The organism is Acinetobacter calcoaceticus ANC 3811, from assembly GCF_000399665.1.
Classification (GTDB): Bacteria; Pseudomonadota; Gammaproteobacteria; order Pseudomonadales; family Moraxellaceae; genus Acinetobacter; species Acinetobacter calcoaceticus_B.
Genome location: NZ_KB976986.1, coordinates 2,372,932 through 2,430,602 on the forward strand (window position 1 = coordinate 2,372,932; position 57,671 = coordinate 2,430,602).

Annotated in this window: 50 protein-coding genes and 1 pseudogene (2 of these 51 only partly in view); 24 read left to right on the forward strand and 27 right to left on the reverse strand. The window is 38.8% G+C overall.

All coding sequences use genetic code 11. The annotated features are described in order from the left end of the window. From rapZ to mazG, 7 genes are all read right to left on the reverse strand, one after another. Positions 1-348, reverse strand: the start of a protein-coding gene (gene rapZ, locus F935_RS12390; protein WP_004794551.1) for an RNase adapter RapZ. The gene continues 504 nt to the left of window position 1, outside the view; only the first 348 of its 852 coding nucleotides appear in the window; its start codon is at positions 346-348; its stop codon lies off the left edge, out of view. A 24-nt stretch (positions 349-372) separates the two neighbouring features. Then, the gene (gene panC, locus F935_RS12395; RefSeq protein ID WP_016139224.1) at positions 373-1,221 is read right to left on the reverse strand and encodes a pantoate--beta-alanine ligase; all 849 of its coding nucleotides are present in this window, start codon (positions 1,219-1,221) and stop codon (positions 373-375) included. A 3-nt stretch (positions 1,222-1,224) separates the two neighbouring features. Then, entirely contained in the window at positions 1,225-2,034 is an 810-nt protein-coding gene (panB, locus tag F935_RS12400) for a 3-methyl-2-oxobutanoate hydroxymethyltransferase (protein WP_016139225.1), read from the reverse strand. A 46-nt stretch (positions 2,035-2,080) separates the two neighbouring features. Further along, complete coding sequence (folK, locus tag F935_RS12405) at positions 2,081-2,563, reverse strand: 2-amino-4-hydroxy-6-hydroxymethyldihydropteridine diphosphokinase (RefSeq protein WP_016139226.1); 483 nt, start codon at positions 2,561-2,563, stop codon at positions 2,081-2,083. Continuing rightward, a complete protein-coding gene (pcnB, locus tag F935_RS12410) occupies positions 2,560-4,023 on the reverse strand; it encodes a polynucleotide adenylyltransferase PcnB (protein ID WP_016139227.1) in 1,464 nt (487 codons plus the stop codon). Before pcnB ends, folK begins: the two co-directional genes overlap by 4 nt. 125 nt (positions 4,024-4,148) lie before the next feature. Further along, complete coding sequence (locus F935_RS12415) at positions 4,149-4,553, reverse strand: ComEA family DNA-binding protein (RefSeq protein ID WP_016139228.1); 405 nt, start codon at positions 4,551-4,553, stop codon at positions 4,149-4,151. Beyond that, complete coding sequence (mazG, locus tag F935_RS12420; RefSeq protein ID WP_016139229.1) at positions 4,522-5,328, reverse strand: nucleoside triphosphate pyrophosphohydrolase; 807 nt, start codon at positions 5,326-5,328, stop codon at positions 4,522-4,524. The genes F935_RS12415 and mazG overlap by 32 nt, the downstream gene beginning before the upstream one ends. Before the next feature lie 111 nt (positions 5,329-5,439). On the opposite strand from mazG, the gene F935_RS12425 reads away from it, so the two are divergent. From F935_RS12425 to F935_RS12445, 5 genes are all read left to right on the forward strand, one after another. Next, positions 5,440-6,213 carry an SDR family oxidoreductase gene (locus tag F935_RS12425; protein ID WP_016139230.1) on the forward strand — a complete coding sequence of 258 codons (774 nt, stop codon included), beginning with the start codon at positions 5,440-5,442 and terminating at the stop codon, positions 6,211-6,213. Positions 6,214-6,760: 547 nt separating this feature from the next. Further along, entirely contained in the window at positions 6,761-8,050 is a 1,290-nt protein-coding gene (locus F935_RS12430; RefSeq protein ID WP_228253329.1) for a COG3014 family protein, read from the forward strand. A 19-nt stretch (positions 8,051-8,069) separates the two neighbouring features. Further along, complete coding sequence (locus F935_RS12435) at positions 8,070-8,480, forward strand: YcfL family putative periplasmic lipoprotein (protein ID WP_016139232.1); 411 nt, start codon at positions 8,070-8,072, stop codon at positions 8,478-8,480. Positions 8,481-8,542: 62 nt separating this feature from the next. Next, positions 8,543-9,145: a penicillin-binding protein activator LpoB gene (lpoB, locus tag F935_RS12440; protein ID WP_016139233.1), complete on the forward strand. Its 603-nt coding sequence runs from the start codon at positions 8,543-8,545 to the stop codon at positions 9,143-9,145. A 71-nt stretch (positions 9,146-9,216) separates the two neighbouring features. Continuing rightward, entirely contained in the window at positions 9,217-10,221 is a 1,005-nt protein-coding gene (locus F935_RS12445; protein ID WP_016139234.1) for a CsgG/HfaB family protein, read from the forward strand. Positions 10,222-10,262: 41 nt separating this feature from the next. Here F935_RS12445 and F935_RS12450 read toward each other — a convergent pair whose 3' ends face one another. The 4 genes from F935_RS12450 to cysM are packed head-to-tail and all read right to left on the reverse strand — an operon-like array spanning position 10,263 to position 15,764. After that, a complete protein-coding gene (locus F935_RS12450; RefSeq protein WP_016139235.1) occupies positions 10,263-12,569 on the reverse strand; it encodes a RelA/SpoT family protein in 2,307 nt (768 codons plus the stop codon). Between the two features lie 30 nt (positions 12,570-12,599). Next, entirely contained in the window at positions 12,600-13,991 is a 1,392-nt protein-coding gene (gene rlmD, locus F935_RS12455; RefSeq protein ID WP_016139236.1) for a 23S rRNA (uracil(1939)-C(5))-methyltransferase RlmD, read from the reverse strand. Between the two features lie 9 nt (positions 13,992-14,000). Then, a complete protein-coding gene (locus F935_RS12460; protein ID WP_016139237.1) occupies positions 14,001-14,819 on the reverse strand; it encodes a 3'-5' exonuclease in 819 nt (272 codons plus the stop codon). Between the two features lie 12 nt (positions 14,820-14,831). Continuing rightward, positions 14,832-15,764, reverse strand: coding sequence for a cysteine synthase CysM (cysM, locus tag F935_RS12465; protein ID WP_005036815.1), 933 nt, complete (start codon positions 15,762-15,764; stop codon positions 14,832-14,834). A 172-nt stretch (positions 15,765-15,936) separates the two neighbouring features. On the opposite strand from cysM, the gene F935_RS12470 reads away from it, so the two are divergent. The 5 genes from F935_RS12470 (at position 15,937) to rsfS (ending at position 21,799) form a co-directional block, all read left to right on the forward strand. Next, positions 15,937-18,744, forward strand: a complete 2,808-nt coding sequence (locus F935_RS12470; RefSeq protein ID WP_016139238.1) for a GacS-like sensor histidine kinase — start codon at positions 15,937-15,939, stop codon at positions 18,742-18,744. A gap of 94 nt (positions 18,745-18,838) precedes the next feature. After that, complete coding sequence (locus F935_RS12475) at positions 18,839-19,627, forward strand: crotonase/enoyl-CoA hydratase family protein (RefSeq protein ID WP_016139239.1); 789 nt, start codon at positions 18,839-18,841, stop codon at positions 19,625-19,627. Between the two features lie 11 nt (positions 19,628-19,638). Further along, positions 19,639-20,508, forward strand: coding sequence for an NAD(P)-dependent oxidoreductase (locus F935_RS12480; protein ID WP_016139240.1), 870 nt, complete (start codon positions 19,639-19,641; stop codon positions 20,506-20,508). 13 nt (positions 20,509-20,521) lie between these two features. Continuing rightward, the gene (locus F935_RS12485; RefSeq protein WP_016139241.1) at positions 20,522-21,316 is read left to right on the forward strand and encodes a hydroxypyruvate isomerase family protein; all 795 of its coding nucleotides are present in this window, start codon (positions 20,522-20,524) and stop codon (positions 21,314-21,316) included. A gap of 81 nt (positions 21,317-21,397) precedes the next feature. Further along, on the forward strand, positions 21,398-21,799 hold the full coding sequence (gene rsfS, locus F935_RS12490) for a ribosome silencing factor (protein WP_016139242.1): 402 nt from the start codon (positions 21,398-21,400) through the stop codon (positions 21,797-21,799). Between the two features lie 75 nt (positions 21,800-21,874). On the opposite strand, the pseudogene F935_RS12495 reads toward rsfS, so the two are convergent. After that, positions 21,875-23,136: pseudogene (locus tag F935_RS12495) on the reverse strand (SEC-C domain-containing protein). 165 nt (positions 23,137-23,301) lie between these two features. Here F935_RS12495 and F935_RS12500 point away from each other — a divergent pair. Beyond that, entirely contained in the window at positions 23,302-24,123 is an 822-nt protein-coding gene (locus F935_RS12500; RefSeq protein WP_016139244.1) for an SDR family NAD(P)-dependent oxidoreductase, read from the forward strand. A 63-nt stretch (positions 24,124-24,186) separates the two neighbouring features. On the opposite strand, the gene F935_RS12505 is transcribed toward F935_RS12500, so the two are convergent. From F935_RS12505 to F935_RS12515, 3 genes are read right to left on the reverse strand one after another with little or no spacing between them, the layout of a single operon-like run. Continuing rightward, positions 24,187-25,641: an NAD(P)(+) transhydrogenase (Re/Si-specific) subunit beta gene (locus F935_RS12505; protein ID WP_016139245.1), complete on the reverse strand. Its 1,455-nt coding sequence runs from the start codon at positions 25,639-25,641 to the stop codon at positions 24,187-24,189. Positions 25,642-25,653: 12 nt separating this feature from the next. Next, positions 25,654-25,968: a proton-translocating transhydrogenase family protein gene (locus tag F935_RS12510; protein WP_003654992.1), complete on the reverse strand. Its 315-nt coding sequence runs from the start codon at positions 25,966-25,968 to the stop codon at positions 25,654-25,656. An 11-nt stretch (positions 25,969-25,979) separates the two neighbouring features. Continuing rightward, positions 25,980-27,107: a Re/Si-specific NAD(P)(+) transhydrogenase subunit alpha gene (locus F935_RS12515; RefSeq protein WP_004641209.1), complete on the reverse strand. Its 1,128-nt coding sequence runs from the start codon at positions 27,105-27,107 to the stop codon at positions 25,980-25,982. Positions 27,108-27,346: 239 nt separating this feature from the next. On the opposite strand from F935_RS12515, the gene F935_RS12520 reads away from it, so the two are divergent. From F935_RS12520 to F935_RS12540, 5 genes are all read left to right on the forward strand, one after another. Further along, the gene (locus tag F935_RS12520) at positions 27,347-28,273 is read left to right on the forward strand and encodes a DMT family transporter (RefSeq protein ID WP_016139246.1); all 927 of its coding nucleotides are present in this window, start codon (positions 27,347-27,349) and stop codon (positions 28,271-28,273) included. Between the two features lie 67 nt (positions 28,274-28,340). Next, positions 28,341-28,748 (forward strand): RidA family protein, encoded by a 408-nt coding sequence (locus tag F935_RS12525; protein ID WP_016139247.1) that lies wholly within the window; start codon positions 28,341-28,343, stop codon positions 28,746-28,748. Between the two features lie 18 nt (positions 28,749-28,766). Further along, complete coding sequence (locus tag F935_RS12530) at positions 28,767-29,954, forward strand: MFS transporter (RefSeq protein WP_016139248.1); 1,188 nt, start codon at positions 28,767-28,769, stop codon at positions 29,952-29,954. Positions 29,955-30,098: 144 nt separating this feature from the next. After that, the gene (dusA, locus tag F935_RS12535) at positions 30,099-31,103 is read left to right on the forward strand and encodes a tRNA dihydrouridine(20/20a) synthase DusA (protein WP_016139249.1); all 1,005 of its coding nucleotides are present in this window, start codon (positions 30,099-30,101) and stop codon (positions 31,101-31,103) included. Positions 31,104-31,437: 334 nt separating this feature from the next. After that, the gene (locus F935_RS12540; RefSeq protein WP_016139250.1) at positions 31,438-31,950 is read left to right on the forward strand and encodes a hypothetical protein; all 513 of its coding nucleotides are present in this window, start codon (positions 31,438-31,440) and stop codon (positions 31,948-31,950) included. 8 nt (positions 31,951-31,958) lie between these two features. Here F935_RS12540 and F935_RS12545 read toward each other — a convergent pair whose 3' ends face one another. Continuing rightward, entirely contained in the window at positions 31,959-32,858 is a 900-nt protein-coding gene (locus F935_RS12545; RefSeq protein ID WP_080645602.1) for a LysR family transcriptional regulator, read from the reverse strand. 96 nt (positions 32,859-32,954) lie between these two features. Here F935_RS12545 and F935_RS18545 point away from each other — a divergent pair, with 96 nt between their 5' ends. Further along, complete coding sequence (locus tag F935_RS18545; protein ID WP_080645603.1) at positions 32,955-33,077, forward strand: hypothetical protein; 123 nt, start codon at positions 32,955-32,957, stop codon at positions 33,075-33,077. Positions 33,078-33,140: 63 nt separating this feature from the next. On the opposite strand, the gene F935_RS12550 is transcribed toward F935_RS18545, so the two are convergent. The 7 genes from F935_RS12550 to F935_RS12580 all read right to left on the reverse strand — a co-directional run bounded on the left by F935_RS12550 (position 33,141) and on the right by F935_RS12580 (position 42,560). Next, complete coding sequence (locus tag F935_RS12550) at positions 33,141-33,902, reverse strand: tRNA threonylcarbamoyladenosine dehydratase (RefSeq protein ID WP_016139252.1); 762 nt, start codon at positions 33,900-33,902, stop codon at positions 33,141-33,143. A 333-nt stretch (positions 33,903-34,235) separates the two neighbouring features. Further along, positions 34,236-36,989, reverse strand: coding sequence for an aconitate hydratase AcnA (gene acnA / locus F935_RS12555; protein WP_016139253.1), 2,754 nt, complete (start codon positions 36,987-36,989; stop codon positions 34,236-34,238). A 124-nt stretch (positions 36,990-37,113) separates the two neighbouring features. Further along, a complete protein-coding gene (locus F935_RS12560) occupies positions 37,114-37,926 on the reverse strand; it encodes a TatD family hydrolase (RefSeq protein WP_016139254.1) in 813 nt (270 codons plus the stop codon). Next, positions 37,926-38,867: an RsiV family protein gene (locus F935_RS12565; protein WP_080645604.1), complete on the reverse strand. Its 942-nt coding sequence runs from the start codon at positions 38,865-38,867 to the stop codon at positions 37,926-37,928. The genes F935_RS12560 and F935_RS12565 overlap by 1 nt, the downstream gene beginning before the upstream one ends. A gap of 91 nt (positions 38,868-38,958) precedes the next feature. Continuing rightward, positions 38,959-39,801: a hypothetical protein gene (locus F935_RS12570; protein ID WP_016139256.1), complete on the reverse strand. Its 843-nt coding sequence runs from the start codon at positions 39,799-39,801 to the stop codon at positions 38,959-38,961. A gap of 69 nt (positions 39,802-39,870) precedes the next feature. Further along, entirely contained in the window at positions 39,871-41,463 is a 1,593-nt protein-coding gene (locus tag F935_RS12575; protein WP_016139257.1) for a peptide chain release factor 3, read from the reverse strand. Positions 41,464-41,696: 233 nt separating this feature from the next. Further along, positions 41,697-42,560 (reverse strand): hypothetical protein, encoded by an 864-nt coding sequence (locus F935_RS12580; protein WP_016139258.1) that lies wholly within the window; start codon positions 42,558-42,560, stop codon positions 41,697-41,699. Positions 42,561-42,887: 327 nt separating this feature from the next. On the opposite strand from F935_RS12580, the gene F935_RS12585 reads away from it, so the two are divergent. Next, a complete protein-coding gene (locus F935_RS12585) occupies positions 42,888-43,460 on the forward strand; it encodes a TetR/AcrR family transcriptional regulator (RefSeq protein WP_016139259.1) in 573 nt (190 codons plus the stop codon). Between the two features lie 731 nt (positions 43,461-44,191). Here F935_RS12585 and F935_RS12590 read toward each other — a convergent pair. The 4 genes from F935_RS12590 to F935_RS12605 form a co-directional block, all read right to left on the reverse strand. Continuing rightward, a complete protein-coding gene (locus tag F935_RS12590) occupies positions 44,192-46,246 on the reverse strand; it encodes a bifunctional diguanylate cyclase/phosphodiesterase (RefSeq protein ID WP_016139260.1) in 2,055 nt (684 codons plus the stop codon). Between the two features lie 335 nt (positions 46,247-46,581). Then, complete coding sequence (gene ilvC / locus F935_RS12595; protein ID WP_016139261.1) at positions 46,582-47,598, reverse strand: ketol-acid reductoisomerase; 1,017 nt, start codon at positions 47,596-47,598, stop codon at positions 46,582-46,584. Positions 47,599-47,629: 31 nt separating this feature from the next. Continuing rightward, a complete protein-coding gene (ilvN, locus tag F935_RS12600; protein WP_001215920.1) occupies positions 47,630-48,121 on the reverse strand; it encodes an acetolactate synthase small subunit in 492 nt (163 codons plus the stop codon). Beyond that, positions 48,121-49,845, reverse strand: a complete 1,725-nt coding sequence (locus tag F935_RS12605; RefSeq protein ID WP_016139262.1) for an acetolactate synthase 3 large subunit — start codon at positions 49,843-49,845, stop codon at positions 48,121-48,123. The genes ilvN and F935_RS12605 overlap by 1 nt, the downstream gene beginning before the upstream one ends. A 504-nt stretch (positions 49,846-50,349) precedes the next feature. Here F935_RS12605 and F935_RS12610 point away from each other — a divergent pair. The 6 genes from F935_RS12610 to F935_RS12635 form a co-directional block, all read left to right on the forward strand. Beyond that, a complete protein-coding gene (locus F935_RS12610) occupies positions 50,350-50,697 on the forward strand; it encodes a DUF4124 domain-containing protein (RefSeq protein WP_016139263.1) in 348 nt (115 codons plus the stop codon). A gap of 186 nt (positions 50,698-50,883) precedes the next feature. Further along, positions 50,884-53,508 (forward strand): leucine--tRNA ligase, encoded by a 2,625-nt coding sequence (gene leuS, locus F935_RS12615; RefSeq protein ID WP_016139264.1) that lies wholly within the window; start codon positions 50,884-50,886, stop codon positions 53,506-53,508. 27 nt (positions 53,509-53,535) lie between these two features. Next, positions 53,536-54,045, forward strand: a complete 510-nt coding sequence (lptE, locus tag F935_RS12620; protein ID WP_016139265.1) for an LPS-assembly lipoprotein LptE — start codon at positions 53,536-53,538, stop codon at positions 54,043-54,045. 18 nt (positions 54,046-54,063) lie between these two features. Then, complete coding sequence (gene holA, locus F935_RS12625; protein WP_016139266.1) at positions 54,064-55,053, forward strand: DNA polymerase III subunit delta; 990 nt, start codon at positions 54,064-54,066, stop codon at positions 55,051-55,053. 107 nt (positions 55,054-55,160) lie between these two features. Beyond that, on the forward strand, positions 55,161-56,501 hold the full coding sequence (locus F935_RS12630) for a MacA family efflux pump subunit (RefSeq protein WP_016139267.1): 1,341 nt from the start codon (positions 55,161-55,163) through the stop codon (positions 56,499-56,501). 2 nt (positions 56,502-56,503) lie between these two features. Continuing rightward, a protein-coding gene (locus F935_RS12635) for a MacB family efflux pump subunit (RefSeq protein ID WP_016139268.1) crosses the window boundary here: on the forward strand, positions 56,504-57,671 show its 5' portion. The gene runs 827 nt beyond the window's last position; only the first 1,168 of its 1,995 coding nucleotides appear in the window; its start codon is at positions 56,504-56,506; its stop codon lies off the right edge, out of view.

Consider the following 57,671-nt stretch of genomic DNA (forward strand, 5'->3'; position numbering starts at 1 on the left):
CAACAGACTTTTGAAACGATTGGCTAATGGATGTGGACGACGTGATGCACTAAAACGCGCAATCAAATCCTGATCTTGCGTCGTCAGGTAAATAACATCAACAGTTCCATGCCTTTGTAGTTGCTCAAAAACATGATCGAACTCTTGCATATCTGCCCGAGTACTTCTTACATCCACACCTAAAGCCAATTGCTCCAGATTATTTTCATGATCTAGCTTTGCCACAATTTCAGGCAGCAATGCCAAAGGCAAATTATCAATACAGTAATAGCCCAAATCTTCTAATACTTGAAGGGCTGAAGATTTTCCTGAACCAGACTGTCCTGTCACGATAAGTATACGCTTCATGGCATGGCTGTCCTTTGATCTCTTTTATTGGGGTGTAAAGGCAACTTCTAAATTGTCAATCAAACGGGTTGCACCCAGTTTTGCCGCGACAAATAACACAATATCACGATCAAATTGAGTAGCAGGTAACAGATTTGTCTGACGAGCTTCGACATAATCAACAACAAAGCCATTATCTGTCAACTGAGTTTTGATATCTTCTACAACTTGTTGCAAATCTTTGCCTTGATGTAACTGTTGCTCGGCCTGCTTCAAACTTTGATAAATAACTGGAGCAATCTGACGCTGCTCAGTGCTTAAATAACCATTTCTTGAGCTAAGCGCTAAACCATCTGCTGCACGAACAATCGGCACGCCAATCACTTCTAAAGGAATATTTAAATCTTGTACAAACTGGCGAATCACTGCTAACTGTTGGTAATCCTTTTGTCCAAAGAAAGCGTAGTTCGGTTGCACAATATTAAAGAGCTTCGTTACAACCAAAGCTACACCATCAAAGTGTCCTGGACGTGAACTACCGCATAAAGCATCTGTAATCTGATTTACACTGATGTTCGTTAAACGCGGTTGTGTACCGTACATTTGCTCAACTGATGGCGCAAAAATAATGTCACAGCCAACATCGGCAAGTAAGCGACTATCTTGCTCTAAAGTACGAGGATAGTTGTCAAAATCTTCGCCCGGACCAAATTGAGTTGGATTTACGAAGATGCTTACAACCACAACATCACATAACTTTTTCGCTTCACGAACAAGTGTGAGATGCCCTTCATGTAGATTTCCCATTGTTGGGACAAAACCAATAATTTTACGTGCAGCTCTAGCAGGATTTAAAGAAGCTGCAAGACCTTGTATGGTGGTTTCTGTTTTCATGAATTACAGCTCAACGTGAAAAGTATGTTCTTTGGCAGGGAATGACTGATCCTGCACAGCCGTATGAAATGCTTTAAAAGCATCTAAAATGGCAGTTTCACCTGATTGCTCTTTCATAAAGTTACGTACAAAACGAGCAACTCGACCAAAAGTTAAACCTAACATATCTTGCACAACCAATACTTGACCATCAGTTGCATTACCTGCACCAATACCAATTACAGGTGTATTAGGGAATAATTCAGCAATTTCTTGTCCCAACTGAGCAGGAACACATTCAAGTAATAATACTGACGCGCCCGCTTCAACCACTGCTGTACAATCAGCAATGAGCTGATCTGCTGCTTCACGCGTTCTAGCTTGTAATTTATAGCCACCGAATACATGTACAGATTGAGGTGTTAAACCTAAATGTACACAAACAGGCACACCATTACGGGTTAAAACCTGCACGATTTCACTTAACCATGCACCGCCTTCGATTTTCACCATTTGAGCGCCAGCTTGCATGACTGTTCTTGCATTTTGCAAAGCATCATTCAAGGTTGCATAACTCATAAATGGCAAGTCTGTCATAATCAAGGCATGCTGGTTACCACGACGAACCGCTGCCGTATGATAAGCCATATCTTCAACGGTTACTGGCAAAGTTGAATCTCGCCCTTGAATTGCCATTCCAAGAGAATCACCAATTAAGATTGTATCAATTTCAGCAAGTTCCATTGCTTTTGCCATGCTTGCATCGTAACAAGTTAGACAAGAGAACTTACGTCCTTCGGCTTTAAATTTTCTTAAGTCACTTAGACTAATCATGATGATATCCTCTACAGGAGTTTGCAGAACATAATGAATCGAGAGCTTAAGCCCAAGACTCATCCGCAAGTACAGTCAGTGTCGGCTGCTGTATCAGTTCTAAATTTTTAAGTGGCTGATTATTAATCTGTAAATCAGCATCTAAATCTAATAAAGGAATCACAACGAAATCTCGCTCTAAAATTCCTATATGCGGCACAGTTAAGCGCTCATTGTGAATTTTTTCATTGCCATATATAAGCAAATCCAGATCTAAGGTTCGCTCACCCCAACGACGAAGTCGTACACGACCAGCTTCTTGCTCAAAACGTTGTAAATGATCCAGCAAATCTAAAGGTGCAAGATCCGTATTTAATTCTGCAACTGCATTTAAATAATTTGGCTGATCTTGAGGGCCCATAGGTGGACTTTGATAAAGTCTAGAAACTTTAACCATTCCTAACGTCTTAAGCTTAGCAATGGCTTCAGATAAAATTTGACGTGAATCGCCTAAATTACTTCCTAAACCAATATAAGTGGTTATTGTCATTGCGTTGGCCCAAAAACAACTTGGCTTAAATCGCGTTGTACCCGCTTACGTTTTAAAATTGGATGATCGCCCGTCACGCCTGCTTGTGAGGCAGTCGCTTTTTCAACAAACCGGCCTACAGCCTGATCTTGTCTGGTACGTTCTTTTTTCCCACGGCGAGTGCGTGGTTCCGGAATATCAACCAAAGGTTCAATTTCCGTCTCAACTTTATTATTTTCGATAGGCTCAGCAGCAGCTTTACGACGGTTTCTAGCTTTCTGACGATTATATTGGCTAATAGCAGCTTCTTTTTCGTCATTTGACATTTCTTGGTAGGTTTCCCACCAGCTTCCCATTCCTTGTGTTGCGTCATCACCTGACTTTTCACGAAGTAATAAGAAGTCAAAACCAGCACGGAAGCGAGCATGCCCTGCCAATGCTTCTATTTGCTGTGGTTTTGGATTAAGCAAACGAGTCTGCATTTCCCAAACTTCACGAATAAAAGTTTCTGCAAAACGAGGGATAACTGTGCGTGTTGCTTGACGTTTTAAAACATCTAACCCAGCCTGCGCACGGGCTTCAGCCGGCACAATGCCTTTAGATAAATAAAATTCACAACGTTCTAAAAACGGTTGCCACAATAACACTGCATAGAAAAATGCAGGATTAATGGTTTTACCCACTTGTATACGTTGATCTGTATTCTTCGCTGCTCTTAAAATAAATGGGGTGAGATTAGGTTGAACATCGGCAAAAAGTTGCTTCCAGACACCAAACTCAATCAACATTGGCAGAACACGCGCCAAATGTCCCATTGTGAACAACTTCTGAGATTCGTCATATAAACGATGCGGAGAAACGTCACGCAATAATTGCGTCATTTCAGCATTAAAGATATCGAGAATATTTGAATCAATTTTGAAATTTAACTTGGCTGCAAAACGTAAAGTTCGCAGCATACGCACTGGGTCTTCTTCAAAACGCTGTGCTGGATCGCCTAATAAACGTAGAGTTTTATTTTTAACATCGTCCATCGCTTTGCAGAAGTCGAGCACGATACTCTTACGCGGTTGGTAATATAGCGTATTGATTGAAAAATCACGGCGAGCAAAGTCTTGTTCGATGGTACCCCAGTTATTGTCACGTAAAATCATGCCAGAGGCACTCGTAACTGCTTTTTTAGGAGGGGCACGGAATGTAGCAACTTCAATAAGCTCACGCCCTGAATAGACATGTGCCAATTCAAATCGACGACCAATGATTCGGCAACGTCTGCCAAAAACTTCTTTAATTTGAGAAGGTGTCGCATTGGTGACTGCATCGAAATCTTTAGGATTAAACCCTAGCATTAAATCACGGACACCACCCCCAACAATATAAGCTTCATAGCCAGCTTTATTCAGGCTATCGATCACATCTAAAATCGAAGAAGGAAGTTGGGCTGTGGACAAACCACATTTTGACGCTCGCAAGGTTTGCAAAAGACGCTGTCTCCTACGTCAGTACGTAAATAACAAGTTGTCGCTAATCATAGCTCTAACGCACACAAAGGGCAATTTGATTCTCTGTAGTTTGCGCATGAAATGACAATTGACAAACACATGATTTATAAACTCAACCGCGTTTTATTCTTTTCAAAAATGGCTGGACCTATGCCCTTTACGTTTTTAAATTCATCAATATTTTTAAAGCCACCATTCTTTTGACGGTATTCTACAATCGCCTGAGCCTTTTTTTCACCAATCCCTTTTAGCTTTTGAAGCTCTTCAATATTGGCTTGATTCAAGTGAACTTGTCCTGAAGAATCAGTCATGGCTGAGCTTTTTGGAACTTTAGAATGAGAGGCGTGTTGCATGCTCAACTTCTGATCATACATCTGCTGTTTAGCCTTCCACTCCTTAAAATTTTGATCAAAAGATTGAGCCTGAATAAAGGTTGATGAAATCAGGCTCCAAAATAAAATAATAAAAATATAATACTTACTCTTCCAAAGACTCATGTTGAGCTGCATGTGTTTTTTCCCCTAACCGTAACTGCCGCTTTGCCTGATTCCACAATTCATCCATTTCAGACAAGGTCATGTCCTCTAATGTTCTTTGCTGTTTTTGAGCTTGATCTTCAATAAAAGCAAAACGGCTTCTAAATTTATGTATTGTTGATAAAAGTGATGTTTCACTTGAAATCGCGAGTTTACGTCCAACATTGACTAATGAAAACAGGCAATCTCCAAATTCATCTTGAATTTCATCAATATTTTGATTTTTTAGCGCTTGCTTGAACTCATCTAGCTCTTCTTCTAGTTTCCCATAAGCATCTTCTACGGTTTCAAAGTCAAACCCAACTTTTGCGACATTTTCTTGAACTTCTTGTGCCTGTAATAGTGCTGGCCCATGCTTTATTTCATCTAATCTTGATTGCGGCTTGCCTTGTTTTTCTTGTTGTTTAATTTGTTTCCATAACTCACTTACTTGTTCTGGCGTTAAGTTATTAAATTGATCTGCCTGAAAAACATGTGGATGACGGTGGATTAACTTTTCACTTATTGCCTCAACCACATCTTGAAAATTAAAAGCACCTTGCTCACTAAACATTTGTGATTGAAACACAACTTGTAATAACAAATCACCTAACTCATTTCGAATTTCATCAATGTCACCTTGACGAACAGCCGCCTCAACTTCATATGCTTCTTCAATCGCATATTTAGTCAGTGACATTGGGGTTTGTTCTTGATCCCACGGACATTTCTCTCGTAACTCTTGCATGATTTTAAGCAATTTATCCATGGTAACCCTCAAGTTTAAAATTCGGTCAGTAAAACTAAGATTTTAATTTGTTATGATCAAAATCAAAGCGATTAAATCAGTCGCACTATTGTACTGACAAAGAGAAAAAAGATGAGACACAGTATTCTGATTAGTGGCGCCGCTCAAGGTATTGGGGCAGAAATTGCACGCGTATTCTACAAACAGGGATATAAAGTAGGCATTTATGATATTAATGAATCACTTGCTCAAGAGTTGGCAAATGACTTAGGGCCAAATGCCCTTGCCGGCTATCTAGATGTAAGTGATTACAATCAGTGGCAACTTATATTAAAAGAATTTACCGACTGGGCTGGGGAACTCAACATCTTAGTAAATAACGCTGGCATTTTATATTCTGGTGCATTTGAAACGACTGATATTAAAGCTCACCAAAGAACAATAAATATTAATGTAAACGGTGTTATCAATGGCTGTCACGCAGCTCATCCCTATTTAAAGCAAGCGTCTTTTGCACGTGTCATCAATCTTTCATCAGCTTCTGCAATTTATGGGCAAGCTGATTTAATTTCTTATTCAGCTAGTAAATTTGCTGTTCGCGGAATTACCGAAGGTTTAGATGTGGAATGGAAGAAATATGGTATTCGTGTTTTAGATGTGATGCCGCTATTTGTACAAACTGCAATGGTTAAGGGTATGGATGCAGGCACAATTCAAAATATGGGGGTAGATTTAACTCCAAATGATATTGCTCAACAGGTACTTACGCTTGTAGAGAAAAAGGCTCATTTCTGGATGCCAACTCACACTCCGGTTGGCATAAAAACTAAACTGCTTTATCAACTCTCGACTTTAAGCCCTCAGTTTTTAAACCGACTAACCAATATTTATTTGTCGAGAAAATAATTCAAAGTAAAAAGGCTGTCATTTGACAGCCTTTTTACTAAAATAACTTAAAACACATTTATAATACAACAATCAAAAAAAACACTAAAACTTAAGTTATTCTAAATTAAAAACTTCAATAAAATAAATTTCAGCACCTATTAATTAAAAAAACTTTAAATACGAATAAAATAAATTAAGAAAAACTAAATAGTTCAGTTATTTAGACTTATAAATCCATTTAATTCTCAACAAAACAATAAACACACTTTAAAAGCTAATATACAAATTATTATAAAACTTTAATTAGATTATTTATCCAACAAACAAACACTTAAAATATAAAACCTCAAAAACATTCAACGCTATATGAGATAAGCCTTTGCGTTTATTTCTCTACAGAATAAACAAAGCCAATAATAATAAAATTATTGAAATACTCACTTTATAAAATTATAGTTCGTTTTTTTTTGTAAACTTATGAGCATTTTTTGTGACAAACTTTTCAATAATTAAGCACTCACAACGACACAAAAAAACTCTTCTGGCTATTCTATTTGGTAGTGTTTTGCATACTGCTCATGCTGGCTTTTTTGATGACTACAATCAAACTGCTCAGAGCTTCCGCGCCAACATCACACAACCAATTCCAGAAGAAACTCATAAATTTTTAGATAAAAAAGTTAAGGGAAGCGATGCTGCACTCTATCTACTTGAAAAAGGTCGTTTGCAACAAGCTAATCATCAGTATGAAGAAAGTAAGAAATCCTTTGAAGCTGCGTTTGTACTGTTAGACCAAAGAAATAATAAAGCAAAAATCAGTGCATCAGAACTCGGATTTAAAGCTCTCTCACTTGTAAGCAATGACAGCATTATTCCTTATAAAATCCCAGAGTATGAACAAGTTTTAGCACATGTCTATCAAGCCATAAATTTTATGGCTCTCAATAACGCAGAAAGCGCTGGTGTAGAAATGCGCATCGCCCAACGTATTCAGCGCGAAATTGAAGTTGCTCACACAAAGGAAGCGGAAAAAGCTAAAGAAAAAGCTGGCTCCGATAATAGTCAGAACTTCGACGAAGCTTTTGCTGGCCTAGATACAATTGCAGGAAAGGTTAAAAATACATATCAAAATGCTTATGCATTTTACATGGCAGCCACTCTTTGGGAAGCATTAGGAGAAGAAAACGATGCCCTCGTTGACTTCAAAAAAGCTTATGAATTGCAGCCTAATGACTTCATTAAAAATGATGTTAAACGCTTAGACATGTCTTCGGGTAAAAAGTCTCAACAATATCCAGTTGTAATTTTTTTAGAGCAAGGCCTAGTACCTCAAAAAATACCGAATACATTTGCTTTGCCTACTCCAAATGGCTTAATTAATGTTTCATTTGCTAGCTACAATCCCTCTACCTACAAAAGCCCTACCAGTCTTCAAGTGCTTGTAAATGGTAGGTCTGTGACAAACACTTCAACCTTAACTGATATTGGTGCATTAGCTGTAAAAACATTAAAAGAAAATGTAGCTGCCAATATGACATCACAAATTGCGCGCACAACAGCAAAATATATGGTCCAAAAAGAACTCGGGAATCATCTTGGGGCTATTGGTCAAATTGCTGGGAATATTTACAACACAGCTTCTGAAAAAGCCGATGTTCGTGCGTGGAATACTTTACCAAGTAATGCTCAAGTTGCTCGTCTCACTTTGCCAACAGGCACTCATATTATCCAACTGAAAAATGGTTATATGACTCAAGAAATTAATATTGATGTTAAGCCAAATCAAACTGTGTTTATTCATGGCATAGAAGCAAATCAAGAAATTTTAACCGATAGTTTTGCTATTACTCATTAATGATTAAAGGATATTCAAAATGAAAAAGGCCGTAATTTATTTGAGCCTACTCTCAATTGCATCTGCATTTTTTACAGGTTGCACAGCTCCAAATGCTATGCAAACAAAAACAGATAGCGTAACTGGTAAAAGTACTGTTCGTACTCAGACCAGTAACCCTATTTTAGCTACCCGTATTGGCGTTAGTCGAATCAATATGACAAGTTTAGGTGATATCAAACGCGCTTCTCTTGCATTAAAAAACGGTTGGTTCTATGCCCAAGACTTCCAATACAAAGTTGTATGGTTTGATGCAGAAGGAACTGAAATTAATCCTGAAGGTGCAATTTGGAAACCTATTAGCTTACAAGGTCGTGAAGTTAAAACTGTTCAGTCTGTTGCACCTAACCCTAGTGCAGTCGATGTATTGATTTACATGAAAAAAGATTAAATTTTTAAGTTTTCTTAACCTAATTTCACAACATTATTTAAAGATAGATACAGGACATTTTAATGAAAATTAAATCACTATTCATGATTACAGCATTGAGTAGCGCTGCACTTTTTTCGGGCTGTGCTTCACAAAACGTTAGCTATGGTGATGCGCAATCTGTTGAAACTTTAACAAAAGATTTTGGTTCTACGGACTTACAGCAAATTGCGACAAAAATGGTGGATGACATGCTTGCCTTCCCACCAATTATTGATATGACAAAGAGCCGTCGTCCTGTTTTATTTGTTGACAAAATTAAGAACAAGTCTCAAGAGCATATCGATACAGAGTCTATTACCGATACGATTCAAAACCGTTTAATCAATTCAGGAAAATTCCGCTTTGTAGATATGACTTCTGTGGGTGCGGTAGCAGACCAAATGGCTTATCAACAACGTAGCGGAATGGTAGATAAACGTACTGCCGTACAATCTGGCTCACAGATTGGTGCTGAGTATATGTTAAATGGTAATTTATCTAGCATCGTTAAAAACTCAGGCGGTAAGAGTGATGTTTATTATAAATTCACTTTAAAACTACTGAATTTAAAAACTGGAATTGTTGAGTGGACCAGTGAAAAAGAAATCCGCAAATCTGCAAAAAAATCTACATTCGGCTTATAAGCTTTTCTAGTTAATTCCTTTATAGCATGGCAGTTATTAATTGCTATGCTCTATAAATAAAAAGAGCCTTTATGAGAAAAATATTTTGCGCAGTACTATTAAGTCTTACTGCCACCTCAAGTTTTGCCGCGTTACAAGAAGTTATGAAAGAAGCTTCAGGTAGTGGACCAACTCAGCAACAAGCTATTGCAGAAGCTTTACTGACAGCAGCTCAATCTGTGAATGGAACAAAAGTAAGTTCACAAATGGGGATAGCTGAAGAAGTTAATATGGTTATGACAGATCACCACTGGTCATATCAAGGCAAAAGCTCACCTGTGTTTAGTGTCCAAACAGAATCTTCGGGTGCAATTAACCGTTTTCAAGTTCTTAGTGTTTCTGGTTCAGGCAAGCATTATAAAGCTCGAGTTCGAGCTTATATTAGTAAATATCAATCAAATGTAGCTGATCAACACTTACGAAGAATGGCGGTTTTTCCTTTTCAAGTAGTTGAGTCAAAATTTAACTTAGCATCGGGTGAAGACCCATATGAGTTTGTGCAGGAAGTTGCAGACCTCATTGGTACGCAAATGGCGAATTCACGACAACTAAGTTTAGTAAGTCGAGATTATATTGAAGAAATGGCAAGCGAAAATGCTTTCCTCGCATGGGATGGTGCGCCATCGGAAATGGCAAGAATTGCCCAAAAAGTAGGTACGGACTATATTCTTGTTGGTAGAATTAATGAAGCTCGTACGGTTCAAGGTCAATCTTTTTACGGTTCAGTTCCAGCTGAACGTGATGCAATTAAACTGAACTGGCGTGTGATCGAAGTAAATACAGGCAAAATTGCAGCAGCTGGTTCGATTAAGCAACCACCACAAGCAAGTGTTGGTAATTTAGTCACACAAGATACTCCACCTTCTAGTACAGAAATTTTCGCAGATCAAGTCGTTAATGAGGTATTGCATGGTTTATCTTTGAAATCAAATCATGATTCTCAAAACCAAGATAGTTTTGAGAATCAGGTAAATTCTTCACCATTATCAGATGCAGATCTTCCTTCGGGTTCTAGCGAAAAACCAATTCACTGGTAAATAAAAAGGCTGTCATTTGACAGCCTTTTTACTCAATTTATTTAAACACCTTGAATCATGCGTCGCGCACTAATAATTCCAGGCTGTTGCTCTAAGCGAGCCAATAAACGAGACAACTGTGCTAACCCCTTAACCTCAATTAACAACTTCATATTGGCAATACCATCTGCCTCAGAAATTGTATTAACCTGACGAATATTGATTTGATCAGAGAAAATCACTTGAGTTAAGTCTTTAAGCAGACCACGACGATCATAAGCTTCCACCACAATCTGAACACTTTGACCACGTGTTGGCTGCATTTCCCAATCGGCTTCAACAGCACGTTCTGGTTCTTGCTTAATCATACGCTGATAGTCTGAACAAATGACTTTGTGGATACTAACACCACGGTTCAAAGTAATATATCCAGCGATTGACTCACCATGTACGGGCTGACAGCACTGCGCGATATGCAGCTCTACATTGTCTAAACCATCAATTAAAATTCCATGAGCAGACAACGTATGACTAGCACGTGGATTTAATGCTGGTTTAAGCACTAGTTCAGGTTCATCCTGATCTAGATGCATTTGACGATTCACCTGATTAATCAAGGCATGTAAGCTAATATCACCGCTTACTAGACTCACCAAAATGTCATCACCCGTTTTCACGTTAAAATGTGATGAGTAATCATTTAGGTCGATACTTTTTGGGTGAATCGCTAGACGAGCTAACTCTTTATTAAGAAGCTCACGGCCCACTTCAAGATTTTTACTACGATCTTGCTGTCTAAACCAATGACGCAGCTTGTCACGAGCACGAGAGGTTTTAATATAACCTAAAGAATTCACCAACCAATCTCGGTTTGGATCACGATCTTTTTTAGTTAAAATTTCAACCTGCTCACCCGTTTTTAAAGTATAGGTTAATGGCACATAGCGCTGGTTAACTCGCGCTGCGTAACACTTATTCCCTACTTCCGTATGCACATGATAAGCAAAATCTAAAACTGTTGAGCCACGTGGTAGTTCCTTAATGTCACCATCACGACTGAAAACATAAATCTTCTCAAAGCCTTCAAAATCTTGTAGTTGATCAAAGCCTTCTGTTTCATCTTCGTTTTGATGTACTGTCGTGTCATTGCGTTCTTGGTAGTGTTCTAGAACGGCACGCAATGAATGCAAACGATGATTAAAGGAATGGTCAGTATTCTTTGAACCTTCTTTATAGTTAAAGTGCGAACATACGCCTAACTCTGCTTCGTCATGCATCTCATGAGTACGAATTTGTACTTCAAGCGATTTATTCTCAGCAATTACAGCCGTATGCAATGAGCGATAACCATTTGCTTTCGGGTTGGTAATATAGTCATCAAACTGATGCGGAATATGGCGCCAGATTTGATGAACAATCCCCAAAGAGTGGTAACACTCAGGGACACTATTAACCAATACACGTAAAGCACGAATATCATAGAGCTGATCAAAACTCAGGTTTTTGCTTTTCATTTTTCGATAAATCGAATAAATGTGTTTTGCTCGACCTGTGATTTCTGACTCGATTCCGTAAGACGCTAACTCATTTTTTAAACGGTCAATCACGAACTGAATATAATGTTCACGCTCTAAACGTTTTTCATTTAGTAATGATGCAATTTCTTTATAACGATCTGGAGCCAAATAGCGAAAAGCGAGATCTTCAAGTTCCCATTTAAGCTGAGCAATACCGAGTCGATGTGCCAATGGCGAATAAATAGTAAGAATTTCACGTGCTACGCGTTCTTGACGTTCACGAGATGAATTTGCAAGCTCTCGTAAAGAATAGGTACGTTCAGCAAGTTTAATTAAAACAACACGAACATCTTCGGTAACCGAAATCAGCATTTTATAAATGCCACTTAAATGTTCTCGTTGATTGTTATTAAAATGATCTTCTAACCGTTTATTTTTCTCAATGAGTTCCGAGAGCTTACCCATTGCCAAAGCGCCTTTGACAAGGTTATAGACCTGATCTCCAAATTTCTTTTTTACTTCTTCTATATCAGTAATGTCTTCACGCACACTACGATAGAGCATGGCTGCCGATAGAGTATCTTCATCTACATGGAGATGTGCCAAAATATCGGCCATTCCAACGCCAGTAGCGAAAGTATTGGACCGATGATTAACCGTTGAGTCTAACTCTTTTTGCAGGGTTAAATGAGCAACCTGCTCAAGCTGTTCAAGCTTCGCCCCATCTAATATTTCACGCACCCGATCCAACCATGAGGCTAAACCGATTTGCGTTTCGGCGGCATGCTCTACAGTCGTTTCCTCGGACAACTCTGTTAGTTGTTCAGGTAACTGTTCACGTACTGTGACCATACCATTCTCCTCAATATGTAACTCATGTTTTTAATCGTTTATCTCTTGAATTTTTTCAAATAGTGCAATGGATTCAACATGTTCTGTGTGCATAAACATGTCCATCACAGCTGCTTTTTTTAACTGGTAACCATGTTGGACCAAAACACCCGCATCCCTTGCCAGTGTAGCTGGATTACATGATACATAAACGATTCTTTTTGCTCCAAAATTTGATACATACTGCATAATTTCATATGCACCAGCACGAGGAGGATCAATCAATAATGCATCAAATCCTTGATTTGCCCAAGAATGATGCGAAAAATCTTTTGTTAAATCTTGTGAAAAGAAGGTTGCCTGCACCAAACTATTGCTTTTTGCATTAGCTGTTGCGCGCTGAACCATATCTTCACTCCCTTCCACACCAACAACCTGACCACTCTCTCCAACACATCGTGCTAACGGGAGTGAAAAGTTGCCTAAACCACTAAATAGATCAAGTACTTTTTCACCTGGTTGCAATTGAAGCAATTCACATGCCAATTGAACCATTTGTTCATTTACTGTGGCATTGACCTGAGTAAAATCCAATGGCGAAAAAGCAAAATTTACATCAAACCGCTCTAAGGCATAGTGTAAACGTAAAGCACCTTTTTCATCATCAATACGACGAATACTTTCAGGTCCCTTAGGCTGTAAATACAACTGCCACCCTTTGTCTAACGCAAATTGCTTTAATTGGTTGACATCAGAATTGTTTAATTTTTCTACATGACGAACCAACAAAGAAATTTCATGATCACCTTTTGCTAATTCTACATGACCTATATGCGCTTTGCCTTTTAGACTTTGGAGTAAAATACGCAGCTCAGGCAAGCTATCTGATAATTTTTTATCCAAAACGCTACAACTGTGGATAGAAGTGAGTCGATTACTATGATGTTCACGAAACCCCATAATTAAGCGATCTGGCTTCGGCAGATAGCGCACACCGATTCGAGCACGACGACGATAATCGCTTTGTAAAGATCGAATCGGCTCAAGCCACTGTTCAGGTTGGATGCCTGCAAAATGTTGTAAATGCGATTGGAGCACACTTTGCTTTAAGCGGATTTGTTCATCACGATCGATATGCTGCATGCTACAGCCACCGCAAATTCCATAATGAGGGCAAATTGCATCTATACGATGAGTTGACGGTTCTCCTAACAACTGCACCATCTCTGCTTCTTCAAGACGCTTCGCTTGATGGGTAATCTGAGCCTTTACAGTTTCTCCGGGCAATGCATAACGAATAAATACTTTTTTGCCATGCTTATCTGCTGGATGATCAGGATGAGAACCATAATGCGCAATTCCCCGCCCCTCATGAGAAAGTGTTTCAACTTGAAAAATGTATTCAGGTTGTTGAGGCTTGCGAGATTTGGCTTGTTGTTTCAAAGAATGAACCTAAAAATCTGAAGAATTAAAATAGTGTGAAGTAAATTCACTATGTTTTGAGGTACGTTCCCATACTTCAAGAAAATCTGCTTGCTGAGGAATATTTTTCAAATAATCAATACTAGAGTTTACCCAATCATTATGCTCATCTACTGTTAATTGTCCTTTTAATAACAACCAACGTACATAGACGAACCATGTATTGAGTACATCCCCTTCGCAATAGCTAGTCAATTTTAACCACTGCTGATTACGAACATATTCTGGTACATGATAACCCGATTCACCGCGTTTACCCGGCAAACCTAAAATGCAGGCAATATCATCAAGCTTTTGAAAATTACGCCCATTAAACATTGCCATCACATCCATTAAATCAATGTGGCGATGGTGATAACGGTTTTGGTAATTATTAAAACGCTTCTGGCTATCAATCTCACCTTGATCAAACAAGCCCGGTGCAGAAAGCCCATGATACATTGCGCGAAATAGAATAACGGGTAAATCAAATTGTGAACCGTTCCAACTCACTAAAGTCGGATGACGCTTATCAAAAATTGATAAGAACTTTTGCAAAATCTCGGCTTCAGAATATTGTTCACGACTAAAAGAGAATAATCTAAAACCTGACTCATCAATCCATAGGCCAGAAATACAAACAATTTCATGCAAAGGTAAGCGCTGAAAATCCATGCCTGATTCTTGACGACGGAGTTTAGTCAATGCTTGTTCTACATCAGCCTCTGGCAAATCAAGATGATATAAATGCGATCCCGCTTTTAAATCAGTTAAAGTTTCAATATCAAAAACTAAGGTTGGGAAACGCATTATTTCTCTCAATTATGAGTTGTCGTCCTGTACTGAAAACAATCCTGTAGACAAGTAGCGATCGCCACGGTCACAGATAATGCAAACAATAACAGCATCTGGATTTTCTTCTGCAATCTTAATGGATGCCCATACCGCACCGCCTGAAGATGTCCCCGCACTAATGCCTTCCATGCGTGCTAATTTACGCATTGTTTTTTCAGCATCAATTTGTGGAATATCAATAGTACGATCCACACGGCTACTATCAAAAATAGTAGGTAAATATTCTTTTGGCCAACGGCGAATACCAGCAATACTTGATCCATCTGCTGGTTGTAAACCAACAATTTGAATATCTGGGTTTTGTTCTTTTAAATATTTAGAAACACCCATGATGGTACCTGTCGTACCCATTGAGCTTACAAAATGGGTGATTTTCCCACCTGTTTGTTTCCAAATTTCAGGACCTGTTGTTAAGTAATGAGCTTCAACATTATCAGGATTACCAAACTGATTTAAAACGTGCCCTTTGCCTTCTTTTTCCATTTGCAAAGCTAAATCACGTGCACCTTCCATACCTTGCTGCGGTGTTACTTCAATCAACTCTGCGCCATAAGCCAGCATCGCATCTTTACGTTCCTGACTCATGTTGTTCGGCATAATAAGTTTCATTTTATAGCCACGCATTGCAGCAACCATTGCCAAAGCAATACCTGTGTTCCCACTGGTTGCCTCAATCAAGGTGTCGCCTGGCTTAATTTGACCACGTTTTTCTGCCTGCATAATCATGTTATATGCAGGACGATCTTTTACAGAACCTGCCGGATTATTGCCTTCTAATTTTGCTAAAACCGTCGCTTGCGTATGAGAAGCCAATCGCTGCAAACGAACTAGAGGTGTCTTACCTACATAGTGATCTAACAAAAATTCGTCGGCTAAAAAGTCAGGTTGTGTATTACTCATGATCAATACCTATATCGAGGTGCACCTATTGTATGAAAAAATGCTCGCTACTGCACCCATTTCAATATGCTTTTTCATGAAAGCGATTAAAGCTCGGTCATTTATAAAATGCAGTCTGTTTTAAAATAAAGCGTGATAAGATGCCGTACAGAGAGATAAATCTGATGTAGCCATGTCTAATTTCAATAAAACCATATCGAAACGCTTACGTCTGAATCATGCATATGGGCAATTGATTGCTCTAATTTTTGTGCCGATTATGATTTTAACAGGGGTCGGTGCTTTTCTGGTTTTAACTGAAACATCACATTCGGTAAAACAACAACAGCTACATCACGCCTCAGCAATTTTAGCTCGCTACAATCAAATTTCGAAAGATTTGTACACGCTGGTCGAACTAGAGCCCGATGAGTACGATCATGCCCAGCACATCATGCAAAGCATGTTTAGCGAAAAAAATCTTAAACGCGCAGTATTAATTGATAACAACGGACAAACTTATTTAAGTATTGGTTATCGTGATAATCGTTATTGGCCGAGCTTTCCTAGTAGCAATATTTTTTTTGGTCCCATCTCTTATAACCACAACAATATTTATGGAATGCAGATTAGTAACAAAGCTGGAAAAGCCCCAGTTTGGTTAATGATTGAAATGGATAACCAGCCTCTAGAGTTGGCACGTTATCGCATTATGATTGCTCTCGTCATTACTGGATTAATGACCCTACTGTTACTTTTACTGTGTTTGAATTTTTACTCTCGTCGCTGGATTGCGCCGATGTATGAAATTCGCATGCAGTTACAACGCCTAAATGCAGATACTTTAGATCAGCACCTAGTTATTAACAGTACTGGAGAGCTACGCTTACTACAACGCGATATTGCAAATGTTGTTAAGCGATTACACTTTAGCTTTCTAGAATTAAAAGAACACACTGAACAAACTGAAGAAGACTTACGCAGAACACTAGATACCTTAGAAGTCCAAAACATTACTTATCGTCAAGCACGTGACCAAGCGATTTCATCAAACCAAGCAAAGTCAGTTTTCCTTGCCAATATTAGTCATGAGCTACGAACGCCTCTCAACAGTATTGATGGTTTTATTCATTTATTGCTTCGTCAACAAAATTTAAATAACGAACAAAATCTTTATTTACAAACCATTCGTAAGTCATCTGCCCATTTATTGGCATTAATTAACGATGTATTAGATTTCTCAAAAATTGATGCGGGTAAGCTAGAACTAGAAACAGCACCTTTTGATTTAGAAGAAGCCATTTTTGATGTCATGGATATGCTATCTCCATTGGCTGCTCAAAAACATATCGCCATGGCTTTTTACTATGCGGACAACATTCCACAGCAAGTGATTGGTGATGCTTTACGCTTCAAGCAAATTCTGACCAACTTGATTTCTAATGCGATCAAGTTCACTCCAGATGGCGAAATTATTGTTCGTGTTCGTATGGAACATGATGATATTGGGCAATGTCTGCTTCATTTCAGTGTTCAAGACAGTGGTATTGGTTTAAGTGGTACAGACCGTAAAAAATTATTTGAATCATTCTCGCAAGGCGATGCCTCAGTTACACGTCAATTTGGTGGTACAGGTTTAGGTCTTGCTATTTCTAAACAGCTTGTTCATCTCATGCATGGTCAAATTGGCTTTGAAGATAACCAAGAACGTGCTCCAACAGAAAAAGGCTCGACCTTCTGGTTTACCGCACAATTTGTGGTAGATGAAGACTACGAAATCGAACACCCGCACTTTGAACATTTACAAGTGGTGTCTTATCTTGCGCACCCTGCTACAGCAAGTGTTTTACGTTACTACCTTGAAAACTACCATGTTCCACACATCGAAACTCAATCGATTTTGGACTTGTTTAGCCGCTTAAAACATCTTGATCAGAAAGATAATACATGGCTCATTGTTGACCATAGCGGCGACACAGAAGCATTATTAAAAGAAATCCGTAGCCGTTATCAAGGCAATTTAGCCGTCTATGGCTATCAAATGACGCTTGAGCCAAACATGCTCAGTGAATACCGTGCTCGTCCTCTATATCAACCATTAAGTCGAAGTGGACTCATTCAATTATTAAATGATCAACCTATTTTTGAAGAGGAACAACAAGACTTTAATGGTCAGGGCTTACACATTCTGGCAGTAGATGACCACCTCCCTAACTTAATTGTTTTAGAAGCCTTACTCGGTGAATTAAACGTTAAAACAACTAAAGCACTCAGTGGTCAAGAAGCACTTAACCTGATCCAAGAGCGAATTGATCAGAAACTTAAACCATTTGATTTGGTGTTTATGGACATTCAAATGCCTGTCATGTCAGGCATTGATACCACTCGTGCTATTCGCTCTTTAGAGTCGACTTTAGATGGAGAAATGCAGCTTCCAATTATTGCACTAACTGCCCATGCACTTGCCGATGAAAAACAAAAACTCCTTAAAGTAGGCATGAATGACTATGTCACTAAGCCAATTCAAATGGAGCAAATCATCCAGATCTTAACGCAATGGACTAAAAACAACTTTACAGCAAAAGCCTTAGATAAAGACCACCATGTCGTTGCTGAAGCTTTAGACCCACAAATTTTAAACTGGCAACAAAGTTTGCAGCTTGCAGCAAATAAAGAAGACTTAGCACAAGATCTACTTAAAATGTTAGTTGATAGTTTTCCAACTGAACTAGATGAAATGCAGCAGCTCATTGAGCTTGAAGACTTTCCTCAACTTGAGCATGTTTTACATCGCCTCTATGGTGCTACTCGCTATGTAGGTGCCCCAAAACTACAACAAGTAACTGGGGACTTTGAGCAATTTATTTCAACACTACGTAAAGAACGCCGTATAGCAGATGAAGGCTTCATTGAAGAAGTGATGCAGCGCTTTGATGAACTAGGTCTTGTGGTTAAAGAAGTAGAAAGTGCCGCTCTCCAGATCTTGGTAATCCCTGACTAACATATCTATCAAATAGGTATGACTGGGCTGTCATGTTTCCAAATTACAGCCATGTTATGCTCCGTTCATCTATAAAAAAAGAAGCGGGAATCTCATGGCACTCTTACGTATTGAAAAAAATAATGGCATTGCAACGGTATATTTAAACCGTCCAGACAAACGCAATGCAATGAGTTTTGCCTTATTAAAAGAGTTAGTTTCAACTGCAAAAGCAATTAAAAAGGATAGAGATATTCGCTGTGTTATTTTGACAGGCGAAGGGAATGTGTTTAGTGCTGGAATTGATTTATCCGACCTAAACAATCCGAAAAACTCTGCTTTTGCCATTTGGGAACTTGTAAAACCCGGACAAAGTCTTTTTCAAAAAGCATTTCTGACTTGGCAGAATTTACCTGTCCCAGTTATTGCTGCATTAGAAGGGTATTGTTTCGGCGCGGGTATGCAACTTGCCTTGGCTTCTGATATCCGAATTTCTCATCCAGAAACAAAAATGTCGATTATGGAAAGCCGTTGGGGTTTAGTCCCTGATATGGGACTTACTCGCTCATTAAAAGGTTTAATTAGCGTTGACCTTGCAAAAGAACTTACCTTAACGGCTCGTGTTTTTGATGGGAATTATGCAAAAGAAATCGGCCTTGTGACTCACTTAAGTGACTCCCCACTAGAAAGAGCAAATCAAATTGCAGCTGAAATGTTGCAGCGTTCACCTGATGCCCTCACTGCCGCAAAACGTGTACTTGATGCAATGGAGCATCAACCAGAAAAATCATTACGTCTCGAAAAAATCTGGCAACTTAAATTATTACTTGGTAAAAATAGCAAACTTGCTCGTAAAAAAGACAAACATCCGGAAGTTAACTTTTTACCACGCCAATATAAATAAGAGCTTAGATTATGAATTTTGATCGCAACACCCCTATTGCTTTTTTAGGTATGGGGCTTATGGGAAGTCGGATGGCAACCCGCCTCATTCAAGCCGGCTTTCAAGTTGCGGTTTGGAATCGGACTTTCTCTGCATGTGAAGAACTGATTGATATCGGTGCACAAGCTTTAGAACTTTCAGATATGGGTGAATATCCTGTTATTTTAACCTGCTTGGCAGATGACAAAGCAGTAGAAACCGTATTTAAACAAATTCAGCCTCACTTAAAAGCTGAGCAGGTTATTGTTGATTTCTCGAGTTTATCTGTTGCTGCAACAAAAATACTTGCCCAAGTAGCCGCCACACATCAAGTAATATGGATTGATTCACCTGTATCCGGTGGAACAGCAGGTGCAGAACAAGGCACTCTTGTCATTTTTGCAGGTGGTGATGCTCAAACGATTACAGACCTAACGCCTGTTTACAATGTTCTATCCCAGCGCGTGACTCGAATGGGAGATACAGGAACAGGCCAAGCTACCAAAATTTGCAACCAACTGATTGTTGCAGCCAACAGTGCCCTGATTGCAGAAGCTGTTGCACTTGCAGACCGAGCTGGTGTAGATACAACTTTACTCGCTCCAGCATTAGCGGGTGGATTTGCAGACTCGAAACCCTTTCAAATTCTAACTCCACGTATGGCAACGCATACCTTTGAGCCAATTCAGTGGAAAGTTCAAACATTATCTAAGGATCTTAACAACGCGGTAACATTGGCTCACAATGTTAATTTAGACATCCCAGTTGCACAAAAAGCTCTATTACAGCTACAAACTCACCAAAAAAATGGCTTTGCTGAGAAAGATTTAGCTACTATGATTCAATTAATAGAGCAAAAATAAACGGAGTTTGAGTATGGGTCGTCTTGCAGTCAATTTATCCATGATTTTTACCGAAGTTCCTTTAATCGAACGCTTTGCTCTAGCCCATGCACAGGGCTTTGAATATGTAGAAATTCAATTTCCTTATGAATTGGCTATTTCAGATATTCAAACTCAACTCGAACGCTACAATCTTAGCCTTTGCCTAATTAATGTACCTGCGGGTGATCTTATGCAAGGCGGAAATGGTTTAGCAGGCGTACCCGGCCAAGAAATAGCTTTCCGTGAAGCGTTAGAGTTAGCCATTAGCTATGCCACCGCTTTAAAAGTTCCTCGTATCAATATTTTAGCAGGTAAACAACCTCTAGATGCCGACTTACTTCCTTGCTTGAAAACATTAGCAGCTAATTTGAAACTTGCGTGTAATGTGCTCAGTGAATACGGTATAGAACCCGTTTTTGAAATGATTAACGGTACAGATATGCCCCGCTTTTTAGTACAAAATATTGCGCAGGCACAAGAAATGCTAGAAGCAGTCAATGATCCTACTCTAAAAATGCAATATGACTGCTATCACATGGCGATGATGGGAGAAGATATACTTGAGGGTTTACAAGAGAATATTAACTCAATTGGACACATTCAATTTGCAGATTGTCCGGGCCGTCATGAGCCAGATACAGCTCAAATTCCCTATGAACAAATTTTTTCTTGGCTCAAGCAAAGTTCTTATCAAAACTATATCGCAGCAGAATATAAACCTGAAAATACTTCAAATCAGTCATTTACTTGGAAGAAAAAGTATTTTTCCGATGATGTAAATATATAAACTGTTACGAGTTCTGTTTGAAATTTATTGCGAAAACGACTATATTAGATAGTGAGTAATTGTCAGGAAAATATACCCTATATGAATTTAGAACCATCGCCCAGCGTGTCTAATTCTCACGATTTCGCAATGAATGCCTCAAATAAAGACGTACAAACTTGTCTCGAAGTCGTTCATGACGCTTTAGTTGATGTAAAAGCAAAAGATATTCTCCAGTTAGATGTTAGCTCAATTAGCAATGTCTCTGATGCTATCGTAATTGCGAGCGGCACCTCTACTCGTCATGTGAAAGCACTCGCAGACAATGTTGCAGAAGAAGCTCGAAAAGCCGGTTTCCGCCCGATTGGCGTTGAAGGTGAACGAGATGCAGAATGGATCTTGATTGATCTCGGCTTTGTTGTAGTACATGTGATGCTACCAACAGCTCGTAAATTCTACGATTTAGAAAGCTTATGGCGTACCGCTCCAGAGTCGGTTGCTTAAAATTTTGCTTTTAAAAAAAGCGGCTCTTTTGAGCCGCTTTTTATTTATCTGCTTTATAAAAATAAAAAGAGAACTCTAGCACCCCAATTTCGACATTCTAGTTTGAAGTATATTTATATGTTCAGGCTTTTCTTCCACATATAGTAGATCTAACAACTCATTAGCTTTTCTAGAAATTCTACCAGCGATCACCACAATATCTTTTTTGGCTCTTTTTGAAATACAATTCAAGCTTCTCATTTGATCCAAAACCATTCCAGAGATGCATATCGAATAGAATCGAGCCTCTCTTTCCAAACCATTTTTTAAATGATCTATTCGACCATCTTTTTCCATTCTTAAAGAAAGGTTAGTTAATGATGGGTGTGTATAATCTGATAAAAATTATATAAGGAATCAAATAGTAAAGTATCTTCTTGATACCGACTACTATTTAACATTGAATAATTCGAAATATATCCTTTAAATTTCTTTCCATCAGACTTCCTAATAATTACTCTTTTATCCTCACCCCCCTTATTATTTTTAGCATATACATACAATCCCTGAGACAATCCAATAGGGACATCAATTAAATTTATAAGTTGATCAGGGCAATTCACTGCAAAAACAATATGGATATAATTTTCATATATATGTCTTATCAAAGGTAAACTATTACTACTCATTCTTTCATTTAGTAATACATCAATAGCTCGAAGAGCATTTGCAGTCTGTGTAACATGTAAAAGCACATAGTCATCCACAGTAAAAAATTTACTCGAACTTTTTTCTTTTATTGCTGACCTTAATATTTCATTCTCCAGAATATAACCAATACAAATAATACAAGCGAAAACCTCCTCAGTAAAAGACTGGAATAAAATCTCTAATTTACTTAATTTTTTTGAAACACCACTAAAATACTCATCAATTGCATTATTCCAATCTTCCAAATCCTTGCCTGTTGCTAGCTTTTCATTTTCCTCTGTCAATAAAAGCCCATCAGTCTTTTGATATGCGTAAATGAACTCAGGTGCTATTTTAGCTTCCTCCATACTCCTAACCATTTCACGCTGCATATCAACATCCGACAGCAGATATTTGGCAAGAAATACTGGATCATTTTTATGAGGCTTTCTTTCAAACACTTGAAAGAAATGCTCTTCAGCTTGTTGTAAAAGTTTTATTGCCTCATCTGTTAATGGAATTTTTTTCAACACCATCCCATTATCACTAACACACCACTTTAGATCAGTTTGCTTACAACACTGCGCGTATGTTCTCCCACTTTCACAAGGACATTTTGTTCTGCCATGAATTTCTCGCGTATGACTTTTTTGATTTCCATTCATCATTTCACACTCTCAGTATCAAAACATTCGAATCAGCCGTTTGACTTTAGTTATTAAGAACTAACCATCACTTACAACCAAATTTGACATGACAAATTGTCAGATTTACAGCAATATACAAACTCTTGAAGTCCCCCACTAATAAATAGCATAACTGGAGTACAGAAAGTGAGAGTATTAATTACAGGCGCCAATACAGGTATTGGTTTCGCCACAGCAGAACAACTCGTTAAACAAGGGCAACATGTTATTTTAGCGTGCCGAAATCCAGAAAAAGCCCAAGATGCACAAAACAAATTACGCGCCCTTAACCAAGGACAAATCGATTTAATTTCCCTTGATTTAAACAGTCTTGAATTGACTCAAAAAGCTGCTAATGAGATTGCCGACCGCTATGGCAACCTTGATGTACTCATTAACAATGCAGGGTTATTTGCCAAAACCAAACAACTAACTGCTGATGGTTTCGAGCAGCAATTTGGCGTTAATTATTTAGGTCATTTTTTACTAACTCAAAAACTACTTCCAGTTTTACAACAATCGCCGAAAGCACGTATTGTTCATCTTGCATCAATTGCTCACTGGGTGGGCTCAATTAAACCCAACAAGTTTCGTGCCGAAGGTTTTTACAATCCCCTGTTCTATTATGGACAATCTAAACTTGCAAATTTATTGTTCAGCAACGCCTTAGCAGAGCAGCTAGCAGGAAGTTCAATTACCAACAATGCATTACACCCCGGCGGTGTTGCTTCTGATATTTACCGCGAATTACCAAAACCAGTTTATGCTGCGATGAAATTAGGATTAGTTCCCACTTCAGTTCCAGCAAAACTCATTACAGAAATGGCAACTGGAGATGCATGGCAAAACCGCAATGGTGAATATGTCAGTGCACATATGCCAGACTGGAAATCATCACATGCCAAAAACCAACAATTGGCACGCGACCTCTATCAACAATCACTAAACCTTGTAGAAAAATTTCTTTAAACAAATAAGCTAAATAAAAAAAGCCACCCGAGGGTGGCTTTTACAATCCTGATTGAGGTCAGATTAGTGACCGCCACCATTGATTGCTTTTGTCATATCTTCCACAACTTTCTTCGCATCACCAAAGATCATCATCGTTTTTTCATTGTAGAACAAATCATTGTCTAGACCTGCGTAACCTGTAGCCATAGAACGCTTAATCACCATGATCGTACGCGCTTTATGTGCTTCAAGAATCGGCATGCCATAAATCGGTGAAGTTGGATCATCTTTTGCAGCTGGGTTAACTACGTCATTTGCACCAATTACAAGCACAACATCTGTTGCTGGGAAGTCTGAGTTAATCTCATCCATTTCCAAGATATCTTCATATGCTACGTCTGCTTCAGCAAGCAATACATTCATGTGACCAGGCATACGACCAGCAACCGGATGGATTGCGAAACGAACGCGAACACCTTGCTCTTTTAGAATTTCACACAATTCTTTTACAGCATTTTGTGCACGACCTTGCGCCATACCATAACCCGGTACAATCACAACACTGTCAGCATTTGACATCAAGAAGCCAGCATCATCAGCAGAACCAGAACGATGGTTACGTTGAACTTGCTCACCTTTGGCAGCAGTAGCAACTGCCGCACCGCCCATTGCACCACCAAACAATACATTGATGATCGAACGGTTCATTGCTTTACACATGATGTACGACAGAATCGCACCAGATGAACCTACGAGAGAACCCGCAACGATCAACATGTTGTTTTCAAGTGTAAAACCAATACCTGCCGCAGCCCAACCCGAGAATGAGTTAAGAAGCGATACTACTACAGGCATATCACCACCACCCACTGGTGCAATCCATACCCAACCAAATGCAAGCGCAAGTGCTGTCATTGCCCAGAAAGCAGTCATATTACCAGTCGTGAAGAAGTAGAAACCACAAGCCAACATCGCAATAAAAATAAGCGCTTGAACAGGTTTAACCCACGCACCAGAAATTGTTTTCGCCCATTTTTTTGCAGCTAATTTACCGTACGCAAACACAGATGCAGTAAAGGTAATCGCGCCAACAAAACAACCTACGAACAATTCAAATAAGTGAACACCACTCATGTGCACATGTTGCACACCAGCCGCAGTTAAAGCCGCCTCATTTTGAGCAAACAATTCAGTTAATTGGTTATTATGCAAAATTGCAGCAATTGCAATTAAAACAGCAGCCAAACCAACTAAAGAGTGCATGAGCGCAACAGTTTCTGGCATTTGTGTCATTGGTACAGTACGAGCACGTGCAATACCTACGATTGCACCCAACACCATTGCACCAACAATCATCCAGATGACTGGGTTATTCGCAACAAAGAAGGTCGTTACAACTGCAATCGCCATCGCGATCATACCGTAACGGTTACCTTGAATTGCTGTTTTAGGGCCAGACAAACCACGAAGCGTCAAGATAAAGAGGATTGCGCCAACAAGGTACAACCAATTTGCGTTTGCTTGAATAAATTCCATGTCAAAGCCCTCTTATTTCTTTTGCTTAGGCTTGAACATTTCCAGCATGCGTGCAGTTACTGCAAAGCCACCGAAAATATTAATGCTTGCCAAAAATACTGCAATCGCACCAAGTACGCTCACCACATTCACACTTTGAAATGCAACGTTAGCATCTACACCCAAAATAGGTAGACCCACAGTTTGCAACATCGCACCCACTACAATAATAGATGACAACGCATTGGTTACGGCCATAAGTGGCGTATGTAAAGCTGGTGTAACACCCCAAACTACGTAATAACCTACGAAGATGGCAAGGACGAAAATTGTAATAGTTTCAACCATGAGAAATCTCCTTAACCACGCTTAAGCAGTACTTGACCGCCATGAGTGACCAATAGGGCTTTTTGGATTTCGTCTTCCTGATTAATCGCAAAGTTTTTCTCTTTGTCGAATAAAGTCTCTACGAAATTGAAAACGTTACGTGCATATAGTGCAGAAGCTTCTGTCGCTACAGTGGCTGGAATATTTGGAACACCCAAAATTTTCACGCCATTTTCTGTAAAAACAGTCTCGCCCACTTTAGAGCCTTCAACGTTACCACCAGTCTCAACAGCCATATCTAAAATGACAGAACCTGGTTTCATCTTGGCAACAGTTTCAGCCTTGATTAGACGTGGTGCATCACGACCTGGCAATAACGCAGTAGTAATCACGATGTCAGCGTTAGAAACAGCCTTATCAACAATCGCCGCTTGGTCTTTGATGTATTGCTCACCCGGCATCCATCCATAACCATTTTTAGCGGCATCTGCTGCACGTTGTTGTTCTTCTTCAGACATTGGTACGTCTAACCACTTACCACCTAAAGATTCAACCTGATCTTTTGCTGTAGGACGTAAATCAGTTGCTTCAACAATTGCGCCTAAACGCTTTGCTGTTGCAATTGCCTGAAGACCTGCAACGCCCACACCCATAATCACAACACGAGCAGGTTTTACCGTACCAGCAGCAGTCATAAGCATTGGGAACATGCGCTGATATTCAGCAGCAGCAAGCAACACTGATTTATAACCAGAAAGGTTTGCCTGAGAAGACAATACGTCCATATTCTGCGCACGAGAAAGCGTACGAGGAAGCAATTCCAGAGCAAAAGCAGAAACTTGCTGATTCGCAAACTGATCTAGCTCGGTATTACGATAAGGATCAAACATTGCTACAACAGCAGTATTTGCTGGAAGTTTTTGAATCTCCCCGCCTTGTGGAGCGCGAACTTTCAAAATAATTTGACTACCCGTATAGGCATCATCCGTAATGGTTGCACCGACCTGTTCATAAGCACTGTCAATGTACGCAGCCTTTACACCAGCACCACGTTCAATTACAACGCTATGACCAGCGCTAATCAACTTCTTTACTGTCTCTGGCGTAGCAGCTACACGATTTTCACCGACGACAGTTTCGGTTGGGATTCCGATCTGCATGAGCGTTCCTCAAGCTAATTTCTCATTGTCAAAAACATTGCTAAGCTGCAATGTTTCCCCCATGTGTATTCTTTGTACAGAATTTGGATTCTAATTGAACTTTTTTAAAATACCACCCAATATTTATTTAATAAATACCCATATTTTGAACTGATGATTCACGATATTTGATTTGAGGTGTAATATAGGAAGCTTTTTCTTTTTTTGCAGACAATAGTCTCTCTTATACAGTCTTGTATATGAAAATTTCGTTTTCTTCGTTTCAAATCGGGTCTTTTTTTGCTCTTTGCTCTGCTTTTCTATTCAGTACAAAAGCAATCTTTATTAAACAGACTTATGCCCTTTCTCCATTAGTCGACGCTACAGTCCTGATGGCTTTACGCATGTTAAGCGCTTTACCGTTCTTTCTACTCATTTGTTGGTTTAACAGGCATCATAATAAGGGCATAAAAAAGAAGGATTGGCTAATTTTAATTTTTGCCGGTCTATTAGGCTACTACTTTGCAAGTTGGCTCGATTTTATGGGTCTCATGTTTATTAGCGCCTCTCTTGAGCGAATTATTCTATTTTTATATCCCACTCTTACCGTCATCGTCTCAAGTCTGCTATACAAACAAAAATTAGATGCAAAAAGTTTATTTGCCATTTTCCTTAGTTATGGTGGAACCGTGTTAGTCATGCTGCAAGAGCACAGCAACGCACCAATTCAGGGCAACTTCTGGTTAGGTACAAGTTTAGTATTTGCAGGTGCAGTGGCTTTTGCAGGCTATTTATTACTAACCCCACCATTAATTAAGAAATTTGGTTCTTGGAATTTCACAGGTTTAGCTTTAACTGTGGCTTGTATCGGCACATTAACACACTATGTATTAAGCACACCTCACCCGATTCAACTTCTATTACAACTACCATCTAGTGTGATTTGGTATGGGGTTGGCCTAGGCTTCTTGGTCACCGTGTTGCCTACCGTTATGCTCATGCAAAGTATTGAAAGACTTGGAGCCTCTCAATCAGCAATGATTGCTTCAATCGGACCTGTTTTAACGATTTTGCTTGCAGTCGTTTTTCTAAATGAACATTTAAATATGTGGCAATGGATGGGTTGTCTTCTCAACATTATGGGTGTGATGATGATTACACTTAGAAAGAAAAGACTAAAACATTAAATTTTCTTGACCTCAACTTAAGTTGAGGTTGGATACTCATCTAAATTTTACTAAACGGTTGAGTTACATGAATCAAGAAACTTTCAAAATAATAAATCCATCAACTTTATATGACCCTACCCCAAATGCTTATAGTCATGTTGCTGTGGTAGAAAATTTTAAAAAGATTATTCATATTGCAGGCCAAGGAGGCGAAAACTCAAAAGGTGAATTAAGCCCAAATTTTGAAGAACAAGCAGCCCAAACTTTTGATAATATTCAACATGCTTTAAAAGCTGCCAATGCAGAGCTTAGCAACACTGCTGTATTAAGAGTTTTAGTTGTTGACCATTCGGTCGAAAAACATCAAATTTTGATTAAAATTATGCAAAATTTATGGAAAAATCATCCTTTTCCAGCCTGTACACTCATTCCTGTACCACGCCTTGCATTAGAGCATATGCTCATTGAAGTCGAAGCAACCGCATACACCTAATAAAATCGAGAGAACATCATGTCTACCCCTGAAGATATCAGTCAGAATAAACCATTGCTTTGGTTGATGGCAGCAGCATGTGGTTTGTGTGCAGGTGTGAACTATTATTGTCAGCCCCTGATTCACTCGATTCAACAAGACTTTGCCGTAACTCAGGCACAAGCAGCATTGACCGTTACATTTGCTCAGGTGTCTTATGCCCTCGGTCTGCTCTTTATTGTTCCGATGGGCGATATCGTCAATAAAGCCAAGGCTATTCCGTTTTTGATGGTACTTTGTGCAGTTGGCCTATTTACGTCGGCTTTTGCCGTTAACTTACCCATGCTATGGATCGGTACAATTTTAGCAGGATTGTTTTCGGTTGCAGCTCAAGTGCTTATTCCACTTGCCACAATGACTGTAAAACCCGAAAAAACTGGCGAGATCATTGGTTTTTTAATGAGCGGCTTATTGGTCGGGATTTTACTCTCTACCAGTCTAGCGGGTTTATTCTCTAACTTATTCCACTGGAAAGTCATTTATGTCGTAAGTGGCATATTAATGTTACTACTGGCGTACACCTTAAAAAGTCGCTTGCCTTATGTTTTGCGTATGAAAATGAACTATGGACAGATCTTTGGTTCTATGGCTCAGCTCCTAAAAGAGGAAAAGCGTTTATTAATAAGAGCGCTTACAGGTGGCTTTGCATTTGCATCAGTCAGTATTCTGTATTCCACCATCGCATTACTCCTTACCTCAGCACATCATTTACCTGATCTCTTTATTGGACTAGTGCCTTTAGTCGGTATCTTTGGTGCTTTATCAACACGTTACATTGGTAAATATGCAGATCAAGGCCATACTGGCTTACTGACATGGATGGGATGTGGATTATTCTTATTGAGTTGGATTTGTTTCTATTATGGGCAGACTTTACTCTCTAGCTATATTATTGGTTTTGCTTTAATTCAGTTAGCACTCGCGCTCGTACACACCAGTAACCAGAGCATTATTTTCCGTTTAAGACCAGATGCAAAATCTCGTATTAATGCCATCTATATGACGACTTACTTTATTGGTGGCGCAGGCGGTTCGGCATTAGGAATTTTTGCATGGAACCGTGGTGGATGGACCATGACTTGTCTTGCTGGTATTGGATTAGTTGTTCTTTGTATTTTATTTAGCATGTTCGATACCATCTTACAAAAAAAGAAAATGGTTTCCTAATAACGTAACTTGTTATAAATCATCTTCCTATATTTAACATAAGGGTGGCTATAAATTACTCAGTTAAATGCCTCTGTCGATTCAAGCATAAACCTCGTATAATGCTGCCCTTTCATTAATTTAGCGACTTTTGGGCTATTGGTTATGCAATCACTTCAATCGTTACAACCTCGTATTTCTGTCGCCCCTATGATGGACTGGACTACAAAGGATTATCGATTCTTTGCACGCTTGTTTAACCCAAATGTTGTGCTCTACACAGAAATGGTGACTACAGGTGCGATTCTTTTTGGCGATGCAAAACGTCATTTGGACTACAGCGCACAAGAACACCCTATCGTATTACAACTTGGCGGTTCAAATCCCCAAGAGCTTGCAACCTGCACAAAAATGGCTGAAGACTGGGGTTACGATGAAGTCAACCTCAATGTAGGCTGCCCAAGTGACCGTGTACAGAACAATAAAATTGGTGCTTGCTTAATGGCAGAGCCAGACTTGGTTGCTGAATGCATTCACAGCATGCAAAAAGCAGTAACTATTCCTGTAACGGTCAAACACCGTATTGGTATTGATGATATGCACTCTTACGAAGAGATGCTGCATTTCGTAGATACTGTGGCTGCAACAGGTTGCACTCATTTTGTAGTGCATGCTCGCATCGCTATTTTGAAAGGCCTATCACCGAAAGAAAACCGTGAAGTTCCACCTTTACGCTATGAAGATGTTTATCGTTTAAAACAAGAGCGCCCACATCTTACCATTGAAATTAACGGCGGGATTAAAACGTTTGCTGAAACTCAAACACATTTACAGCATGTTGATGGCGTTATGATTGGCCGCGAAGCCTATCATAATCCGTACTTACTCGCGGAAATGGGTCAGCTTTGGAATTTAGAAGCTCCAGATCGATTCGAGATTATGGAACAAATGCTGCCTTATATTGAACAACGTATGGCTGAAGGTGCTCCACTTTCAATTATTACCCGTCATATTTTGGGTTTATTCCAGAATTTACCGGGTGCGCGTAAATGGCGTCAGGCACTAAGTGGTGGAAATGCAAAAACTTTAGGTGATGTAGAACAGGCTATTGGCAACATGCAAGCAGCTTTAATTCGTACCGAGGAATATTTAAAAGAGCATCAAGCTTAAGCTTGTGATGGCCTCTTAAATTGTAAGAAAATGTGGCATTTTAAATCAGAGACTTAGAATTTGAGTATATTCGCAAATATTGAATTAAAATATTCAAATTTAAGCTCTGATTAATTATTTATAGCAAATAATATCAATAACTTAAGTTAATTTGTTTTTATGAGTGATTTTAATAAATATTTTTTTAGCTCCAATTTATAATTTCGGTTAAAAAGATACGTTATTACATAACATAAACAAAACTTTTAAGGTACGCCTATTAGTATCTCTGAACGCCACAGGTAGGTGGTGATTTTTTAAATATGGATATAGATAGTACGGTAGAGATTTCACGATGATTATTTATGACGGACAAGTAGCTGATAATTATATGTATCAGGATTCAAATCAGGCAGCTATTGTTGTATCCCACAGCACCCCAAGCCTTCCTTATCCTTTCACCATGAAACCCAACAGTCATCAGACAGAAACCCCCAGTACTCCCGCTATAGATGTTGATAGATTCGTAGCTAAATTAGAAAGTGTTACCTCTAGACGTAGTAAAGCGCGTTGCGCACGCAGTATCCGCCTTGCACTAGAATCTGCTGGTGCCAATGTCGAAAATCATCCAATCGCAGCTTCAGATTGGGGTGATACCCTAAAAAAGATTGGCTATAAAGAAATTAATCCAGCCTTTGATGAACCACAAGAAGGCGACATCTATATCATTCACAGAACCCGCAACCATGTTTATGGACATATTGCTGGATATACAGGAAGTGAATGGGTCTCTGACTTCAAACAAAATAGCTATGATGTCTATAAAGATGATAGTGTTACTTACACTTACTATAGATTAGCCGCTTAATCAATTTTCTAAGATTGAAATGCTTGATGAATGATTTCGGCACAATGCTGAATAATTTCATCCTTCTCTTTTCTATAGACTAAAAATACCTCGGAAAAGAATAGATGATCTGCCAAAGGTAACAACTTTACATTGGCAGGCAAAATCTGCTGAAACTCTTCAGGCACAATACTTACCCCTAAATTTGCAGCCACAAGCTGTAATTGTGAAATCTTGCGTGACTGAATCGCAGCTTTCTGAGGCGTAAACCCAGCAGCCAAGCATAGGTTTGAAACAAAATAGCTTAAACCACCTCGTTTAGAATGTGGGGTAGAAACGAAATACTCATCTTTTAAGTCTTTGACTTGAATCTCTTGTTGATTTGCAAACTTAGCGTGATCAATATGCACAGCCACCATTAAAGGTTCTTCATATAACTTAAGAGCATTAATTTCATCTAATGTGTGACGAACTGGTGGTCTAATCAAACCAATATCAATTTCACCATTCAGTAAAGCCAAAATTTGATGCTCAGATGACAAGGTATTCAGTTCAAAACTAAGCTGCTGCGTTAAACTAATTTCTTTTAATATTTGAACCTTTTTATGGTCCATAACAATACTGCTCGAGTGAGCAATTTTAATCTGGCGATTTTTTCCATCTGCAATATTCTTAGAAACTCCAATAATTTCATTTAAATAATGCATATTATCTTTTATTTTTTTATAGAAGACCTCTCCTGCCGCTGTAAGTTTTACTTTCTTGTCAGTGCGATCAAATAACTGAAAATCAATTTCTTCTTCTAATAATTTAATTTGCCGACTTAAAGCCGACTGAGCAATGAATAGTTTTTCTGAAGCAGCAGTAAAGCTCCCTTCTTCTACAATTTTTATGAAATATTGGAATTGTTTTAATGTGAGCATTACCATCTCAAAATTAGATCATGAGGTCTATTTTCCATATTAGATTAGATAGATTGTCTCCGCTAGAATTTTATCAAGACCATTCCCTTGATTGAATTATTCATGAAGTATTTAAAAGGTTTCGCCGTCTTCACTTTCATTGTTTTAATTTTATGGTGTTTTAACTTTTATGATCAGCAGCTTCCAACACAAGAGAAACAAGACACCATAGAGTTATATGATTAAATAGTTTTTCTCACAGACGAAAGGCCTGTACTCACATAAGCACATGCCTTTTTAATATTTAAATTAAGCTTTCTTTAGATCGAGTTTCTTTAAAACTTCAGCCACAGCAATCATGGCAAAACTTGAAGTCACCACTACTGCTGAACCATAGCCACCACAGCGCAACCCAGCCGAAGGACAAACATCGGCATTTGAAAATGGATTATCGATTGAGTAAACACAAGTAATCCCAAATTTCTCTTTTGGCTTTTTACAGATGCCCCGCGCACGAAGTTGACTACGTAGCTTCGCTAACATTGGGTCTTGTTCTGTTTTTGATAAATCAGCCACGCGGATTTTAAGCGGATCAAGCTTACCACCTGCTCCACCTGACACAATCAAAGGAATTTTATTAAAACGGCAATGAAGCATTAAAGCCAATTTCGCTTTAACGTCGTCAATACAGTCCAAGATAATATCAGGTACAGGATTTAACAGCTCTGTGACGTTCTCAGGTGTTAAGAAGTCATCAATAATATTGACTTCAATACGAGGGTTAATTTGGCGACAACGCTCCGCCATAATCTCAACTTTTTCACAGCCTAGAGTTGATGTCATTGCAGGTAACTGACGGTTTACATTTGATGCTGCAACCACGTCCATATCGACTAACGTGATCTCACCAACACCTGTACGTGCTAAAGCTTCAACCGCCCAACTGCCTACCCCACCAATACCAATCACCATCACATGACTTTTTTCATAGTGCAGGAACGATGAATCACCATAAACTTTAGCTACACCTGCAAAACGGCGGTCATATTCATCTTGTTGGAGATCGGTCATTGCTACTCTTTGTAGGATATAAAACACGGAGAGTATTTTACTGCTTTTCAGAAGAAAGTGTATTTCAGAACAAAGAAAACTTGAGATGGTGATATTTAAACTCACGACAAGTCTTATCATTATAAATCAAATTATATTATTTAAGATTTAAGTCATTATTTACTAACGTGACAGGCGGCAGGGATGCCGCCCAGTTGGGCTGCGGTATAAGGACATACCGTCAGCCCGACAGAGGATTTTTGTTACTTTTCATCCTCGAAAAGTAAGGATGTATCTATATACCCAACATCAGCCAAAACATATTCATTAAAAGGCCGAGCTAAGTTTATCGATTTATGAAGCAATCAAATTCCGCAGTACATAATGCAAAATACCACCAGCCTTAAAGTACTCGACCTCATTTAACGTATCAATTCGGCACAACACATTAAAATGACTCGCTACCCCATTGGGCCGTTTTACATCAACTTCAAGAATTTGATGAGGTTGAATCCCATCCAGCAAACCACGGATTGATATCACTTCATGACCCGTTAAATTAAGAGATTGACGAGTTTGCCCATCAACAAACTGTAATGGCAACACTCCCATACCGACTAGGTTTGAACGATGGATACGCTCAAAACTCTCTGCAATCACTGCTTTCACACCTAATAAATTTGTTCCTTTTGCAGCCCAGTCACGTGAAGAACCTGTTCCATATTCCTTACCGGCAATAATCACAAGAGGTGTGTTTTCTTGTTGGTAAAGCATCGCTGCATCATAAATGGCAAGCTTTTCACCACTTGGAATGTAAATAGTATTACCACCCTCTTCACCACCAAGCATTTCGTTTTTAATACGAATGTTGGCGAAAGTTCCTCGCATCATCACTTCATGATTACCACGTCGAGAACCATACGAGTTAAAGTCTTTTGGATCGACCCCTTGCTCTTGCAGATACCGACCTGCGGGACTATCTTTTTTGATATTCCCCGCTGGTGAAATATGGTCAGTTGTGACCGAGTCACCTAAAACTGCCAAAATACGCGCCTGTTCAATATTTTTAATTGGTTTCGGTGGCTCTCCAATTCCTTCAAAGAAAGGAGGATGTCGGATATACGTCGAGTCATCTGCCCATTCATAGGTCTTACTCTTTGGAATCTGAATCGCTTGCCAACTCGCATCACCATCAAAGACCGCAGCATATTCTTTATGGAACATCTCTGTATTTACTTTCTGCAAGACAACATCAATTTCTGCCTGACTTGGCCAGATATCTTTTAAATAGACGGGCTGTCCATCTTTGCCCTCACCAAGAGGCTCTGTTGTCAGGTCAGTACGAATATTCCCAACCAAACCATAAGCAACCACGAGAGGCGGTGAAGCTAACCAATTGGTTTTAACTAATGGATGTACCCGTCCTTCAAAGTTACGGTTACCAGAAAGTACAGATGCAACATTCAAATCATGACATTGAATTGCATCTTCGACTGGCTCGGGTAATGGGCCTGAGTTACCAATACAGGTTGTACAGCCATACCCCACCAAGTTATAACCCAACTCATCTAAATACGGCGTAAGCCCAGCAGCCAACAAATAATCAGTCACGACCTTAGAACCAGGTGCAAGAGAGCTTTTCACCCATGGTTTTCGTTGCAAGCCTTTTTCAATGGCTTTTTTGGCAAGTAACCCCGCCGCTAACATCACGCTTGGGTTCGAAGTATTGGTACAAGAGGTAATCGCAGAAATAACAACATCCCCATGATTTAATGGATAGGTTTGTCCTTCAATCACGCAAGATGGACTTTCATGTTGAATATTTGCTTTTTTTGCCTCTACAGCAGTACCACCACCTTCATTTTCTAGACGTTCTTTTGCTTCTTTTGCTGGTTTTAGCGTTAACTCCATGAGTGCATTAAACGCTTTAGGTACTTCTGATAACAGCACTCGGTCTTGCGGGCGTTTTGGTCCAGCCAAACTTGCTTGCACCGTAGTCATGTCTAAACTTAAAGTATCTGTAAAAACAGGTTCATCACCAGCATTTCGCCATAAACCTTGAGCTTTACTATAGGCTTCAACGAGCTCAATACGGTCTTCATGACGCCCTGTCAGTTTCAGATATCCTATAGTCACTTCATCTATTGGAAAGAAACCACAGGTTGCACCATATTCTGGTGCCATATTGGCAATTGTTGCACGGTCAGCAAGAGGCAAATCTGCCAAACCATCTCCATAGAACTCTACAAATTTACCCACCACACCTTTTTGGCGAAGCATTTGAGTAATAGTGAGTACCAAGTCTGTTGCTGTAATACCTTCTGGTAATTTTCCTGTAAGTTTAAAACCGATGACTTCAGGAATAAGCATAGAGATGGGTTGGCCCAACATTGCAGCTTCAGCCTCAATACCGCCTACGCCCCAACCTAAAACACCCAAGCCATTAATCATGGTCGTATGCGAATCTGTTCCCACTAAGGTATCAGGAAATGCAAAAGTTTTGCCTTCATCTTCCCCCAACCACACTGCTTGGGCCAAATATTCTAAATTGACCTGATGGCAAATCCCCGTACCTGGCGGCACTACACTAAAATTATTAAATGCAGACTGTCCCCAACGTAGAAATTGATATCGTTCGCCATTACGCTGCATTTCAATATGTACGTTTTCTTCAAAAGCCTGATCATCGGCAAAATAGTCAACCATCACCGAGTGGTCGATCACCAAATCTACAGGAGATAACGGATTAATCTTCTCTGGGTCTCCACCAGCTTGAGCCATGGCTGCTCGCATTGCTGCCAAATCGACTACAGCGGGTACCCCTGTAAAATCCTGCATTAAAACTCGAGCAGGTCGATATTGAATTTCCTGTTCAGAACCTTTGGTTTTTAACCATTCTGCTAAGGCATAGATGTGTTCAGTTTTAACGCTAAGTTGGTCTTCAAACCGTAATAAGTTTTCCAATAATACTTTTAAAGATTTCGGTAGTTTGGCAATATCCCCTAGCGTTTTCTCGGCTTGGGCTAAGCTAAAAATCTGATAATTGCTGGAACCTACTGTTAGCGTCTGTAAAGCATTAAAACTATTGATATTGCTATACTTAGCCATTGGGTTATCCTCCCATGTCTGGCAATGTTATTTTTCACGTTTTTACATGTTGTTTTCTTACTTTAAGCTTCTTTTCTAATCGCTGTGTTTTGTTTTAGTTACTATTTCTAATCTTTGATTTTTATTACGATAATTTCAACGCCGAGAGCGAGTTTTCCCAAAGCTGTACGGCCAAATCTAACGCTGATATGTTTAAGTTTTCTGCCAAACTTTGCAAAACATAAGGCAAATTAACTGGGGTATTACGGGTACGCTGTTCTGATGAGGTTTGACAGCAAAGTGGTGTCATATCTGGGCAATCTGTTTCAATCACCAAATGATCGGCACCGATAGCCTGCACAACAGTATGAAGTTTTTTTGCGTTCGGGTTGGTAATCTGCCCTGTCACACCAATTTTAAAACCAAGCTTAATAAGGCCTTTTGCCTCTTCTACCCCACCACTAAATGCATGAGCAATGCCACCCAATTTAAATTTTTGAGCTTTTAATATAGCGAGCACATCACCATGCGCTTTACGAATGTGGAGTAATACTGGTTTTTGGTATTGGGTTGCAAGCTCTAACTGATCTACAAAATATTGTTTTTGCTTGGCATATATATCGGGCTGCTTATGTTCTTTTAAGAAAGTATCTAAGCCAATTTCACCCACTGCCACACAGTCTTGTTGCTGCAAGATGTGTTCAAGATGAGAAAGATGTTCTAGCTGATGCTGCTCAATATAAAACGGATGTAAGCCTGGTGCTAAATATGAAGTGGGTACATTTTTCCAGCTTTTTAACTGATGATGAGTCTGCACCAACTCGTCAAAGCGTGACTGTAAAAAGCCAATTAAGACTAATGCATCTACGCCCACTTTTTTAGCATTAAGCGCTAACTGCTGCCGATCTTCATCAAAATCGGCAACATCAAAATGAGTATGGGTATCAAACAAATGCATTAGCCAGCACTTTTTGCAACGGGTGCCGAAGCTGGTTTAGCTTTAGGCTGTGGCAAATACTCTTGTTTCAACACATCTTGTAATTGATCATATGGAATGACTAATCGAGGTAATCCCACCACATATGGTCCAATTTCATATTCACCATATTGAAGAATTAAACCTTGCTCACCCAATAAGAAGTTATCAGATAGTTTAAATGGCCAAGCTTGCTCATATTCACCTACATTATCAGCTAGTTTAGAGTCCGTAACCCAAGTCTTAAAGGCTTCATGCGCCAACTTTTCTAATGCAGCTTTTTGCTGTGGGCGTAACAAATCTTCAAGCTTGATCTGCTTTTGTTCTTTTAAATCAAAATTATAATAATGCTGTGCAGCAGAACCGTGTGCACCACCTAAATAGCTACTACTATTAAGCACCACAGTTACAACTTTACCTTGAGCCTGCAGAATTTTAGGTTTCACCAAAAGATTAATCTGATGATTACTACTTAAAGCTTTTAACTCATTGTCCAAACCAATAAATGAATTGGCGTAACGTTGAACCTGTGCATCAAAGCTATTTTTTTGCTCTGCACTCGCAACTGCTGAAGCTTCTGTTTTTTGATCTGCTTGCTTCACTTTAGCATCGGGTTCAGCAATCTCTAAAATTTGACCTAGAGTCTTTAAGATTTGCTGATCTAGAATTTTGTCAATAAATGGAAAATTACTCTGCAAACGTTCAACTGTGAATTCGGGACAAGTTTTACCATCACAATCAGGTAAAGCGACCTTACTAGGAACCGTTTCGCCCTTCAAAGTCAGCTCTACTGGCTTTTGTTCCTCAACTGCTGGTTTCTGCTGTTCTTGAGAATCCTTAGGATCAGCTTTAGGTTGGCATGCCACCAAAAATATAGCAGAAGCAAGCAAAGTTAATCGCAGTGAAGCTTTAGAAGATAACATCATATTTTGCCTTTTATTCTAAGGAGATTACACAGTGCCTTTTCTAAGAAATTAGCGCATATAAATAGAGGTTGCAAATTCTGCTACCATCTTAAAACATTTGTTCATAAACCTTGGGTTGTAATATTTTTTTGGTTTGTTCTTTAGATAAATAAATATCGAGCTGTGGGGCCTCTTTAGTGATTTGGTTTGCCTGATAATGTAAGCCAACACCTTCACCATCAAAGAACCAATCCGCTTGTCCCCAATATAAAGTTTTTGGTGCTTCTTTCTTTATGTCAGTAGTTTGCTTTTTTAACCAGTCTTGATAGGCCACCTGCACCATTTGATGCACAGTCGTTTGTTGATCTTTTTGTAAAACATCTAACAAAGCTAAGCTTTTATGCAGTTTTCGGTCAGCCACGAAAAAGTAATAACGATCTTTAATCGTGAGCTCTTCTTGCTTGGTATCAAGGCCTAATTGCAATAAAACATATTGGTTACGTTGCGATGCAATACGCGTATGAAGATGCAATTCATAAGCCCGATTCTTTGAATATTTATCTTGCCATTCATCAGACTTTTTAACATAAGCATTAATAGCTTGCTGCAAACTTAAGTCTTTTTTCAAATCAATTTGGTCTTGGATCACTTTAGCCTGACTTTTTGCGATCCATTCATTTAGCCATGTATCTTGGGTCTTTATCGTTTGAATATCGGCATCAATACAGTTTTTCTTCTCACAAAATGGCAAAGCATATTCAGCTTTTACTTGTTGTAAGTTAAGGAATGGCAGTACTTCAGCTTTTTCAATATATTGAGCTTGAGTAGATGCTAATTTTTTTTGAGAAGATGACGAAGACTGAGAGCTTTTCCAGACAAAAATAGAAATAGCAGAAATTAATGTTATGACTGCAACCACAAGCGCAATAATTGCCTTTTTACTCAACTTCATTTCATCATCCTTTCTTATTTTTCAAAACAAAACAGCTTCTATTCGAAGCTGTTTGTCACATTAAAATGATCAGTGTTCACGTGTGTTACGGAACTGAATATCAGGCCAACGCTCTTGCATAATCTGCAAGTTTACTCGGCTTGGTGCAAGATAGGTTAAGTGTCCGCCACCATCGATAGAAAGTTGGTCATGTGCTTTCTTCTTAAATTCATTCAGAATTTTTTCGTCATCACAGTGAATCCAGCGAACGGTGTTAACGCTTACAGGCTCATAAACACAGTCAACCTTATATTCTTCTTTCAAACGATAAGCAACCACGTCAAACTGAAGCACACCTACCGCCCCCACAATCAAGTCATTGCTAATTTGTGGCATAAATACCTGAGTCGCCCCTTCTTCAGACAACTCTTTCAAACCTTTTTGCAATTGTTTTGACTTCAATGGATCTCTTAAACGCACACGACGGAACATCTCTGGCGCAAAGTGAGGAATACCTGTGAAATGTAAATTTTCACCACTAGTAAAAGTATCACCAATTTGAATTGTGCCATGGTTATGTAAACCAATAATATCACCTGGCCATGCTTCTTCTAAATGTTCACGCTCACCAGCAAGGAATGTCAAAGCATCACTAATGCGGACATCTTTACCAAGACGCACGTGGTTCATCTTTAAACCTTTTTCATATTTACCAGAGCAAATACGCATGAAGGCAATACGGTCACGGTGTTTCGGGTCCATGTTGGCTTGAATTTTAAATACAAAACCAGAGAAACCTTCTTCTTTCGCTTCAACTACACGCTCTTGTGTAGGGTGCGCTTTAGGTTCAGGTGCCCACCCCATGAAAGCATCTAATACGTGGTCAACACCAAAGTTACCTAATGCTGTACCAAATAGAACCGGAGTTTGTTTACCTTGTAAAAATAAGTCACGGTCTAATGGCTCATTTGCCATTTGCACAAGCTCAAGCGACTCTTCAAAAGATGCCCAAGCCAAATCACCTACTTTTTCACGAACATCAGCATAGTCATATCCATCACGTACTTCAATATCGGTAATGGTTGAGCCAAAGCCTGCTTTATATACATACAATTTATTTTCAATAATGTTGTATACACCAGCGAAATCACGGCCCATTCCTAATGGCCATGTAATCGGCACACAGCGGATATTAAGAACATTTTCAATTTCATCAAGTAACTCAAGCGGCTCACGAATCTCACGGTCCATCTTGTTTACAAATGAAATAATAGGAGTGTCGCGCATACGACAAACTTCCATCAATTTGATGGTACGTTCTTCGACACCTTTTGCACCATCAATTACCATTAACGCAGAATCAACTGCAGTTAGGGTACGATAAGTATCTTCCGAGAAATCTTCATGTCCCGGTGTATCGAGTAAGTTAATGGTATGACCTTTATAAGGGAACTGCATAACAGACGTGGTAATAGAAATTCCACGCTCTTTTTCCATTTCCATCCAGTCAGATGTAGCTGCACGGTCAGATTTACGGCTTTTTACCATCCCTGCAACCTGAATCGCTTTACCCCATAACAGCAATTTCTCTGTCATGGTGGTTTTACCGGCATCGGGGTGGGAAATGATGGCAAATGTGCGGCGTTGAGCAACCTGTGCCGCTAACTCATCTTTAAAACTCATGAAATACACCTACTGCGGAGATTGCAGTGCCAAAGATCTAAAGTCGATCAAAATAAAAATTGGCGTAATTGTAGCAGATTTATGGAAGTGTTTAATGATTGTTGATAAGCCATGAGCCACTCATAAGTTTTTTTGATATTTTTTGAGAATGCAGCTTAGCATCTTAGAAATTTTAGAATTAAAAAAAGCCCATCCAATTATGGATAGGCTCTCTTCGGACTTAGTGGAATATCTTATGCCAGTTTCTTTTCTTCAATAAACTGGACATCGGCAATTTGTACATCCCAGAATTCATTCCATAAAGCACAATATTCAATGCATAGCTTAGTTAAGCCTTCATAATCATCTTTGGTAATTGCTTGTGCTAACGTGAACCAAAGATCATCTTGATGGTCATCATCAGCAGCTTCAGACGTCTCATCAGTAGATACACCATGCACATGGTAATACCCACCACCTTCAACATCGATATTCACAAATTTGGTCGCTTGACGTAATGGCGGACTAAAAAGAATAACCTCTTCCTCTGCAACAGCTAGTAACGCGACTACATTGATATAACTATCATAAGAAGATTCTAAAAATGTTCTAATCTGATCTGAAATTTTTGATGGTTTAAAATTACGACGATCAAGCTCTGTTAAACCATAATCATTAAGTAAATCTTCATACAATGGGTAATGAGCATATTCAGGATTCCCCAAATAATAATTATCTTTACCTAAACCAGGGCGAAAACCAAACTCATCAAGTATATTTAAACTTAATAATACTCTTGGAAACATTTTAGCTCCAGAATGGAGTTTTGGTTCCAATTGTTTTGTTAGAAACTGAGCTTTTAATAGAGCATCAGTAAAGATTTGTACAATTGCATGACGATATTCTAAATGAATATGGGTCAAACTCTTTTTATCGAGATATCCATTATTTAATACTTCAATTGCAGGATGTCTAGAAACTGGTAATTCCGCAATTTTAGTTCTTAACTGCTTAAGAAATTGTAAATTTTCTTCCCACTGTTTTGCAGGAATGCTATTTCTCATCCCCTGCAATGCTTTTTCTCTTGGATTATTAAAGTCTTCAAATTTTTTTGACATAATCATTCTCAGTAAAAAGTTTTTCTTATAGTTAAGTTATAGGCCTTATTTTTATTTAAATTTCGCATTCAATTGCTAAAATAAATTCCACAACCTGAAACTTAACAATTTGATATTATGTTTATTAACTCAACAAATCAACGAATTAATTAATAATATTTAAAAAAAGTAAATTATTGCCAATTAGAGGTGATTCTTATTATTTTTAATAACAAATCAAACTATTGAATAAATATAATTTTTTTAATATCATAAAATAAGATTTATTTAAGCTTTCATACTTTACAATAGCAAAGTTAATCAAAAATATTTATGACGGGAAAACCGATGTCAAAAAGAGAAACTATTATAACAACAGCCACCTCCCTCTTTAACCAGAAAAGCTATACCTCTATTGGGATTGACCGAATTATTGCTGAATCAAATGTAGCAAAAATGACTTTTTATAAATACTTTTCTTCTAAAGAAGTTTTAATTGAGGAATGTCTTCATCGGAGAAATTTAGAAGTCCAAGCTTCTTTATTTAATAAAATTAACGATATTGATGATCCATTAATTAAACTTAAAAGTATTTTTAATTGGTATATGGACTGGATCAATACTGAAGATTTCAATGGATGCTTATTTAAAAAAGCGACGATTGAAGTCATGCAACTCTATCCATCTATTAAATATCAAATTAATGAATATCGAGATTGGATTTACAAATTAGTTTTTTCAACCTTTTCAGAACTAGAAGTTGAGAATAAACAAATTCTTACAAGTCTTTTTCTTAATATTGTAGATGGACTCATTATTGATGGCACTATAAATAAATCTAAAATCAATTCAGAAAAAACATGGTCTTATATCAATAAAATCATTAATTTTGAGAAAGTTCGGGAGTGCGCGGTTATTTAATTCATAAATTAAATAAATTTTTACATATTAACAAAAATAAACAATAATATTGAATTTGGTGGAGCATAAAATCCAACTCCACCAAGTGAAATCTAATTTACTCTTTTTTATAACCCTATAAAATTAAATGACTTATTTTTTAAATTCATAATCTTTGTCTTTAATATTAATTAATATTATCTAAATTAAGCTCAATCATTATATAAACTTAATAAAACTCTACAAAAAAGATTATAGAACACTAAATTTCCAATACTCTAATTCACTCATTCATTAGATTTACTTCATAGTACAGATATACATTTTATCAAAATAAGCTTCCTTCTACCCTTTTATCTAAAGTGTTTTATTTTTATGTAAAATTATTATGTTCTCTCTCCAAATAAAGGTAGATCAACACCTTTATCTCAAGACATTCATTGATTATTCAAAAGTAGTCTATGAATTTATTAATAAGCCAATTTCTATAGCTCACGATAACTTACCAAGCTTTGGGTCAGAGCTTTTCAATTTTGAAAGCTATAGATTACAAACCATTTAAATGAGCATATATGAGGATAATTCTTTTAAGCTGTATATTTATGCTTAAGCCGTTATTTTCAAATGAATGCATGCATATCTTCTTTGAGCTTGTCTTTTTTAGAGATTAGACTCGTGCCGATCAGTAATCTTTTAGCATGAAAATTTTAAAACTAACAAAAATAAATTAGATGAAATTAATATAGAAAAGCTTAAACAAAATGGGCACCTTGAGACTCAATGAGTTGATCAACCTGAACAGGCATTCCCAATAAATAACCCTGAAATTGTTGACAGCCTAAACGGGTCAAAATCTCAACCTGCTGCTGAGTTTCCACCCCTTCTGCCGTTACGGTTAAGCCTAGCTTTTTAGCTAAATGAATAATACTTTCTAGAATAACTTCTTCTTTCGAACCTGGTTTTAAATCAACAATAAAGCCACGGTCAATTTTCAATTCATCTACGGGTAAATCTTTTAAATATAAGAAGCTCGAATGCCCTGTTCCAAAGTCATCAATGGCAACACGAATTCCCATGTCACGTAACCGCTCACAAGCTCGGATACTTAAATCAATATGCCGCATAGCAGTTGATTCAGTAATCTCAACAATTAAGTGATGAGGTTGAATTTGATATTTTTTTAATAATGCTTCGAGTGTACTAAATAATTTTTTATTTTCAAATTGTAGTGCCGATAGGTTCACCGCGACTGGATAAAATGGCGTATTACTGCGTTCCCATTCCTGAATTTGCTGGCAAGCTTGCTCAAGCGCCCAATACCCCATTGGAATGATCAAACCCGTTTTTTCCGCACCTTCAATGAACATATGTGGGGTAAGTATTCCTAAGGCTGGATGATTCCAGCGGATTAAGGCTTCAACTCCACAAACTTCTAGATTCGTATTAAATTTAGGTTGGTAATATAAGATGAACTGTTTTTCTTCTACGGCTTTATAAAGATCATTGATCAGTTTTGACTGACTTCTAGTTTCTTGTTGATGGGTTGAGTAACTAAAGATGGTATATGTATTTCTACCTTGTTCTTTAGACATGAGCATGGCGGCATCAGCATTCATGAGTAAATCCTGAACATTCTGTCCATGCTCAGGAAAGAGTGCCACCCCCAAACTTGCAGAAATATTAATTTCCTTACCAGAAATTTGATAGCTTTCCTGAATCAGTAGTAGAACCTTCTCAGCTAAAGCCACCGCTTCTTCTGCATTTGTATTTTCTGCAATAAGCAAAAATTCATCGCCGCCGATTCTAAGCAGTTTACATTTTTCATTGAGTTGCCAATGTAAACGGTTCGCCATTTGAATCAGTAATTGATCACCCACATGATGCCCGAACGCATCATTCACCGATTTAAAACGGTCTAAATCAATATATAAAAATGCAATTTTCTGATCTTTATATCGATGATCTGAGAGCAATACTTCAGCATAATCAACTAAATAAAGACGGTTTGGTAGTTTAGTTAAGTTATCTTGTATAGAGAGATTAGCTAATTCTTTATTTGCCTTACGTAACTCTAAATTTTGTTGTGTGAGCCGCTGCTCTAACATCGCGACAATAAAACTTGCTACGAGTACCAGACACGTGACTAAAATAATCGTAAATAATAATAAGTCATGCTCTGCCTGATATTGGCTAATAAATTTATCAGTAATATTCGTCGCAATCAGCGCCGTATAGTGCATCCCCATAATACTTAAGGTCATCATAATCGAAAATGCGATTTTTAAAGTTAGACGATGACGTTCGGTGTCTTTTAATTTATAAGCTAATAAAAATGCCAGCCCTGAACCGCTCATCGCAATTAATATAGAAAATAATAATAAGAAAGAGGTGTAGTCTTTTTTATAGATATTAATATTCCAGCCCAACATACTAATGTAATATGAAGCTGAAATTCCGATTCCCATAATAATAGAGCTCAAAATGAGCCGGAATAAAGGGAGTGTGAAGCGTGAGGTCAACCACATGGCGATGCCCGATAGCAAAGCACTAATAGCAAATGAAACAGTAATCAAAGGAACATTAGAGTCGACTGTTTCAAACAGATGATACGCTTGTATACCGATAATATGAACAATACTAATTGCAGACGCGAGCAATAAACCATTGATAAATAAAATTAAGGGCTCAAATTTTTTATAGGCTTTTTTGAATATTAATTGCTCCATGGAAATCACGAGATAACAAATGAAGCCAGCTGCAATAAAAGAGCCGACGATCAATGTGCTATCGTAATCAACATGACCCATAGTGGACTTCCATGATTATTCAATACTTTTTTTTATTTTGTTCAACTCATTGCCCAAAATACAATTAAAAATTAAACACGTTAAAAAAATTTTTGTAAATTTGACGTTTTTAGTCAGTTATAAACAATAACACTATCTATCTTTTGGTCAAGTATTTTTTACTTTATAAATCAATAGAGTAACCAAAAATTAAGCAGCCAATTATATGAAAAATATAGAATTTTCTTAATCTAATCAAGTTAGCTCAGTGGCTCTTTTCATATTCAAATAAAAACAGTATAAAAAAAGAACCCTGCTCAGTAGCAGGGTTCTTTTGAAGCTTTAGAAAAAGAAAATTAGTTCTTTTCTTTGTCTACGATTTTGTTCGCTTGAATCCAAGGCATCATTGAACGTAACTTATTACCAGTTACTTCAATACCATGCGCAGCATTTTGACGACGACGAGCAGTCATCGATGGGTAGTTTAAAGCACCCTCTTGAATGAACATCTTCGCGTATTCGCCAGATTGAATACGTTTCAATGCATTACGCATTGCTTCACGAGACTGTTCGTTAATTACTTCAGTGCCAGTTACATATTCACCATACTCAGCATTATTAGATACTGAGTAGTTCATGTCAGCGATACCGCCTTCGAACATCAAGTCAACGATCAATTTAAGTTCGTGTAAACATTCGAAGTAAGCCATTTCTGGTGCATAACCAGCTTCAACTAAAGTTTCGAAGCCCATTTTCACAAGTTCAACTGCACCACCACAAAGAACTGCTTGCTCACCGAATAAGTCAGTTTCAGTTTCTTCACGGAATGAAGTTTCGATAATACCAGTACGGCCGCCACCTACGCCAGAAGCATAAGAAAGAGCAACGTTACGTGCATTACCAGAAGCATCTTGGTGAATTGCGATAAGGTCAGGAACACCTGAACCACGTTGGTATTCAGAACGAACTGTGTGACCTGGTGCTTTAGGAGCAACCATGATTACATCTAAGTCTTGACGTGGAACAACTTGGTTATAAAGAATTGAGAAACCATGAGCAAATGCAAGAGTTGCACCTTCTTTGATGTTTGGCTCAATCACGTCACGGTAAAGTTGTGATTGGAATTCATCTGGAGTCAAAATCATTACGAGGTCAGCTTGCTTAACAGCAGCAGGCACTTCTGCAACTTTAAGACCAGCATTTTCAGCTTTCTTCCAAGAAGCTGAACCTGCACGTAAACCTACAGTTACGTCTACGCCTGAGTCTTTAAGGTTAAGTGCATGAGCATGACCTTGAGAGCCGTAACCAACAATCGCTACTTTCTTGCCTTGGATGATTGATAAGTCACAGTCTTTATCGTAAAAAATTTGCATTTGTGTTCTCCGCTAAAATACTTTTAAAAAATTAAATGGCTAATACTTTTTCGCCACGGGCGATACCAGATACACCTGAACGAACGACTTCTAGAATAGTGTTTTCTGCAAGTGCATCGATAAAACCATCTAATTTTTCAGTTGTCCCTGCTATTTGAATGGTATAGGTAGTTGGTGTCACGTCTACAATTTGCGCACGGAAAATATCCGCAGTACGCTTAATTTCAGCACGTGAAGCACCTAACGCTTTTACTTTAATCAACATCAGTTCACGCTCAATGTGTGAACCTTCTGATAAATCTACTACTTTTACAACTTCAACAAGTTTGTTGAGCTGCTTTGTAATCTGTTCAATCTTATGGTCATCACCATAAGTCGTTAACGTCAAACGTGACAATGTTGGGTCTTCGGTCGGGGCTACATTCAACGTCTCAATGTTATAGTTACGTTGACTGAATAAACCTACCAAACGAGAAAGCGCACCAGCTTCGTTTTCAACGAGTACAGAAATAATATGTCTCATTATGTACGCTCCCCTTTCCCTAACCACATATCCTTCATGGACTGACCTGCGATCAGCATTGGATAAACATGTTCTGTACGATCAACCATGACATTAATGAATACACATTTATCATTAATCGCCATTGCTTCAGCAAGCTTCGACTCTAGTTCATCAGCATGATCAATTTGAATACCAACATGACCATAAGCTTCCATTAACTTGCCAAAGTCAGGTAACGATTCAACGTATGAGCTTGAGTGACGACCTTCATAGTTCATATCTTGCCACTGTTTAACCATACCTAAAGCACGGTTATTCAAGCACAAGATCTTCACATTCATTCCGTATTGCTTACAAGTTGAAAGCTCCTGAATACACATCTGGATTGAAGCTTCACCGGTAATACAAACGACCTGTTGATCTGGGAAAGCTAACTTGGCTGCCATTGCATAAGGTAGACCTACGCCCATGGTGCCTAATCCGCCTGAGTTAATCCATTGACGCGGACGTTTGTACTTGTAGTACAACGCGCCAAACATTTGGTGCTGACCCACATCCGAAGTAATGATGGCATCACCATTAGTCGCTTTATATAAAGCTTCAACAACTTGCTGTGGCTTCATTGTGCCATCAGTTAGTGTTTCATACTTCAAGCCATGAACTTTACGCCATTCATTAATTTGATCCCACCATGCAGCAATTGCTTCAGGGTTAGGCTTAGACACATTCAATTGTTTCAACTGCGTCAACATTTCCTGAAGTACAGGCTCAACCGCCCCTACAATCGGAATGTGCGCCATGATCGTTTTTGAAATGCTCGCCGGATCAATATCAACATGAATAACTTTTGCATTCACACAGAATTTTGCAGGATTATTGGTTACTCGGTCATCAAAACGAGCACCAATTGCAAGAATGACGTCAGCATTATGCATCGCCATGTTTGCTTCATAAGTACCGTGCATTCCCAACATGCCCACGAACTGTGGATCATCGCCAGGGAAGCCACCAAGACCCATAAGTGTGTTAGTCACTGGATAACCAAGTAAATGAGCTAGCTCAGTCAATAATGCTGATGCATTACCTTGAACAACACCACCACCCGTATAAATCACAGGGCGTTTTGCACTTAAAAGTTCATCAATCGCTTTGCGAATTTGACCAGAATGACCGCGTGAAGGAGGCTGATAAGAACGCATCTTCACTTTTTCAGGATATTCGTACGCAAATTTTTCTGCAGGATTTGTCGCATCTTTCGGAATATCGACTACAACTGGGCCAGGACGACCACTTGATGCAATATAAAATGCTTTTTTGATAATTGCAGGAATTTCGCTTGCGTGACGAACTTGGAAGCTGTGCTTCACGATAGGACGTGAAATACCGACCATATCAGTTTCTTGGAAAGCGTCTTCACCAATAAGATGTGATGCAACCTGGCCAGACAAAATCACCATTGGGATTGAGTCCATATAAGCTGTTGCAATTGGAGTCACAGTATTAGTTGCGCCAGGTCCAGAAGTGACCAGTACTACGCCAGTCTTACCTGTAGCACGTGAGTAAGCATCTGCCATATGACCAGCAGCTTGTTCATGACGTACGAGGTAATGATTAATTTTGTCTTGTTGAAATAGCGCGTCATAAATATGTAATACAGCGCCGCCTGGATAACCAAAAACATGTTCAACGCCTTCGTCCGCAAGAGCACGAACGAGCATTTCACCACCAGATAAAAGTTCCAACGTGATTCACCCTAAAATCTTTATCACTATTTATGGAAGGCACAAATAGTGTTTCATTCATTGAATTGTCTGCACTGTTATAGCACACATATTGTCTAGTTTTCGTTGCAATAGAAAAATTTCTGTTTTTCAGCCGTATAAGCTTTTTTAACATTAATAAAGCATGTCTGGATATACATACTTTAAGTAAAATCAATCTCTCGGCTAGAGAGAATGTCTATTACAAAACATGACGGTTATTCGAAGGGTGATCAAATAATCGCATATAAAACTAAAGGAGCATTTTTGTTGTTTAATTCACTAAAGTCAAGATTAAAGAAAAGGTTTTTCCATAAAAATTTTTAGCTGCTTCTTTTTTAATCTAAAATTAAATCGTAAATTTGGTAGTTCTAACCTTTATTTATTAAAAATAATTATTCTTCTTTATATAAAACCATGCATTGTAAATTGCTTATTTATGAACTTTATTTAAATATAGCCAGCTTTCTTTTGGGAATATCCGATATGAATTTATCTTATTTAAAAACAAGATTATACACAGCACTTACAACAGCAATTTTAATTTACTCAAGCCAAAGTCAGGCACAGCAATATTATAAATGGATGGATAAAAGTGGCTCCACCCATTACACGACTACTCCACCACCTAAGAGTGCAAAACATTTGAACAAAGTTTCAACTTATGGCAGCCAGTCATCCGTAAAAAATTCGACACCCGCCCCAGAACAACAATCTCAAGATAAAACAGATAAAGTAGTGCAAGAGGCAACTAACGTCGCACAGGAAAAAAATGCACCCGCAGCTGCTATTCCACCTGCTACATCAGCCCCATCCACTCCCACACCACGATAAGTAAAATGAGAGTGATGAATATTTTCATCACTCTTCTATTATTTAAAATAAAGAAGAATAAATTGAGAAATGTTATTGCTCATATTAAAAGATAAAATCCTGATCTAAAAACTGACATTTCCTGTTATTTTGCGCTATGCTGTGCAGCAATCTTTCATTTCAATTTTCGTTGTATAGCTTACGTCTATGACTATTTCTCACATTGACCCCGAATATCAAGCAAACACGATTGAACCATCAGTTCAACAAGATTGGGAAAATCGTAAAGTCTTTAAAGTTGCCGACACTGTCGAAGGTAAACATCGCTACATCCTGTCAATGTTTCCTTACCCAAGCGGCAAGCTGCATATGGGGCATGTGCGTAACTATACAATTGGCGATGTAATTAGCCGTTTTTACCGTTTAAAAGGTGAAACTGTATTACAACCTATGGGTTGGGATGCATTCGGTCTACCTGCTGAAAACGCAGCAATTGCCCATAAAGTTGCTCCGGCAAAATGGACATTTGAAAACATTGCCTACATGCGTGACCAATTAAAAAAATTGGGTCTCTCTGTAGACTGGGATCGTGAATTTGCGACTTGTACACCAGAGTATTATCACTGGGAACAGTGGTTATTTGTTCAGCTTTATAAAAAAGGCCTGATCTACCGTAAACTTTCAACAGTAAACTGGGATCCGGTTGACCAAACAGTTTTGGCAAACGAACAAGTTGAAAATGGTCGTGGTTGGCGCTCAGGTGCATTGGTAGAAAAACGCGATATTCCAATGTACTACTTCCGTATTACGGACTATGCACAAGAATTATTAGACGACCTAGACACCTTACAAGATGGCTGGCCTCAACAAGTGTTGACCATGCAACGTAACTGGATTGGTCGCTCTACAGGTATGGAAATTACTTTCCCGTCGAGCAATACTGAAGTCTATGCAGATGCATTAACAGTTTATACAACTCGTGCTGACACTCTAATGGGTGTGACATACGTTGCTGTTGCAGCAGAACACCCTCTTGCGCTTAAAGCTGCTGAAAATAACCCTGAATTGGCTGCATTTATCGAAGAATGCCGCATGGGTTCAGTTGCAGAAGCTGACTTAGCCACAGCCGAGAAAAAAGGTATGGCAACAGGCTTGTTTGTAAAACATCCTGTAACTGGTGAAGAACTTCCTGTCTGGATCGCAAACTACGTATTGATGTCTTATGGTTCTGGCGCAGTAATGGCTGTACCGGCACATGACGAACGTGATTTTGAATTTGCTAACAAGTTCAATTTACCAATTAAACAAGTGATTGATGCCAAAGGTGCTGACGATGCAGACTACTCTGCAACTGAATGGCAAGAATGGTACGGTTCTAAAGAAGGTAAACTTGTTAACTCTGGCGAGTTTGACGGCTTAGAATTCCAAGCTGCTTTTGATGCTTTCCTTACAAAATTAGAACCACACAATTTAGCAAATTCTAAAGTTCAATTCCGCTTACGTGACTGGGGTGTTTCTCGTCAACGTTACTGGGGTTGTCCAATTCCAATGATTAACTGTGATACTTGTGGTCAAGTCACAGTTCCTGAAGATCAGCTTCCAGTTGTATTACCAACAGACGTTGTTCCAGATGGTTCAGGTAACCCGCTTAATAAAATGCCTGAATTCTACGAAACTAAATGTCCATGTTGTGGCGGCGATGCACGCCGTGAAACAGATACTTTAGATACTTTCGTAGAGTCATCTTGGTACTATGCACGCTATGCATCTCCAGACTTTACTGGCGGTCTAGTTAAACCTGAAGCTGCTCAAAACTGGCTTCCTGTGAACCAATACATTGGTGGTGTTGAACACGCAATTCTTCACTTACTTTATGCACGTTTCTTCCACAAATTAATGCGTGACGAAGGTGTTGTACAAGGTAACGAACCATTTACGAACTTGTTAACTCAAGGCATGGTGCTTGCAGATACGTTCTACCGTGAAGCAGAAAATGGCAAGAAAACTTGGTTCAACCCAGCTGATATTGAATTAGAACGCGATGAAAAAGGTCGTATTCTTTCTGCAAAATATTCAGGTGACGGCCAAGAAGTTGTAATCGGCGGACAAGAAAAAATGTCTAAGTCGAAAAACAACGGTATCGACCCACAAGCGATTATTGATCAATACGGTGCAGATACTGCTCGTGTATTCATGATGTTTGCTGCACCACCAGATCAATCTTTAGAATGGTCTGATGCAGGTGTTGAAGGTGCAAACCGTTTCTTGAAACGTGTATGGCGCCTTGTTGCTGGCTTCCTTGAAAAAGGCAACTCAGCTTCTACGATTGATGCAGCTAATTTGTCTAAAGACGCTCAAGATTTACGTCGTAAAACACACGAAACCATTCAAAAAGTAAGTGATGATATTGAACGTCGTCATGCATTCAATACTGCCATTGCTGCTTTAATGGAGTTGTTAAACGCAAGCAACAAGTTTGAAGCAAAAGATGACAATGACATTGCTGTAGAACGTGAAGCGATCACCACACTTTTAACTTTGCTCGAACCTTTTGCACCGCATTTAAGCCAAACTTTATTGGCTCAATTCGGCACAGATGTTACGGAAGCAACTTTCCCTGAAGTTGATGCTTCTGCATTAACACGTAATACGCAAACGATTGTTGTACAGGTTAACGGTAAACTTCGCGGTAAACTTGAAGTTTCTGTTGATATTTCTAAGGAAGATCTCTTAGCTCAAGCTAAAGCTCTACCAGAAGTTCAACAATTCTTAACCGGACCAACAAAAAAAGAAATTGTGGTTCCAAATAAACTCGTTAACCTCGTGGTTTAATTAAAGTTATTAATGAGAGGATCAAGCATGCACTTTGCCAAACGTTTAGCCGCTGTTGTTTTAACCTTAGGCCTTAGTGCAGGCTTAGTCGGGTGTGGATTTCATTTAAAAGGAACTAACCCGACTGCGACTCCGCTTGTTTATAAAAAGTTAAGCCTTGAGTTACCAGCTAAAACTGATGATTTGGAAACGCAGTTAAAAGTGTATTTAGCTGCCAATGGTGTTCAACTCAGCAATGATAATGATGCCTATGTACTTCGTGTTTTAGAGTACACACCACGTCGTCAGCTTTTAAACGGAAAACTAACTGAAGTATTATTACGTTTGACCGTAACCTTCCAGATTGAAGATCGTCAGGGTAATAAAATTACTGAACCACGCTCATTAACTGCATCTCGTAGTTATCAATATGACTTGGCAACAGTCAATACTGAAAATCAGCAAGAAAGTTACTTACGACGCATTGTAATTGATGATATTGCACAGCAAATTACTCGTCAGATTTCAGCAAATCGCTTACCAAAAGCTCAGCCTTAATCGGTATTTTTGCCAGCAATGAAAATTGACTATTTACAAGCCTTAAAACGTACTCCGGAAGCTCGGGGTGCGTGGATTTTGCATGGCCAAGAGCCTTTATTAGAACAAAATTTATTAGATGCTTTTCGCAAAAGCTGGCAACAACAAGAAGTTGAAAGACAGCGCTATGATATTAGTAGCGTAAGCGACTGGAAAAATGTCTTTAATGCACTTAATAGCTTATCTTTATTTTCTCAGCAGCTTGCTATTGAAGTACACGGCAATATAAAACCTGATGCGAATGGCTTAAAACAGCTTAAAAGTTATATACAACATAATGAACATAACCTGCTGTTAATTGTGTTACCCAAGCAAGATAGTAGTAGTTTAAAGTCTGCTTTTTTCCAAGTTGTTGAAGCAAATGGGGTTGTCGTCGCCCTAACAGCAAATTATCCACAAGACCGTCAACGTATTTTAAACGTAGAAGCAGAAAAGCTTGAAATCCAGCTAGACAACGATGCTTGGCAATGGTTAATGCAACATCATGAGCACAATTTGCTTGCAGCTAAAAATAGCTTGATGCGTGTAAGAGATACATTTCCAGACCAACAACTAATTCAAATTGAACAATTATATGCCTGCCTACAAGATCAATCACGCTATACCACTTATGATTTAAGTGATGCGTTATTAGAAGGCAACCTTGGACAATCTATTAAGATTTTTCAATATTTAATCGCAGCAGGCGAACCAGATAGTCTGATTTTATGGACTTTAAGTAAAGAAATGCGCTTGTTGATGCAATTGTTTGAACAGCCTCATAATGCCTTGCAACTTGGCATCTGGAAAACTAAGGTTGGATTATATCAACAAGCTTTGAGAAGATTAAATCCACAACAGTTTTTAGGCTGGTCTACCCTTCTATTGCAAATTGATGCAGCAATTAAAGGAATGTCGAACGAAAATGCAGAACATTTAATGCAGCAAGCGATTGCTGAATTATGTGGGAAAACATTATTTCTACAGTGATTCGGCTGAATCATTTTTCTTCATTCCTGAAATATCATAAAAATTCACGTTTTATCCTCATTTCGCTTTTATACTAAATTAAATTTTGAACTTTTCGACCTCTCGCCATGCCAAAAATAAAGCCAATCAAACTTGTTATTATCATCGTCTGTATAGTCATTATCGCTCTATTAGCTTGGAAGTTTTTCAAGCCAAAACAGCAACAGCCACAATATATTACTGCCGAGGTAACGCGCGGGGATATTGAAAATAATGTACTTGCAACGGGTACACTTGATGCAACCAAACTGATTAGTGTTGGTGCACAGGTATCTGGTCAGGTTAAAAAGATGTACGTGCAGCTTGGCGATCAGGTTAAGCAAGGTCAACTCATTGCGCAAATTGACTCGACGACCCAAGAAAATAGTTTAAAAACCTCTGATGCAAATATTAAAAATTTAGAAGCACAGCGCCTTCAACAAGTTGCTTCTTTGAATGAAAAACAACTTGAATACCGCCGTCAGCAACAAATGTATGCGCAAGATGCAACACCACGCGCAGATTTAGAATCGGCTGAGGCAAGCTATAAAACAGCTCAAGCACAAATCAAAGCGTTAGATGCACAAATCGAATCTGCAAAAGTCACAAAATCTACGGCGCAAACCAATATTGGTTATACGCGCATTGTTGCTCCAACAGATGGTACGGTTGTCGCAATTGTGACCGAAGAAGGTCAAACAGTAAACGCCAATCAAAGTGCGCCAACAATTGTCAAAATTGCAAAATTACAAAACATGACGATCAAGGCACAGGTCAGTGAAGCTGACATTATGAAAGTTGAGAAAGGCCAACAGGTTTATTTCACTACTTTAGGTGAAGACACTAAGCGTTACGCAACCTTACGTCAGATTGAACCTGCTCCAGACTCTATTTCTAGTGATTCGAACAGCACAACAAGTTCAACTACGAGTTCAGCTGTTTACTATAATGCCCTATTCGATGTGCCAAATACCGATGGTAAATTGCGTATTGATATGACTGCACAAGTTTATATCGTATTAAACTCAGCTAAAAATGCTCTACTCGTTCCGTCGTCAGCACTTAGCTCTAAACAATTTTCAGGTCAAAGAAAATCTGGTCAATCAACAAACAAAGCAAGCTCTACTCCAAGCGCGGAACGAAAACATCAAGGCAATGGAGCACGTTTAGAACGCTTAAATTTAACTGCTGAGCAAAAACAGTTAATTGAACAAGGTCAATTAACGTTAAGCGTAGTACGTATATTACAAGCCGATGGTACAACTAAACCAACTCAAATTTTGGTTGGCATTAACAACCGTGTAAATGCGCAAGTTCTTTCGGGCTTAAAACAAGGTGATCAAGTTGTGATTGCCGATAGTGCAGATACTTCTGCTGCATCAGCTAATAGTAGTAATAACCGTCGCCGTAGTGGCCCAATGGGAATGTAAGCATGACAAAACAAGCTTTGCTTGAAGTCAGCAATCTAGTCCGGGAATTCCCTGCTGGCGAAAGCACGATACAAATTTTAAAAGGCATTGACCTTACCATTTATGAAGGCGAACTGGTTGCCATTGTCGGTCAGTCTGGTTCTGGTAAGTCAACACTCATGAATATTTTGGGCTGTTTAGACCGCCCTACGAGTGGTAGTTACAAAGTTAGTGGACAAGAGACCGGTAAACTCGAACCAGATCAACTCGCTCGACTACGCCGTGAATATTTTGGTTTTATTTTCCAGCGCTACCATTTACTGGGTGACTTATCTGCTGAGGGTAACGTTGAAGTTCCAGCTGTTTATGCTGGTGTTACCCCTTCTGAGCGTAAACAACGTGCAACAGCTCTACTGACCGAATTAGGGTTAGGCACTAAAACACTTAATAGACCAAGCCAACTCTCGGGTGGTCAGCAGCAACGTGTTTCTATTGCTCGTGCCCTTATGAATGGCGGTGACGTTATCCTTGCGGATGAACCGACAGGCGCTCTCGACTCTCATAGTGGTGTTGAGGTGATGCGTATTTTGCGTGAACTCAATGCCGCAGGTCACACTATTATTTTAGTCACTCATGATATGCAAGTTGCAAAAAATGCGACGCGTATTATCGAAATTAGTGACGGAGAAATTATTAGTGACCGTCCTAATGTTCCTGATCAAGCTGCCGAATCAGGCAATTCTGATCCAGATGCCGCTCCAGCCTTGCAAGGCAAACAGAAGAAAGGCAAAAGTATTTCTGCATGGCGTTCTACTTTAGACCGTCTATCCGAAGCTTTTCAAATGGCTTTACTGTCTATGAATGCTCATCGCATGCGTACTTTTTTAACCATGCTTGGGATCATTATTGGTATTGCATCTGTTGTTACCGTGGTCGCCCTAGGTAAAGGTTCTCAGCAACAAATTTTAAGCAATATTAGCGGCCTCGGCACCAATACGATTACGGTGTTTCAGGGGAAAGGATTTGGTGATAACTCTAAAACAGCCAATTTTAAAACATTGGTTCCTGCCGATGCAGATGCGTTAATAACTCAACCCTATGTGAGTGCAGTCAGTCCAATCGTTAGTACATCTAAAACCATTCGTTATCAACAAAATGAAGCAAACGCGACCATTAACGGTGTGAGTAACG

Bases quoted from the DNA above. Each gene is read 5' to 3' on its own strand.
- F935_RS12505 (WP_016139245.1), bottom strand. From the start codon at position 25,641: ATGGAATTTATTCAAGCAAACGCAAATTGGTTGTACCTTGTTGGCGCA.
- F935_RS12460 (WP_016139237.1), bottom strand. From the start codon at position 14,819: ATGCGTTTCCCAACCTTAGTTTTTGATATTGAAACTTTAACTGATTTA.
- F935_RS12515 (WP_004641209.1), bottom strand. From the start codon at position 27,107: ATGCAGATCGGAATCCCAACCGAAACTGTCGTCGGTGAAAATCGTGTA.
- F935_RS12485 (WP_016139241.1), top strand. From the start codon at position 20,522: ATGGGTCGTCTTGCAGTCAATTTATCCATGATTTTTACCGAAGTTCCT.
- lptE (WP_016139265.1), top strand. From the start codon at position 53,536: ATGCACTTTGCCAAACGTTTAGCCGCTGTTGTTTTAACCTTAGGCCTT.
- panC (WP_016139224.1), bottom strand. From the start codon at position 1,221: ATGAAAACAGAAACCACCATACAAGGTCTTGCAGCTTCTTTAAATCCT.
- ilvC (WP_016139261.1), bottom strand. From the start codon at position 47,598: ATGCAAATTTTTTACGATAAAGACTGTGACTTATCAATCATCCAAGGC.
- F935_RS12470 (WP_016139238.1), top strand. From the start codon at position 15,937: ATGTCTAATTTCAATAAAACCATATCGAAACGCTTACGTCTGAATCAT.
- F935_RS12520 (WP_016139246.1), top strand. From the start codon at position 27,347: ATGAAAATTTCGTTTTCTTCGTTTCAAATCGGGTCTTTTTTTGCTCTT.
- F935_RS12480 (WP_016139240.1), top strand. From the start codon at position 19,639: ATGAATTTTGATCGCAACACCCCTATTGCTTTTTTAGGTATGGGGCTT.
- F935_RS12580 (WP_016139258.1), bottom strand. From the start codon at position 42,560: ATGTCAAAAAAATTTGAAGACTTTAATAATCCAAGAGAAAAAGCATTG.
- ilvN (WP_001215920.1), bottom strand. From the start codon at position 48,121: ATGAGACATATTATTTCTGTACTCGTTGAAAACGAAGCTGGTGCGCTT.
- F935_RS12525 (WP_016139247.1), top strand. From the start codon at position 28,341: ATGAATCAAGAAACTTTCAAAATAATAAATCCATCAACTTTATATGAC.
- F935_RS12545 (WP_080645602.1), bottom strand. From the start codon at position 32,858: ATGGTAATGCTCACATTAAAACAATTCCAATATTTCATAAAAATTGTA.
- cysM (WP_005036815.1), bottom strand. From the start codon at position 15,764: ATGAGTAATACACAACCTGACTTTTTAGCCGACGAATTTTTGTTAGAT.
- F935_RS12445 (WP_016139234.1), top strand. From the start codon at position 9,217: ATGAGAAAAATATTTTGCGCAGTACTATTAAGTCTTACTGCCACCTCA.
- rsfS (WP_016139242.1), top strand. From the start codon at position 21,398: ATGAATTTAGAACCATCGCCCAGCGTGTCTAATTCTCACGATTTCGCA.
- F935_RS12435 (WP_016139232.1), top strand. From the start codon at position 8,070: ATGAAAAAGGCCGTAATTTATTTGAGCCTACTCTCAATTGCATCTGCA.
- F935_RS12415 (WP_016139228.1), bottom strand. From the start codon at position 4,553: ATGCAGCTCAACATGAGTCTTTGGAAGAGTAAGTATTATATTTTTATT.
- lpoB (WP_016139233.1), top strand. From the start codon at position 8,543: ATGAAAATTAAATCACTATTCATGATTACAGCATTGAGTAGCGCTGCA.
- F935_RS12565 (WP_080645604.1), bottom strand. From the start codon at position 38,867: ATGTTATCTTCTAAAGCTTCACTGCGATTAACTTTGCTTGCTTCTGCT.
- F935_RS12585 (WP_016139259.1), top strand. From the start codon at position 42,888: ATGTCAAAAAGAGAAACTATTATAACAACAGCCACCTCCCTCTTTAAC.
- F935_RS12450 (WP_016139235.1), bottom strand. From the start codon at position 12,569: ATGGTCACAGTACGTGAACAGTTACCTGAACAACTAACAGAGTTGTCC.
- dusA (WP_016139249.1), top strand. From the start codon at position 30,099: ATGCAATCACTTCAATCGTTACAACCTCGTATTTCTGTCGCCCCTATG.
- F935_RS12475 (WP_016139239.1), top strand. From the start codon at position 18,839: ATGGCACTCTTACGTATTGAAAAAAATAATGGCATTGCAACGGTATAT.
- F935_RS12540 (WP_016139250.1), top strand. From the start codon at position 31,438: ATGATTATTTATGACGGACAAGTAGCTGATAATTATATGTATCAGGAT.
- F935_RS12560 (WP_016139254.1), bottom strand. From the start codon at position 37,926: ATGCATTTGTTTGATACCCATACTCATTTTGATGTTGCCGATTTTGAT.
- F935_RS12630 (WP_016139267.1), top strand. From the start codon at position 55,161: ATGCCAAAAATAAAGCCAATCAAACTTGTTATTATCATCGTCTGTATA.
- F935_RS12510 (WP_003654992.1), bottom strand. From the start codon at position 25,968: ATGGTTGAAACTATTACAATTTTCGTCCTTGCCATCTTCGTAGGTTAT.
- F935_RS18545 (WP_080645603.1), top strand. From the start codon at position 32,955: ATGAAGTATTTAAAAGGTTTCGCCGTCTTCACTTTCATTGTTTTAATT.
- acnA (WP_016139253.1), bottom strand. From the start codon at position 36,989: ATGGCTAAGTATAGCAATATCAATAGTTTTAATGCTTTACAGACGCTA.
- F935_RS12425 (WP_016139230.1), top strand. From the start codon at position 5,440: ATGAGACACAGTATTCTGATTAGTGGCGCCGCTCAAGGTATTGGGGCA.
- mazG (WP_016139229.1), bottom strand. From the start codon at position 5,328: ATGGATAAATTGCTTAAAATCATGCAAGAGTTACGAGAGAAATGTCCG.
- panB (WP_016139225.1), bottom strand. From the start codon at position 2,034: ATGATTAGTCTAAGTGACTTAAGAAAATTTAAAGCCGAAGGACGTAAG.
- F935_RS12550 (WP_016139252.1), bottom strand. From the start codon at position 33,902: ATGACCGATCTCCAACAAGATGAATATGACCGCCGTTTTGCAGGTGTA.
- F935_RS12530 (WP_016139248.1), top strand. From the start codon at position 28,767: ATGTCTACCCCTGAAGATATCAGTCAGAATAAACCATTGCTTTGGTTG.
- holA (WP_016139266.1), top strand. From the start codon at position 54,064: ATGAAAATTGACTATTTACAAGCCTTAAAACGTACTCCGGAAGCTCGG.
- F935_RS12575 (WP_016139257.1), bottom strand. From the start codon at position 41,463: ATGAGTTTTAAAGATGAGTTAGCGGCACAGGTTGCTCAACGCCGCACA.
- F935_RS12570 (WP_016139256.1), bottom strand. From the start codon at position 39,801: ATGAAGTTGAGTAAAAAGGCAATTATTGCGCTTGTGGTTGCAGTCATA.
- F935_RS12610 (WP_016139263.1), top strand. From the start codon at position 50,350: ATGAATTTATCTTATTTAAAAACAAGATTATACACAGCACTTACAACA.
- F935_RS12590 (WP_016139260.1), bottom strand. From the start codon at position 46,246: ATGGGTCATGTTGATTACGATAGCACATTGATCGTCGGCTCTTTTATT.
- folK (WP_016139226.1), bottom strand. From the start codon at position 2,563: ATGACAATAACCACTTATATTGGTTTAGGAAGTAATTTAGGCGATTCA.
- leuS (WP_016139264.1), top strand. From the start codon at position 50,884: ATGACTATTTCTCACATTGACCCCGAATATCAAGCAAACACGATTGAA.